47 protein-coding genes and 1 tRNA gene (2 of these 48 running past the window's edge) are annotated in these 56993 nt (G+C 73.6%); 23 read left to right on the top strand and 25 right to left on the bottom strand.

Annotated features, from left to right (window positions below; genetic code table 11):
- From iolD to NMK44_RS10110, 4 genes are all read left to right on the top strand, one after another.
- Window positions 1–1560: the 3' portion of a 3D-(3,5/4)-trihydroxycyclohexane-1,2-dione acylhydrolase (decyclizing) gene (gene iolD / locus NMK44_RS10125; RefSeq protein ID WP_254740597.1), read on the top strand. It extends 327 nt beyond the left edge of the window; the window shows 1560 of its 1887 coding nt (coding positions 328–1887); the start codon falls outside the window, past its left edge; its stop codon occupies window positions 1558–1560.
- A 26-nt stretch (window positions 1561–1586) separates the two neighbouring features.
- Window positions 1587–3080, top strand: coding sequence for a CoA-acylating methylmalonate-semialdehyde dehydrogenase (locus NMK44_RS10120; RefSeq protein WP_254740595.1), 1494 nt, complete (start codon window positions 1587–1589; stop codon window positions 3078–3080).
- Window positions 3081–3259: 179 nt separating this feature from the next.
- Window positions 3260–3715, top strand: coding sequence for a hypothetical protein (locus NMK44_RS10115; protein WP_254740593.1), 456 nt, complete (start codon window positions 3260–3262; stop codon window positions 3713–3715).
- A gap of 59 nt (window positions 3716–3774) precedes the next feature.
- Window positions 3775–5856 (top strand): FUSC family protein, encoded by a 2082-nt coding sequence (locus tag NMK44_RS10110; RefSeq protein ID WP_254740591.1) that lies wholly within the window; start codon window positions 3775–3777, stop codon window positions 5854–5856.
- Here the strand turns inward: NMK44_RS10110 and NMK44_RS10105 are convergent.
- Window positions 5853–6461 (bottom strand): TetR/AcrR family transcriptional regulator, encoded by a 609-nt coding sequence (locus NMK44_RS10105; protein ID WP_254740589.1) that lies wholly within the window; start codon window positions 6459–6461, stop codon window positions 5853–5855. The genes NMK44_RS10110 and NMK44_RS10105 overlap by 4 nt on opposite strands.
- A gap of 100 nt (window positions 6462–6561) precedes the next feature.
- Between NMK44_RS10105 and NMK44_RS10100 the strand changes: the two genes are divergently transcribed.
- Both NMK44_RS10100 and NMK44_RS10095 read left to right on the top strand, forming a co-directional pair.
- The gene (locus NMK44_RS10100; protein WP_254740587.1) at window positions 6562–7065 is read left to right on the top strand and encodes a PH domain-containing protein; all 504 of its coding nucleotides are present in this window, start codon (window positions 6562–6564) and stop codon (window positions 7063–7065) included.
- Window positions 7062–8648 carry a PH domain-containing protein gene (locus NMK44_RS10095; RefSeq protein WP_254740585.1) on the top strand — a complete coding sequence of 529 codons (1587 nt, stop codon included), beginning with the start codon at window positions 7062–7064 and terminating at the stop codon, window positions 8646–8648. The genes NMK44_RS10100 and NMK44_RS10095 overlap by 4 nt, the downstream gene beginning before the upstream one ends.
- Here NMK44_RS10095 and NMK44_RS10090 read toward each other — a convergent pair.
- Genes NMK44_RS10090 through NMK44_RS10080 form a run of 3 tightly spaced genes read right to left on the bottom strand, consistent with a single transcriptional unit; the run spans window position 8623 to window position 12084 of the window.
- Window positions 8623–9378: a succinate dehydrogenase/fumarate reductase iron-sulfur subunit gene (locus tag NMK44_RS10090; RefSeq protein ID WP_254740583.1), complete on the bottom strand. Its 756-nt coding sequence runs from the start codon at window positions 9376–9378 to the stop codon at window positions 8623–8625. The two genes, NMK44_RS10095 and NMK44_RS10090, sit on opposite strands and share 26 nt — an antisense overlap.
- On the bottom strand, window positions 9375–11330 hold the full coding sequence (locus NMK44_RS10085; protein WP_254740581.1) for a fumarate reductase/succinate dehydrogenase flavoprotein subunit: 1956 nt from the start codon (window positions 11328–11330) through the stop codon (window positions 9375–9377). Before NMK44_RS10085 ends, NMK44_RS10090 begins: the two co-directional genes overlap by 4 nt.
- A 1-nt stretch (window position 11331) precedes the next feature.
- Window positions 11332–12084 (bottom strand): succinate dehydrogenase, encoded by a 753-nt coding sequence (locus tag NMK44_RS10080; protein WP_254740579.1) that lies wholly within the window; start codon window positions 12082–12084, stop codon window positions 11332–11334.
- Between the two features lie 83 nt (window positions 12085–12167).
- Between NMK44_RS10080 and NMK44_RS10075 the strand changes: the two genes are divergently transcribed.
- Window positions 12168–13127 (top strand): LysR family transcriptional regulator, encoded by a 960-nt coding sequence (locus NMK44_RS10075; protein WP_254740577.1) that lies wholly within the window; start codon window positions 12168–12170, stop codon window positions 13125–13127.
- Window positions 13128–13428: 301 nt separating this feature from the next.
- On the opposite strand, the gene crcB (NMK44_RS10070) is transcribed toward NMK44_RS10075, so the two are convergent.
- The 6 genes from crcB (NMK44_RS10070) to NMK44_RS10045 all read right to left on the bottom strand — a co-directional run bounded on the left by crcB (NMK44_RS10070) (window position 13429) and on the right by NMK44_RS10045 (window position 15485).
- Window positions 13429–13803: a fluoride efflux transporter CrcB gene (gene crcB / locus NMK44_RS10070; RefSeq protein ID WP_254740575.1), complete on the bottom strand. Its 375-nt coding sequence runs from the start codon at window positions 13801–13803 to the stop codon at window positions 13429–13431.
- Window positions 13800–14117 carry a DUF190 domain-containing protein gene (locus tag NMK44_RS10065; protein ID WP_254740855.1) on the bottom strand — a complete coding sequence of 106 codons (318 nt, stop codon included), beginning with the start codon at window positions 14115–14117 and terminating at the stop codon, window positions 13800–13802. The genes crcB (NMK44_RS10070) and NMK44_RS10065 overlap by 4 nt, the downstream gene beginning before the upstream one ends.
- 68 nt (window positions 14118–14185) lie before the next feature.
- Entirely contained in the window at window positions 14186–14686 is a 501-nt protein-coding gene (gene crcB / locus NMK44_RS10060) for a fluoride efflux transporter CrcB (RefSeq protein WP_254740573.1), read from the bottom strand.
- 77 nt (window positions 14687–14763) lie between these two features.
- The gene (locus tag NMK44_RS10055) at window positions 14764–14934 is read right to left on the bottom strand and encodes a hypothetical protein (RefSeq protein WP_254740571.1); all 171 of its coding nucleotides are present in this window, start codon (window positions 14932–14934) and stop codon (window positions 14764–14766) included.
- Between the two features lie 42 nt (window positions 14935–14976).
- Entirely contained in the window at window positions 14977–15216 is a 240-nt protein-coding gene (locus tag NMK44_RS10050; protein ID WP_254740569.1) for a polyprenyl synthetase family protein, read from the bottom strand.
- Window positions 15217–15221: 5 nt separating this feature from the next.
- Window positions 15222–15485 carry a polyprenyl synthetase family protein gene (locus NMK44_RS10045; protein WP_254740567.1) on the bottom strand — a complete coding sequence of 88 codons (264 nt, stop codon included), beginning with the start codon at window positions 15483–15485 and terminating at the stop codon, window positions 15222–15224.
- A gap of 281 nt (window positions 15486–15766) precedes the next feature.
- Between NMK44_RS10045 and NMK44_RS10040 the strand changes: the two genes are divergently transcribed.
- Window positions 15767–17767, top strand: coding sequence for an ABC1 kinase family protein (locus NMK44_RS10040; RefSeq protein WP_254740565.1), 2001 nt, complete (start codon window positions 15767–15769; stop codon window positions 17765–17767).
- A gap of 145 nt (window positions 17768–17912) precedes the next feature.
- Entirely contained in the window at window positions 17913–18902 is a 990-nt protein-coding gene (locus tag NMK44_RS10035) for a zinc-binding alcohol dehydrogenase family protein (RefSeq protein WP_254740854.1), read from the top strand.
- A gap of 531 nt (window positions 18903–19433) precedes the next feature.
- On the opposite strand, the gene NMK44_RS10030 is transcribed toward NMK44_RS10035, so the two are convergent.
- A tRNA-Arg gene (locus NMK44_RS10030) sits at window positions 19434–19509 on the bottom strand.
- 382 nt (window positions 19510–19891) lie between these two features.
- Between NMK44_RS10030 and NMK44_RS10025 the strand changes: the two genes are divergently transcribed.
- From NMK44_RS10025 to NMK44_RS09995, 7 genes are all read left to right on the top strand, one after another.
- The gene (locus NMK44_RS10025) at window positions 19892–21502 is read left to right on the top strand and encodes a dynamin family protein (protein ID WP_254740852.1); all 1611 of its coding nucleotides are present in this window, start codon (window positions 19892–19894) and stop codon (window positions 21500–21502) included.
- A gap of 6 nt (window positions 21503–21508) precedes the next feature.
- Entirely contained in the window at window positions 21509–23590 is a 2082-nt protein-coding gene (locus NMK44_RS10020; RefSeq protein ID WP_254740563.1) for a YfjP family GTPase, read from the top strand.
- 164 nt (window positions 23591–23754) lie between these two features.
- Window positions 23755–24219 (top strand): single-stranded DNA-binding protein, encoded by a 465-nt coding sequence (locus NMK44_RS10015; RefSeq protein ID WP_254740561.1) that lies wholly within the window; start codon window positions 23755–23757, stop codon window positions 24217–24219.
- A 209-nt stretch (window positions 24220–24428) separates the two neighbouring features.
- Window positions 24429–25805, top strand: a complete 1377-nt coding sequence (locus NMK44_RS10010; RefSeq protein WP_254740559.1) for a Cys-Gln thioester bond-forming surface protein — start codon at window positions 24429–24431, stop codon at window positions 25803–25805.
- Window positions 25806–26073: 268 nt separating this feature from the next.
- Window positions 26074–27738, top strand: coding sequence for an energy-dependent translational throttle protein EttA (gene ettA / locus NMK44_RS10005; RefSeq protein WP_254740557.1), 1665 nt, complete (start codon window positions 26074–26076; stop codon window positions 27736–27738).
- Window positions 27739–27743: 5 nt separating this feature from the next.
- Complete coding sequence (locus NMK44_RS10000; RefSeq protein ID WP_254740555.1) at window positions 27744–28199, top strand: acyl-CoA thioesterase; 456 nt, start codon at window positions 27744–27746, stop codon at window positions 28197–28199.
- Window positions 28196–28975, top strand: coding sequence for a DUF8185 domain-containing protein (locus NMK44_RS09995; RefSeq protein WP_254740553.1), 780 nt, complete (start codon window positions 28196–28198; stop codon window positions 28973–28975). The genes NMK44_RS10000 and NMK44_RS09995 overlap by 4 nt, the downstream gene beginning before the upstream one ends.
- A 68-nt stretch (window positions 28976–29043) precedes the next feature.
- Here NMK44_RS09995 and NMK44_RS09990 read toward each other — a convergent pair whose 3' ends face one another.
- Entirely contained in the window at window positions 29044–29448 is a 405-nt protein-coding gene (locus NMK44_RS09990; protein WP_254740551.1) for a globin, read from the bottom strand.
- Window positions 29449–29528: 80 nt separating this feature from the next.
- Here NMK44_RS09990 and NMK44_RS09985 point away from each other — a divergent pair, with 80 nt between their 5' ends.
- Window positions 29529–30584 (top strand): methyltransferase domain-containing protein, encoded by a 1056-nt coding sequence (locus tag NMK44_RS09985; protein ID WP_254740549.1) that lies wholly within the window; start codon window positions 29529–29531, stop codon window positions 30582–30584.
- Window positions 30585–30654: 70 nt separating this feature from the next.
- Here NMK44_RS09985 and NMK44_RS09980 read toward each other — a convergent pair whose 3' ends face one another.
- From NMK44_RS09980 to NMK44_RS09930, 11 genes are all read right to left on the bottom strand, one after another.
- A complete protein-coding gene (locus NMK44_RS09980; protein ID WP_254740547.1) occupies window positions 30655–32010 on the bottom strand; it encodes an FHA domain-containing protein in 1356 nt (451 codons plus the stop codon).
- A gap of 62 nt (window positions 32011–32072) precedes the next feature.
- Window positions 32073–33431, bottom strand: a complete 1359-nt coding sequence (locus tag NMK44_RS09975) for a vWA domain-containing protein (protein WP_254740545.1) — start codon at window positions 33429–33431, stop codon at window positions 32073–32075.
- Between the two features lie 247 nt (window positions 33432–33678).
- Window positions 33679–34911 (bottom strand): PP2C family protein-serine/threonine phosphatase, encoded by a 1233-nt coding sequence (locus NMK44_RS09970; protein WP_254740543.1) that lies wholly within the window; start codon window positions 34909–34911, stop codon window positions 33679–33681.
- A 3-nt stretch (window positions 34912–34914) separates the two neighbouring features.
- A complete protein-coding gene (locus NMK44_RS09965) occupies window positions 34915–37443 on the bottom strand; it encodes a serine/threonine-protein kinase (protein ID WP_254740541.1) in 2529 nt (842 codons plus the stop codon).
- Window positions 37436–38767, bottom strand: a complete 1332-nt coding sequence (locus NMK44_RS09960) for a coiled-coil domain-containing protein (RefSeq protein ID WP_254740539.1) — start codon at window positions 38765–38767, stop codon at window positions 37436–37438. Before NMK44_RS09960 ends, NMK44_RS09965 begins: the two co-directional genes overlap by 8 nt.
- A 90-nt stretch (window positions 38768–38857) precedes the next feature.
- Window positions 38858–39898, bottom strand: a complete 1041-nt coding sequence (locus NMK44_RS09955) for a glutamate ABC transporter substrate-binding protein (RefSeq protein WP_254740537.1) — start codon at window positions 39896–39898, stop codon at window positions 38858–38860.
- A complete protein-coding gene (locus NMK44_RS09950; protein WP_254740535.1) occupies window positions 39895–41271 on the bottom strand; it encodes a GlnX family signal transduction membrane protein in 1377 nt (458 codons plus the stop codon). The genes NMK44_RS09955 and NMK44_RS09950 overlap by 4 nt, the downstream gene beginning before the upstream one ends.
- A gap of 230 nt (window positions 41272–41501) precedes the next feature.
- Window positions 41502–42524, bottom strand: a complete 1023-nt coding sequence (locus NMK44_RS09945) for an N-acetylglucosamine kinase (RefSeq protein WP_254740533.1) — start codon at window positions 42522–42524, stop codon at window positions 41502–41504.
- Window positions 42515–43777, bottom strand: a complete 1263-nt coding sequence (locus tag NMK44_RS09940; RefSeq protein WP_302887997.1) for a 6-phospho-beta-glucosidase — start codon at window positions 43775–43777, stop codon at window positions 42515–42517. Before NMK44_RS09940 ends, NMK44_RS09945 begins: the two co-directional genes overlap by 10 nt.
- A gap of 76 nt (window positions 43778–43853) precedes the next feature.
- Complete coding sequence (locus tag NMK44_RS09935) at window positions 43854–45074, bottom strand: ROK family transcriptional regulator (RefSeq protein ID WP_254740530.1); 1221 nt, start codon at window positions 45072–45074, stop codon at window positions 43854–43856.
- Between the two features lie 205 nt (window positions 45075–45279).
- Entirely contained in the window at window positions 45280–46362 is a 1083-nt protein-coding gene (locus NMK44_RS09930; protein WP_254740528.1) for a mechanosensitive ion channel family protein, read from the bottom strand.
- Between the two features lie 395 nt (window positions 46363–46757).
- Between NMK44_RS09930 and NMK44_RS09925 the strand changes: the two genes are divergently transcribed.
- Window positions 46758–47294: an HNH endonuclease gene (locus NMK44_RS09925; RefSeq protein WP_254740526.1), complete on the top strand. Its 537-nt coding sequence runs from the start codon at window positions 46758–46760 to the stop codon at window positions 47292–47294.
- Between the two features lie 75 nt (window positions 47295–47369).
- Here NMK44_RS09925 and NMK44_RS09920 read toward each other — a convergent pair whose 3' ends face one another.
- Window positions 47370–50366 carry a glycoside hydrolase family 84 protein gene (locus tag NMK44_RS09920; RefSeq protein ID WP_254740848.1) on the bottom strand — a complete coding sequence of 999 codons (2997 nt, stop codon included), beginning with the start codon at window positions 50364–50366 and terminating at the stop codon, window positions 47370–47372.
- A gap of 431 nt (window positions 50367–50797) precedes the next feature.
- Between NMK44_RS09920 and NMK44_RS09915 the strand changes: the two genes are divergently transcribed.
- The 5 genes from NMK44_RS09915 to NMK44_RS09895 all read left to right on the top strand — a co-directional run bounded on the left by NMK44_RS09915 (window position 50798) and on the right by NMK44_RS09895 (window position 56817).
- Window positions 50798–51088, top strand: a complete 291-nt coding sequence (locus tag NMK44_RS09915) for a hypothetical protein (RefSeq protein WP_254740524.1) — start codon at window positions 50798–50800, stop codon at window positions 51086–51088.
- Window positions 51088–53262, top strand: coding sequence for a 4-alpha-glucanotransferase (gene malQ / locus NMK44_RS09910; RefSeq protein ID WP_254740522.1), 2175 nt, complete (start codon window positions 51088–51090; stop codon window positions 53260–53262). The genes NMK44_RS09915 and malQ overlap by 1 nt, the downstream gene beginning before the upstream one ends.
- A complete protein-coding gene (locus NMK44_RS09905) occupies window positions 53259–53504 on the top strand; it encodes a hypothetical protein (protein ID WP_254740520.1) in 246 nt (81 codons plus the stop codon). The genes malQ and NMK44_RS09905 overlap by 4 nt, the downstream gene beginning before the upstream one ends.
- A 271-nt stretch (window positions 53505–53775) precedes the next feature.
- Window positions 53776–54750 (top strand): acyl-ACP desaturase, encoded by a 975-nt coding sequence (locus tag NMK44_RS09900; RefSeq protein WP_254740518.1) that lies wholly within the window; start codon window positions 53776–53778, stop codon window positions 54748–54750.
- 21 nt (window positions 54751–54771) lie between these two features.
- The gene (locus tag NMK44_RS09895; protein WP_254740515.1) at window positions 54772–56817 is read left to right on the top strand and encodes a tetratricopeptide repeat protein; all 2046 of its coding nucleotides are present in this window, start codon (window positions 54772–54774) and stop codon (window positions 56815–56817) included.
- Between the two features lie 87 nt (window positions 56818–56904).
- On the opposite strand, the gene pepN is transcribed toward NMK44_RS09895, so the two are convergent.
- Window positions 56905–56993, bottom strand: the 3' portion of a protein-coding gene (pepN, locus tag NMK44_RS09890) for an aminopeptidase N (protein ID WP_254740513.1). The gene runs 2482 nt beyond the window's last position; the window shows 89 of its 2571 coding nt (coding positions 2483–2571); the start codon falls outside the window, past its right edge; its stop codon occupies window positions 56905–56907.

Genomic DNA, 56993 nt, shown 5'->3' with positions numbered 1-56993 from the left:
ACCGTCAACCGGCTGCCGGTGCTGCTGCTGCCCGGTGACATCTTCGCCACCCGCCCCGCGGACCCGGTGCTCCAGCAGCTCGAAGTCCCCTCCGCGGGCGATGTGTCGGTCAACGACTGTCTGCGCCCGGTCTCCCGCTACTTCGACCGGGTGATGCGCCCCGAGGCGCTGATCCCGGCCGCGCTGGCCGCCATGCGGGTGCTCACCGACCCGGCCGAGACCGGCGCCGTCACCCTGGCCCTGCCGCAGGACGTCCAGGCCGAAGCCTTCGACTGGCCCGAGGAGTTCTTCGCCGACCGGGTCTGGCAGGTACGCCGCCCGGCCGCCGACCCGACCGAACTCGCCGTCGCCGCCCAGGCGATCCGCTCCGCCCGCAGGCCGCTGATCATCGCGGGCGGCGGGGTCCACCACAGCGAGGCCGAGGACGCGCTGCGTGCCCTGGCCGACGCCACCGGCATCCCGGTCGCCTCCACCCAGGCGGGCAAGGGCTCGCTGCGCCATGACCACCCGGCCGACATCGGCGGCATCGGGCACACCGGCACCGCCGTCGCGGACGATCTGGCCCGCGACGCCGACCTGGTCATCGGCGTCGGCACCCGGTACAGCGACTTCACCACCGCCTCCGCGACCCTCTTCGCCGACCCCGGGGTCCGCTTCGTCAACCTCAACATCACGCCCTTCGACGCCCACAAGCTGTCCGCCACCACCCTGGTGGCGGACGCCCGCGCCGGTCTGGAGGCGCTCGTCCGCGAGCTGTCCGGCCACCGGGTCGACGAGACGTACGAGGCCGGATACCGCGTCGGCAAGGCCGCCTGGGAGCGCCGGGTGGACGCCGCGTTCGCCGCCGACGACGAGACCGCGCGGCCCTCGCAGAGCCAGGTGCTGGGCGCGCTGGACGCGGTCGTCGGCGACGAGGACGTGGTGGTCAACGCGGCCGGATCGCTCCCCGGCGACCTCCACAAACTGTGGCGCGCCCGCTCGCCGCGCCAGTACCACCTGGAGTACGGCTACTCCTGCATGGGCTATGAGATCCCCGGGGCCATCGGGGTGCGGCTGGCCGCCCCGGACCGCCCGGTGTGGGCGCTGGTGGGCGACGGGACGTACCTGATGATGCCGACCGAGATCGTCACCGCCGTCCAGGAGGGCATCAACATCAACGTCGTGCTGCTCCAGAACCACGGCTACGCCTCCATCGGCGCCCTCTCGGAGGGCATCGGCGCCGAGCGGTTCGGCACCGCCTACCGCTTCCGGGCGGCCGACGGCAGCTACACCGGCGATCCGCTGCCGGTGGACCTGGCCGCCAACGCCGCCTCGCTCGGTATGGACGTGCTGCGCGCCGGGAGCGTGCGGGAGCTGCGGGAGGCGCTGGCCGCGGCCCGCGCCTCGGACCGTCCCACATGTGTCTATGTGGAGACCGAAACAGCCGACACAGTGTCCGGCCCGCCGGGGGCCCAGGCGTGGTGGGATGTGCCCGTCGCCGAGACCGCGACCCGCCCGGCCGCCGTGAAGGCCCGTGAGGACTACGACCGGCAGGCCGCCGCCCGCCGCCGCCACCTCTGACGTTTTTCGACAGAAAGGCCCACCCCATGAAGACCGTCAACCACTGGATCGGCGGCAAGGCCGTCGAGGGCGCGACCGGTCGCTTCGGTCCGGTCTACAACCCCGCCACCGGCGCCCAGGACACCCAGGTCGCCCTGGCCTCCGTGGACGAGGTCGACGCGGCGGTAGCCACCGCCAAGGACGCGTTCCGCTCCTGGGGCACCACCTCCCTGGCCAAGCGCACCGCGATCCTGTTCAAGCTCCGTGAGCTGGTCGTCGCCCACCGGGACGAGCTGGCCGAGCTGATCACCGCGCAGCACGGCAAGGTGCACTCCGACGCGCTGGGCGAGGTGGCCCGCGGTCTGGAGATCGTCGAGCTGGCCTGTTCGATCGCCGAGAAGCTCAAGGGCGAGCTGTCCACCCAGGTCTCCTCCGGGGTCGACGTCTCCTCGATCCGCCAGCCGCTCGGTGTGGTGGCGGGCATCACCCCGTTCAACTTCCCGGCCATGGTGCCGATGTGGATGTTCCCGGTGGCCATCGCCTGCGGTAACACCTTCGTCCTCAAGCCCAGTGAGAAGGACCCCTCGGCCGCCCTCCGGCTGGCCGAGCTGGCCGCCGAGGCCGGGCTGCCGGACGGGGTGCTCAACGTCGTCCACGGTGACAAGGTGGCCGTGGACCGGCTGCTGGAGCACCCGGACGTCGCCGCGGTCAGCTTCGTGGGCTCCACCCCGATCGCCCAGTACATCCAGTCCAAGGCCGTCGAGCACGGCAAGCGGGTCCAGGCGCTCGGCGGCGCCAAGAACCACATGCTGGTGCTGCCCGACGCCGACCTGGACTTCGCCGCGGACAACGCCATCAACGCCGCCTACGGCTCGGCCGGTGAGCGCTGCATGGCGGTCTCGGTGGTCGTGGCGGTCGGGGACACCGGCGACGAGCTGGTGAAGAAGATCGCCGACCGCGCCGCCAAGCTCCGGATCGGCCCCGGCAACGACCCGGCCTCGGAGATGGGCCCGCTCATCACCAAGGAGCACCGCGACAAGGTCGCCTCCTATGTGCGCGGGGCCGCGGCCCAGGGCGCCGAGGTGGTCGTGGACGGCACGGGCTACACGGTCGATGGCCATGAGGACGGCTTCTTCATCGGTGTCTCGCTGCTGGACAAGGTGCCCACCACCGCCGACGCCTACCGTGACGAGATCTTCGGCCCGGTGCTGTGCGTGGTCCGCGCCGAGACCTACGACGAGGCCATCGAGCTGATCAACAGCTCCCGGTGGGGCAACGGCACCGCGATCTTCACCCGGGACGGCGGCGCCGCCCGCCGCTTCCAGCTCGAGGTGGAGGCGGGCATGGTCGGCGTCAATGTGCCGATCCCGGTCCCGGTGGGCTACCACTCCTTCGGCGGCTGGAAGGACTCGCTCTTCGGCGACCACCACATCTACGGCAACGACGGGGTGCACTTCTACACCCGCGGCAAGGTCGTCACCACCCGCTGGCCCGACCCCAGCGACGGCGGGATCAACCTGGGCTTCCCCAGCAACCACTGAGCGCGTCCCGCGTCCAGGACGTACCCCCCGCCAGGCCCCCGGCCGGCGGGGGGTACGCCGTTTCACCGGCAGCCTCCGGACAGGGGGCCGAACGGCGCACAACCATCCGGTGGGTTGGCGGGTCTTCTTGAGTGTTCGCCCGAATAATGGGTGCAACGACCTGCTCAGGGGGATTCCGTATGCTTCGTCTGTTCCGTTCCACGGCGGTGACCGCAGGCTGCACGGCCGCGCTCGGTCTCGGACTCGCGCTCGCCGCGAGCGCCCCGGTCTCCGCGCACACACCCCGGACCGACCCCGACCGCCGTTACACCGCTGAGGAGATCCACCACTTCCTGGAGGGCTTCTACGGCAACCACGGCCCGCGCCCCTGGGAGCGGAAGCACCTGGTCGCGGACCAGCTCAAGGAGAAGGCCGACCAGAACCCGGGCTTCGACGTCCTGCTGTGCGCGCAGAACACCCCGAAGCGGATCGATGTCGGCGAGGTGACCACGGCGCAGTCCGCGCGGGTCGGCTGGGCCACCGTCACCACCCACTGGCGGGGCGGCCCGAAGGCGTCCTTCACCGCCTATGTGGACCTCGACGGCAGCCGTCCGATGAAGCTGCTCGACGTGGACTGCGGTACGTCCCGGGGCTGACCGCGCACTCGCGCGCCCACGGCTTCGGTTCCGCGGGACCGGGGCCGTAGGCTCACCGTATGACCTGGTCGCGCGCGCTCAAGGAGACCGCGCGGGACGGGCTGTCCATCGAACGCACCCGGCTGGAGCCGCTGGTCGCGCTGCGCGGGGCGTGCGGGGTGGCGATCGTCGTCGGGCTGACCCTGTGGCTGGGGTCGCCCACGCTCGCGGTCTCCTCCGCCTTCGGCGCGTTCTCCGCCGGGCTGGCCACCTTCCAGCGAAGCTGGCGGCCGCGTCCCGCGCTGGCGCTGGCCGCCGCGGCCGGTCTCGCGGTCAGCACCTTCCTGGGCTATCTGGCCGCCGCCCACACCGCCACCTTCGTCGTCATGCTCGCCGTCTGGACGCTGCTGACGGGGATGGCGTGGGCGGTCGGCCCGGTCTCCGGGCTGGTCGCCACCCAGATGGTCGCCGTGATGCTGGTGACCGTCACCCTCCCCACCTCCCTGCTGGGCGCCGTGGAGCACGCCGCGCTGATCGGTCTGGGCGGGGTCGTCCAGGCCGCGCTGATCGTGCTGTTCCCGGTGCGGCCGTGGGGCGTCCAGCGGGACGCGCTGGCCGATGCGCTCGCCGCCGTTGCCGACTACGCCCGGCGGCTGCGCCAGGACCCGGTGGCGCCGTTCGACCCCACCCCGCTGATGGACGCGCGCAGCGCCGCCGCCCTGACGCCCCGCCAGGCCCGGCGGCGCCCGCGCCAGCTCCGCGGCTACCGGCTGCTGGCCGAACGGATCCGGCCGGTGCTGGCCTCGCTCGCCGACCCGGTGGTCGGCGCCGCGGCCAAGGGTCCCGAACGCGACCGGGCGCGCGAACTGCTGGGCGCCACCGCCACCGTGCTGGACGCCGTGGCCCATGCCATCCGCCGGGGCGTGACCGTGCGGCTGCCCCCGGAGGCGATGGCGGTCCTGGAGGTGCCGCCGACCGGCCCCAAACTGGACGGCGCCGCCCGCCGGGCCGCGCTGCGGCTGATGGCGCTGGTGAACGACGTGGTGGAGTCGTCGGACGAACCGGTGGAGACGGTGACCGCCGAGGGCGGCCGGGACCGCCGCTATCTGCCGTCCCCCACCCCCGCCGGGCGGGTGCGGGTGGTCTGGCGCGCGCTGCGCCGGGAGTCCCGCTGGTCCTCACCCGTCTTCCGGCACGCGGTACGGGTCTCGGTGGTCGCCTCGGGCGGCTATCTGCTGGGCAGCGCACTGCCCTGGGGCCACGGCTACTGGGCGCCGCTGACCTCGGTGATGGTGCTGCGCCCCGACTTCGGCCAGACCTTCTCGCGCGGGGTGGCCCGGTTCACCGGCACGCTGGCGGGGGTGCTGGTCGCCGGAGTGGTGGTGGCGCTCGCCGACCCCGCCCCCTGGGTGAGCGCGCTGCTGGCGGTGGCGTGTGTGGGCTCGCTGTACCTGCTGATGCGCACCGGCTTCATCGTGGCCTCCGCGTGCATCGGCGCCTATGTGGTCTTCCTGCTCGGCATCGCGGGCGCGGCCCCGGGGGAGACGGTGCAGGCGCGGGTGGCGCTGACCCTGCTGGGCGGGGTGCTGGCGATGGCCGCGTACGTGGTCTTCCCGGCCTGGGAGACACCGCTGCTGCGGGACCGGCTGGCGGACTGGCTGGCCGCCAACGGCCATTACGCCACCGCCGTGTTCGACGCCCACGCCCGCCCTGCCGACCGCCGCCCCCGCCAGGTGCGCGAGGCGCTGCTGGACGCGCGGGCGGCACGGGCTGCCTGGGAGCAGCTGGAGGCGCGGGCCCAGCGGGAGCCGGTGCGCCACCGCGGGCTGTCCCGGCGCGCGGCGCGGGAGGCGCAGACGGCGCTGTCCACCACGGGCCGGGTCACCATGCTGCTGGAGGCACACCTTCCGGACCATGCCGCGCCCCCGTCCGCCGAGGCCGGGGAGTTCGCCGCGGCGCTGCGCACGGCGCTGCCGGAGGCCGCCGCCGCGGTCCGGGAGCGGCGTCCGCTGGACTGGGAGCCGCTGGGTGAGGTGCTGGAGCGCTGGCAGCGGCGGGCCGGGGACCGGCCCGGGGTGGCGGTGCGCGGTGCGGAACTGCTGCTGGAGGCGCTGGAGGATCTGGCGAATGCGCTCAAGGTGGCCCAGCGGGGCCGTCGTTAGGCGGCTGCCCCGCCGAACAGCCGCTCCAGATGCAGGTCGATCAGCGCCATGGCTTCCTCGGGGGTGTGCAGCTCCATCAGGGTGTGTCCGCTGACGCCTTCGACCAGGGCCATCAGCAGGGACGCCTCGCAGCCGGGGTCCCGGTCGGCGGGCACCTCGCCGCGTTCGACGCCGCGTGCCACCTGTCCGGCGAGGAAGTCGCGCAGGGCGCGGGAGCCCTCCCTGGCGTGGGTGCGCGGCCGTTCGTCGTAGAGCGCCCGGACGAAGTAGGCGATCTGCACCCGTTGGCCGATCCGGCTGTTCTCGTCCAGCGGCAGCATCTCGGCGAGTGTCTCGCGCAGGACGGTGCGCGGGGTCGGTTCACCCGGCAGGGCCTCGATCCGGGCGCGGATGCGTCCCTCGGCGAGCTGTCCGATGTGCTCGAGCGCGAACCCCAGCATCTCGTCCTTGCTGGTGAAGTAGTGCTGCAACTGACCGAGCGAGATGCCCGCCTCGGCCGCCACATCGCGCAGGCTCGCGCCCTCCAGGCCGCGTTCGGCCGCAAGCCGCCACAGCGCCCCGGCGATCAGCCTGCGCCGCTCTTCATGATCCACCCGCTTGGGCACCCCGTGGTCCTTCCCGTGTGAACCCTTTTTGCAAGTCACTTGTATTGCTACAGTGGTCCCGTTCAATACAGCTGACTTGGAAAGTTTACGGGGGACTCCGATGCCCGAACTCAGGCCGCCGCGCCACCGGGTCGATCCACGGGCCCGCCGCTGGTGGACCGTGCAGGCCCTGCTCGTCCTCAGCGGTCCTGCCCTGCTCACCGCCCTGGCCCTGGCCGTCTGCTCACTGCTGTTCTTCCCCGGTGCGCTGCCCTGGCTCGGCCCGCTGCTGCTGGTCGTCCTGGTGCTGCCCGCGCTCGGCTATCTGTGGTTCATGCCCCGGTGGCGGTACGCGGTGCACGCCTGGGAGCTGGGGGAGCGCGCGGTCTACGCGGCGAGCGGCTGGTTCTGGCGCACCCGCCGGATCGCCCCGCTCTCCCGGGTGCAGACCGTGGACACCGTACGCGGCCCGGTCCAGCGGGCGTTCGGACTGGCCACCGTCACCGTCACCACCGCCTCCACCGCGGGCGACATCCGGATCGCGGGACTGTCCGACGCCGACGCCGAGGAGCTCTCCCGCCGGATCGGCGAGGCCGCCCAGCTCGTGGCCGGTGATGCCGCATGACCGCCGCACCGCCGGACACCGCCCAGGCCACCGCCCCGGCCACCGAGTGGCGCTCCCTCGATCCGCGCACCGTCGCCGTCCACCTGAGCTGGCTGGCCGCCCCGCTCGGTTCCCTCGGACTCACCGCCCTGGCGACCCACGGACGGCTGGACACCCGCGCCTGGATCACCCTCGGCTGTATCGCCGCGGGCTTCGCCGTCATCACCACCGGTGGACTGCTGCGCTGGTGGCGCACCCGCTACCGGATCACCGCCGACGCCTTCGAACTGCGCACCGGACTGTTCACCCGGCGGCTGCGCGCCATCCCGCTGCACCGCGTCCGCAACGTCGATCTGACCGCCCACCCCGTCCAGCGGCTCCTCGGCCTCACCGTGCTGCGCGCCGGTACCACGGCCGACGGTGCCACCGGCGGCAGCGCCCTGACCCTGGAGGCGCTCACCCGCCCGGACGCCGAGCGGCTGCGCGCCGAACTGCTGGCCCGCGCCGGGAGCGCGGACACCACCGGGGAGCCGGTGCTCTCCACCGTCGACCGGCGCTGGCTGCGCTACGCCCCGCTCACCTTCTGGATCTTCGGCGGGGTCTTCGCCGTCCTCGGCACCGTCTGGCGGGTGCTCGGCGACATCGGCGTCGAACCCTGGCGGATCGGGGTGGTCCGCGACGCCTTCCGGGAGTTCGGCCACAGCGCGCTGTGGCTCACCGTGCCGCTCGCCCTCCTCGGCATCGCCGCCGTCGGCAGCCTCGGCGCGGTCGTGCTCTACGCCGAGAACTGGTGGAAGTACCGTCTGGAGCGGACGGACGCCGACACCCTCCGGGTCCGCCGCGGACTGCTCACCACCCGCTCGGTCTCCTTCGAACGCTCCCGGCTGCGCGGTGCGGTGCTCCGCGAACCCCTGCTGCTGCGCCTGGGCGGCGGCGCCACCGTACGGGCCGTCGCGGGCGGTCTCGGCAGCCGCGAGGAGAACTGCAAACGCAGCCAGGTGCTGCCGCCCGCACCCCGCGCCGAAGCGCTGCGGGTGGCCGCCGCGGTGGCCACCCCCGGCCCCGGCGACGGTGCCCCGGCGCTCTTCGACCGTCCGGCGCTGCGCCCCCACCCGCCCGCCGCCCGCCGCCGCCGGACCGTGCGGGGGATGGTCTGGGCCGTGCTGCCCGGCACCGCGGCCCTCACCGTGCTCGGGGCGCTGCTCACCCCGGTGCTGCTGTACTGCGCGCTCGGCTACGCCCTGCTGGCCGTGCCCCTGGTGCTGGTGCTGGCCCGCGATGCCCACCGCTCCCTCGGCCACGGGGTGACCGGCCGTCATCTGCTGATCCGCTCGGGCACCTTCAGCCGGGACACCGTCGCCCTGGCCCGCGAGGCCGTGCTCGCCTGGAGCTTCACCGACAGCCCGCTGACCCGGCGGGCCGGACTCACCACCGTGACGGCGGCCGTCGCGGCGGGCCAGGACGGCTACCGCGCCCCGGACATGGCCGCCGGGGACGCCGTCCCCTTCGCGGCCGCGGCCGCCCCGGGGATCCTCGACGAGTTCCTGGCGGGGGACCCGGACGGGGCGGCGGACCCGCTCAGTCCGCCCGGCCGCCGCCCTTGAGGCCCGCCCGCAGGAACTCCCGGTTCATCCGCGAGATCGACTGCAGCGGTATCCCCTTGGGACAGGCCACGGCGCACTCCCCGGTGTTGGTGCACCCGCCGAACCCCTCGTCGTCCATCGTCCCCACCATGTCCAGCACCCGGGACTCCCGCTCCGGCGCGCCCTGCGGCAGGGAATTGAGATGGACCACCTTCGCCGAGGTGAAGAGCATCGCCGAACCGTTGGGGCAGGCCGCCACACAGGCGCCGCACCCGATGCACTCGGCGTGCTCGAAGGCGAGGTCCGCCACCGGTTTGGGCACCGGGGTGGCGTGGGCGTCGGGGGCGCTGCCGGTCGGCACGGAGACGAACCCGCCCGAGCCGATGATCCGGTCGAACGCCGACCGGTCCACCACCAGGTCCTTCACCACGGGGAACGCGGCGGCGCGCCAGGGCTCGACGTCGATGGTGTCGCCGTCCGCGAAGTGCCGCATATGGAGCTGACAGGTAGTGGTGCGCTCGGGGCCGTGCGCCTGGCCGTTGATCACCATCCCGCAGGCACCGCAGATGCCCTCGCGGCAGTCGTGGTCGAAGGCGATCGGCTCGTCGCCGGCGAGGATCAGCTCCTCGTTGAGGGTGTCGAGCATCTCCAGGAAGGACATCTCCGGTGAGATGCCGTTGACCTCGTAGGTGGTCAGGGCGCCCGGCTCTTCGGGGCCGCGCTGGCGCCAGATCCGCAGGGTGAGCCTCATGCGTAGCTCCGTTGGGTGGGGTGGACGTAAGCGAAGACCAGCTCTTCGCGGTGGAGTACGGGGGCGCCGCCGGTCGCGGTGAACTCCCAGGCCGCCGCGTAGGAGAAGGTCTCGTCGCGCCGTGCGGCCTCGCCGTCGGCCGTCTGGCTCTCCTCCCGGAAATGGCCGCCGCAGGACTCCTCGCGGTGCAGCGCGTCCAGGCACATCAGCTCGGCGAGCTCCAGGTAGTCGACGACGCGGTTGGCCTTCTCCAGCGACTGGTTCAGCTCCGCACCGCTGCCCGGCACCTTGATCCGTCGCCAGAACTCCTCGCGCAGCGCGGGGATGCGCTCCAGCGCCTTGCGCAGTCCGCTCCCGGTGCGGGCCATCCCGCATTCGTCCCAGAGCAGTTCGCCCAGCTCCCGGTGGAAGGAGTCGGGGGTGCGGTCGCCGTCGTTCGCCAGCAGCCGCCGCAGCCGGTCGGACACCTCGGCCACCGCCGCGGTCACCGCCGGATGGGCCGGATCGACCTCGGCGCCCCCGCCGTGGGGACGGCGGGCCAGATAGTCGTTGATGGTGGCGGGGAGGACGAAGTAGCCGTCCGCCAGGCCCTGCATCAGGGCCGAGGCGCCGAGCCGGTTGGCGCCGTGGTCGGAGAAGTTGGCCTCGCCGATCGCGAACAGCCCCGGCACGGTGGTCTGGAGGTCGTAGTCGACCCACAGTCCGCCCATCGTGTAATGGATCGCGGGGTAGATCCGCATCGGCACCCGGTACGGATCCTCCGCGGTGATCCGTTCGTACATCTCGAAGAGGTTGCCGTACCTCTCCTCCACCGCCGCACGCCCCATCCGCGCGATGGCGTCGGCGAAGTCCAGATAGACGCCCTGACCGCCCGGGCCGACCCCGCGGCCCTCGTCGCATACGTTCTTCGCGGCGCGGGAGGCGATGTCACGCGGCACCAGATTGCCGAACGCCGGGTAGATCCGCTCCAGGTAGTAGTCGCGCTCATGCTCCGGGATCTGTGCCGGCGGCCGGGTGTCGCCCTTCGCCTTCGGCACCCAGATCCGGCCGTCGTTGCGCAGCGACTCGCTCATCAGCGTCAGCTTGGACTGGTGGTCGCCGGAGCGCGGGATGCAGGTGGGGTGGATCTGGGTGAAGCAGGGGTTGGCGAAGTACGCGCCGCGCCGGTGCGCCCGCCAGATCGCGGTGGCGTTGGAGTTCTTGGCGTTCGTCGACAGATGGAAGACATTGCCGTAGCCGCCGGAGGCGAGCACCACCGCGTCCGCGAGATGGGTGGAGATCCGCCCGGTGATCAGGTCCCGGGCCACGATGCCGCGCGCCCGCCCGTCGACCACGATCAGGTCCAGCATCTCGGTGCGCGCGTGCATCTCCACCCGGCCCGCGGCGATCTGCCGGGAGAGCGCCTGGTACGCGCCCAGCAGCAGTTGCTGTCCGGTCTGGCCGCGGGCGTAGAAGGTACGGGAGACCTGCACCCCGCCGAACGAGCGGGTGTCCAGCAGCCCGCCGTACTCCCGCGCGAACGGCACGCCCTGTGCCACGCACTGGTCGATGATCTCCACCGACACCTCGGCCAGCCGGTGCACATTGGACTCACGGGCGCGGAAGTCACCGCCCTTGACGGTGTCGTAGAACAGCCGCCGGACCGAGTCGCCGTCGTTGCGGTAGTTCTTGGCGGCGTTGATCCCGCCCTGCGCGGCGATGGAATGCGCCCTGCGCGGGGAGTCCTGGTAGCAGAACTGGACCACCTGGTAGCCCTGTTCGGCCAGGGTCGCCCCGGCCGCGCCGCCCGCGAGCCCGGTGCCGACGACGATCACCCGGTAGCCGCGCCGGTTGGCCGGGTTGACCAGCTTCGCCTCGAAGCGGCGGCGGTTCCAGCGCTCCTCGATCGGACCGTCCGGCGCCGTGGTGTCGGCGACCGGCTCACCGGTCCGGTAGTCGGTGTACGCACTCATCTCAGCTCACCACTCCACTCATCACGCCCACCGGAACGGCGATGAAGCCGCAGGTCAACACGGCGGCCAGCACGTTCGCCGCCGTCTTCAGGGCCTTGTCGCGGCGGGGACGCCCGGCGCCGAGGGTCTGTGCGGCGCTCCAGAAGCCGTGCCGGATGTGCAGCCCCAGGGCGAGCATCGCCGTGATGTAGACGGCGTTGCCGTACCAGGTGGAGAAGGTCGCGACGACGTTCTCGTAGGGATGGCCGGGCTCGGCGCGCTCGTTCACGGTGAGCGTGGTCAGGTCCAGTACATGCCAGACGATGAACAGCCCGAGGATCACCCCGCCCCAGCGCATGGTGCGGGTGGCGTAGCTCGCGCGCCGCCGCTGGTGGGCGTAGCCGCGCGGCCGGGCCGCCAGGTCCCGTCGGCTGAGCTGCGCGGCGGCCACTCCGTGCAGCACCACGGTGGTCAGCAGCGCGAGCCGGGCCAGCCACAGGAAGCCCTCATGGGGGAGGAACGGTTCGCCGAGGGTGCGCAGCCAGTGGGCGTAGCCGTTGAGGTCGTCCGGACCGAGGAACACCTTCAGGTTGGCGAGCATATGGGCCACCAGATAGGCCAGCATGATCAGCCCGGTGACGGCCATCACCGCCTTCTTGCCGACGGTCGAGCGCCAGACGGAGCCGATGAAGGACGGCTTCCGTGCGGGCTTCCGCGACGGTTTCCCGGGCGGTTTCCGGGTGGGGTCCGCGTCCGTGCGTATCGCCACTGCCATGCCGTCGACGCTAGGCAGCGGGTGTGTGATTCGTCCAAGACATGATCCGGCTGGTTTCCATAGGGCTGGGCTATCATGGCTGGGTGCAACTCCAGCAGCTGCGCTATTTCGCCACCGTCGCGGACACCCGCCACTTCACCCGCGCCGCCGAGCTCCTCCATGTCGCCCAGCCCTCGCTGTCCCAGCAGATCAGAACGCTGGAACGGGAGCTGGGGGCCGAGCTCTTCCACCGCGCCCGGGGCAATATCGCGCTCACCGACGCGGGGGAGGCGCTGCTTCCGCTGGCCCGCCAGATCCTCGCCGACACCGAGACCGCGCACCGCGAGGTCCAGGAGGTCGCGCAGCTCCGGCGCGGCCGGGTACGGCTCGGCGCCCCGCCCAGCCTGTGCGCCAGCCTCGTCCCCGATGTGCTGCGCCGCTTCCACGACGCGTTCCCGGGGATCGAGCTGTTCGTGCACGAGGGCGGCTCCCAGGACCTGGTCCGCAGTCTGGCCGCCGGTGAACTGGACCTCGCCCTGATCATCACCCCGCTGGCGGGCCAGGCCCCCGCGCTGGCCGCCACGGAGCTGCTGCGCGAGGAGCTGGTGGTGGCCTCCTCACCCGCCTCCCCGCCGCCGACCCGGCGCCGCCGGATCCGGGTGGAGGACCTCCGGGACCAGCCCCTGGTGATGTTCCGGCGCGGCTACGACCTGCGGGAGTTCACCACGTCGGCGTGCCGGGCGGCGGGGTTCGAGCCGGCCTTCTCCGTCGAGGGCGGCGAGATGGACGCGGTGCTCGGCTTCGTCCGCGCCGGACTCGGCATCGCGGTGCTGCCGGGGATGGTGGCCGAGCGGTCCGGACTGCGGATCACCCCGTTCGCGGGGCACCGGATGCGGCGGACGATCGCGGTGGCCCACCGCAAGGACGTCGCCCCGCCCCGCGCGGCCCGCGAACTCCGCCGCGTCCTGCTGGAACACCTCCGCACGGCGAAGGACCGCCCGGACGACGGCCTGCCCCCCAGCACGACCCTCCTGACCCCGGACCCCCCGGGAAGCCCGGACTAGCGGCCGGGGCGGCCGGTTGCCGCGGATGCGCCGGGGGCTCCTGGGAGCCCCGCAGCGGGGGCGCCCGGTACGCCGCGACCGGCAGGGTTCCGGGGGAGCTCGCGGCGGTGGCGCCCACCACCCGCCGCCGTCTGCCCGGCGGGCAGGGGCAGCCCGAAGCGGGGCGGCACTCACCGCCGGGGCGTCGGGGGCGGTGGTGGGCTGTGACCGCAGGCCGCCCCGGGGCGAGGCGCGGCAACCCGGGCGCCGGGGCGGCGGGTAGGTCCGGGCGACCGGGCGTGGTGGGCCGGGTGTGGCGGCGTCAGCCCCAGATCGCTTCGGCCAGTGCGCCGCCCGCGAACGCCGCGCCCACTCCCGTCACCACACTGCCCACCGCGTTGGCCGCGGCGAAGAGCCACGCGCCCTCCTCGGCCAGCCGCAGCGTCTCGTAGGAGAAGGTCGAGTACGTCGTCAGCGCCCCGCACAGCCCGGTGCCCAGCAGCAGTTGGAGCTGGGAGGACACCGCACCGGCCGTGGCCGCGCCGGTCAACAGGCCCAGTACCGCGCACCCCACGACGTTCACCGTGAACGTGCCCCACGGGAACATCGCGTCATGCCGGGACTGCACCGCGCGGTCGGTCAGATAGCGCAGGGGGGCACCGGCCATGCCCCCGGCCACCACCAGCAGCCAGTTCATCCGGTGCGCCCCGCGCGGCCGACGATCTCGACCGGGTCCACGACCATCAGGGCGTCGCCCACGATCTCCTCCAAGCCGGGCAGGAAGGACCGCACCCGTTCCTCCGTATCGATGATCACCACGGCCATGGGGAGATCGTCGCCGAGCGACAGCAGCCGTGAGGTGTGCACCATCGACGAGGAGCCGTAGCCCTCCACCCCGCGGAACACACTCGCGCCCGCGAGCCCCGCCCGGTGGGCGCGGTGCACGATCTCGGCGAACAGCGGCCGGTGGTGCCAGGTGTCGCGTTCGCCGACGAAGACGGTCAGCCGCAGTCCGCCGGTCCCATGCGCGGCACCGGTCCCGCGCTCGGCGCCCTCCTCCGGCGGCCCGGACGGCGCGCTCACCGCGCGCTCCGTCCGCGGCCGCCCAAGGCCAGGGCCCGCCGGGTCGCCACGACCCCGGCCCAGACGGCGGCCATCGCGGCCAGCAGCGTTCCGGTCAGATAGAGCAGCCCGGCCGTGGCGCGGCCCTCGTCGAGCAGGCGCTTGAAGTCCACGGCGTACGTCGAGAAGGTGGTGAACCCGCCGAGGACCCCGGTGCCGAAGAACGGCCGGACCAGCCGGTGGGCGCCCCATAGCTGGTCCACCAGCACCAGCAGGACACCGATGAGGGCGCATCCCACCACGTTCACCAACAGGGTCGTCCAGGGGAACGCCGCCCCCGGGGAAGGCCACAGCAGCGACGCGCCGTAGCGCGCGCTCGCGCCGATGCCGCCGCCGACCGCCACCGCGGCGACGACCGGGCCCTGACCGCGCCACACACCGTGCCCGGCGGGCGTCGTCGGCGCGGTGTCGGGGTCGATGGGCTCGTCCGCCACCCCCTGAGACCATGAGCTGCCCATGAGGCTCAGCGTACGTGCTCGGGCACCCCGCGGCCGGAAGGGATCCGCCGGTCCGGTCCGCGGCACCGGCCCGGATCTCAGTGGTCCCGGTCCGCCACCACGTCGCACAGCGCGTACAGCACCCGGGTCGCGGGACCCTCCTGCAGTCCGCCCAGCGCTCCCCGCGCCCGCGCCAGCCGCCCCCGCATCATGGCCCCGGCCTCCGCCGGCGCACCCCCGCCGCGCAGCAGCGCCACGGCCCTGGGCACCGCCGCGGCGCCCGCCCGTCCCTGCCCCGCGGCCGTGAGCAGCTACCGCAACTCGTCCGCCGCAGGCCCTTCGTCGGCCAGGGCGAGCAGCACCGGGAGGCCGGCCACACCGACGGCCAGGTCCTTGCCCTGCTCCTTGCCCAAGACCTCGGAGACGGCGGCGACATCGAGGATGTCGTCGGCGATCTGGAACGCGGTGCCGAGGTGTTCGCCGTACTCCGCGAGCGCCTCCGCGGTGTCCGCGGGCGTACCCGTCCGGATCGCGCCGCTCTGGAGCGCCATCGCGATCAGGGAGGCGGACCCGGACCGGGCTCCGCCGCGAGCCGCGCGGCCTTCGCCACCAGCCAGTTGCCCGCCGGTACGGCGACCGAGTCGCCCCACAGCGCGTTGACGCTGGGCGCCCCGCGCCGGGTGCGGGTCTGGTCCATGACGTCGTCGTGGTGGAGCGAGGCCACGTGCACCAGCTCCGCGAGCGCGGCCGCGTCCACGGCGGCGGCCAGCTCCCCGGCCAGGGAGCCACCGCGCACGGTGTGGGCGAACGACGCGACCATGCCGCGGACGCCAGGCCCTGTCCTGGGCGAGGAACGCCCCCGCATCCCGGGGTGCGTCAGGAAGGTGCCACCGGGCCCGGCGTCGCGGACCGCGGGGGCCGTGGCGGCCGGGCGGGCCCGCCGCCGCCCCGTGAGCCCGCTGGCACCTTCCTGGCAGGTTCCCCCCGCCCGGCGCGGCCCGCGGCGGCCCGGTGCCGAAGATGGGACGGAAGCGGGGAACGGGACGACGACGCGGAACGGCCGGAGACGGGGTACGGACACATGGGGGCTGCGACGGCGTCATGTCGTCACCGCGCCGCGGGACCGCGGTGAAGGCGGCCCAGTTCGCCCTCGTCGTCCTCGTCATGAGCGGCTTCATGACGGTCTTCGTGGTGAGCGCGCGCCGGATGCTCGGGCTCCACATCGGTGTCATCCGCGCGCTGTCCGGCGGGCTGGTGAGCCTGGCCGGGCTCGGGGTGTTCAACCTGGTGATGCAGCGCCCGGAGCAGCAGGGCATCCTCACCGGCGTCCAGTTCGGCTCCACCCTGCTGCTGACCATGGGCTTCCTGGCCGCGTGGGAGGTGGTGCTGCCGAGCGGCTCCATCGGCTCCCCGGCCGGCTGGCCGAGGGCGCTGAAGTCCCGTGTCGCGCGCGGCCGCCGCTACTCGCACATCGTCTCCATCGCGGTGCGCCACGGGCTGCGGCCGTATCTGCGCGGACGCTCCGGCGAGGGGGCGGCGGGCGGCGCCGCGCGGCTGGCCCGCCCGCTGCGGCTGGCCCTGGAGGAGGGCGGCCCCACCTTCGTCAAACTCGGCCAGATGCTCTCCACCCGGCACGACATGCTGCCGCGCGAGTTCGTCAGGGAGTTGAGCCGGCTCCAGTACCAGGTGTCCGCGGCGCCCTGGCCCGCCGTCGAGGAGGCCCTCGTCGCGGCCTACGGCGTGCCCCTGGAGACGCACTTCAAGGAGTTCGAGCCGACCCCGCTGGCCGCCGCCTCCATCGCCCAGGTGCACGCGGTGTGGCTGCACGACGGCGGCAAGGCGGTCGTCAAGGTGCTGCGCCCCGGCGTGCGTCCGGTGGTCGAACGCGACCTGGACATCATCCGCCGCCTGGCGGCCATGCTGGAGCGCCGCACCCGCTGGGCCCGTGCCATCGGTCTGGTGGAGCTGGCCGAGGGGTTCGCCGCCTCCGTCCACGAGGAGCTGGACTTCCGGGTGGAGGCCGCCAACATCGCCACCGTGCGCGCCGCGCGGGCGCGGCGCCGCCAGGACGACGCCGTCCGGCTGCCCACCGTCCACGCATCACTGTCCGGTGAATCCGTCCTGGTCCTGGACTGGCTGGTGGGGGAGCCCATCGGGGCGGCCACCCGGCTGGCCGCCGCGGACGAGGACGACCGCGCCCGCTGGGCGCACACCCTGCTGTCCACCCTGCTCGACCAGGTCCTGGTCGACGGCGTCTTCCACGCCGATCCGCATCCGGGCAACATCCTGCTGCTGGACGACGGCCGGGTGGCGCTGATCGACTTCGGCTCGGTGGGCCGGGTGGACGCCCAGCTACGGGCCGGGCTGAAACTGTTCCTGCTGGCCGTCAACAGCGGTGACCCGGCCGCCCTGTGCGATGCGCTGCTCCAGATCGTCGAACGCCCCGACGAGATCGACGAACGCGCCCTGGAACGGGCCCTGGGCCGCTTCCTGGCCCGACACTTCATCCCCGGCAGCACACCCCAGGTGCACGTGTTCACCGATCTGTTCCGGCTGGTCGCCGGGTACGGGCTGGCCGTGCCGCCGGAGGCCGCGGCCGTCTTCCGGGCGCTGGCCACGCTGGAGGGCACGCTCACCACGGTCTGCCCCGGCTTCAACATGGTCGACGAGGCGCGCCAGGTCACCGGTGGTCGGCGCGGCGGCCCGGCCGCCGGGAAGTCCACCGGTCCGTCCTCGTCGGTCCCGTCGCCGGAACCGGCCGTACCGGCCGAGCTGCTGGCCGCGTGGGAGCTGCTGCGCCGGCTGCCGCGCCGGCTGGACCGGGTGACCAGCGCGCTGGAGCAGGGACGGCTGGGGGTGGGGGTCCGGCTGTTCGCCGACGCCCGCGACCGCAAGTATGTGCGTTCCCTGGTCCACGAGGTGCTGCTCACCTTCATCGCGGCCACCAGCGGGGTGATGTCCGCGATCCTGCTGAGCATCGAGCGCGGACCGGAGGTGATCCCCGGCACCGGTCTCTTCCAGCTCTTCGGCTATCACCTGCTGGTGATCACGGCGGTGCTGGTGCTGCGGGTGCTCTTCATCATCTCCCGCGAGGACCGGTGACGACCGGTCAGGGCCGCTGCGGACCGGGTCCCGCCGGAGGGTGAGCGCATGGCGGGGCCACGGGCGCGCCACGGCGGCCGGGCCCCTGACCCGGCTTACGTTGTGACGCGTGACGGCCGCCGCGAACGCTGACATCCCCCCGACCATGCGCGCCTGGGTGGTCCGCACCCCCGGCCGTCTCGACCGGGCCGATCTGCCGGTGCCCCGGCCCGCCGATGACGAACTGCTCGTCCGGGTGCGGGCGTGCGGGGTGTGCCGTACCGATCTGCACGTACGGGACGGCGATCTGCCGCCGCACCGCAGCCCCGTCGTCCCCGGCCACGAGGTGGTCGGCGAGGTGGTCGCGGCGGGGCCGCGGGCGGAGGGAGAACGGCTCGGCACCCTGGTGGGCGTCCCCTGGCTGCGCCGCACCTGCGGCCGCTGCGCGTACTGCCGTCGCGGCCGGGAGAACCTGTGCCCCTCGTCCGAGTACACCGGCTGGGACGCGGACGGCGGTTACGCCGAGTACGTCACCGTCCCGGCCGCGTACGCCTATGACCTGCCCGCCGGATACGCCGACGAGGAACTGGCCCCGCTGCTGTGCGCCGGGATCATCGGCTACCGGGCGCTGCGCCGCGCCGAACTGCCGCCCGGCGGCCGCCTCGGCATCTACGGCTTCGGCGGCTCCGCGCACCTCACCGCCCAGGTGGCGCTCGCCCGGGGCGCCGTGGTCCATGTGCTCACCCGCTCGGCCGCGGCCCGCGCCCTCGCGCTCGAACTCGGCGCCGCCTCCGCGGGCGCCGCCGCCGACCGGCCCCCCGAGCCGCTGGACGCGGCCGTCCTCTTCGCGCCGGTGGGCGATCTGGTGCCGGTGGCCCTGGAGGCGCTGGACAGCGGCGGCACCCTCAGCGTCGCCGGGATCCACCTCTCCGACATTCCGCCGCTGGACTACCAGCGCCATCTGTTCCGCGAGCGCACCCTGCGCAGCGTCACCGCCAACACCCGGGAGGACGGGCGGGAGTTCCTGGCCGCGGCCGCCGCCCACCGGGTCCGGGCCACCATCACCCCGTACCCCTTCGACCGCGCGGACGAGGCCCTGGACGACCTCGCGGCGGACCGTGTCAACGGCGTCGCGGTGCTGACCATGCCCCGCTGAACCGCGCGGCGCGGACCGTCGCGATCCCGCCCCGGTGTTCGACTAGCAATTTTCACCGGTGTGACCACGCGGAATCTCTGGAAACATCTGCCCCGGGCCCGCCGTTGGTGTCATCCGGCACCGGCCATGACGAGGTCCCGCCCCGCGCCGTGATACCGGCGCCACCCCCGAGAACAGCCTCCTGGTGGCCTCGCCTCGCCCCCGTATCGGGGCCATCAGGAGGCCCTTTTGCCGTGCCCCGCCCCGGGCGCGCGGACCGGGTGTGGGGGGGGGGGGGGGGGGGCCCGCGCCCGCCCCCCCCCCCCCCCCCCCCCCCCCCCCCCCCCCACCCGCGGACCCGCCGGTCTCACGGTCGGTGTGGATCTCCTCTGAGGGGGCGTGGATCTCCCCTGCGGGACGGACGCGCCGCGCTTACGTTGCCGCTACAAGGGGGGCGCTAGAGTCCCGCGGAAGCGGAGTGCGCGCCCCCTCAGATGTGCACACCTCTGCGGTGTACAGGCCTCCTCCGCGGACATGCGGGGAGGAGGCGGGTGGCGCCCCCGGCAGGACTCGAACCTGCGGCCAAGCGCTTAGAAGGCGCCTGCTCTATCCACTGAGCTACGGGGGCCGGTGGTGGTCATGGAACATGAGCCCCCGGGTGCCCGCGATACCGCCGGTGCGGCCGTGGTGCGGGTGGCCGGGCTCGGCGGACCGTGACCTCGCCGGGGACAAGGATAGGGCTCCTTGCGCCTCGCCCCGGTTGCTTCACCTCCGTGGCACGTTGTGGAGGTTCGGTGAAGCGGTCTGATAATCGCAGGCAGGTCCGGAACTCGCATCGTTTTTCACGCCTCAGCGGGCGGGTGTTGTCTACTCGTTATGCCTGGGCCCCCGTCGTCCCTTACGTCCCGTGCCCCTTCTGGGGTGATCCGGGCGGGTCTCTTTGACGCGCACGTGTGGGCATACGCTTCAAAAAGCCACCAAAAACGGGCATTCTTCACCACGTGGCGATCTTGGACGTACGGCCCCGGCTGCTCGACGCGTTGACCGCACTGCGTGATCGCGTCGACGCCGCCCGGTTTCCGCTCCCCCTTCCCGGTGCCGACCGCGCGCGCCGAAGCCGCGCCGAGCTGCTCGCCCAGCTGGACGACTATCTCGTGCCCCGGCTGCGGGCCCCCGAAGCGCCCCTGCTGGCGGTGATCGGAGGATCCACCGGGGCGGGCAAGTCCACGCTCGTCAACTCCCTGGTGGGCCGACGGGTCACCGAGGCCGGGGTGCTGCGGCCCACCACCCGTACCCCGGTGCTGGTGTGCCACCCCGATGACCGCCCCTGGTTCGCCGGGCAGCGGGTGCTGCCGCAGCTCACCCGGGTGTGGGTGCCGACCCAGGGCGAACGGCCGGAGACGGCGTACGACGACGAGGACCGGGGGCAGGAGGGGGCCCGGGCGCTGCGGATCGAGACGGATCCGGAGCTGGCGCGCGGGCTCGCCCTGCTCGACGCGCCCGACATCGACTCCCTCGTCGCCCGGAACCGCGATCTGGCCGCCGAGCTGATCTGCGCCGCCGACGTCTGGGTGCTGGTCACCACCGCCACCCGCTACGCCGACGCCGTCCCCTGGCATCTGCTGCGCACCGCCAAGGAGTACGACGTCACCCTGGTGACCGTGCTCGACCGGGTGCCCCATCAGCTCGCGGCCGAGGTGTCACGGCAGTACACGGCCCTCCTCACCGCGGCCGGGCTCGGCGACGTACCGCGCTTCACCATCCCCGAACTGCCCGAGTCCGCGGGCGGGGGCAGCGGGCTGCTGCCCGCCACCGCCGTCGCCGCGCTGCGGGCCTGGCTCACCCAGCACGCCCAGGACCCCCATGCACGCGGTGTGGCGGCCGCCCGGACGGCCGCCGGGGTGCTCGCCTCGCTGCGTTCCCGGATGCCCGCCCTGGCCGGTGCGGCCGCCGCCCAGCACGCGGCGGCGGTACGGCTGGTGCAGCGGGTCGAGGGGGCGTACGGGGAGGAACTGGAGCGGGTGCGGCGGGAGATCGCCGGTGGCGCGGCGCTCGCGGGCGGCGCGCTCACCCACTGGTACGGGCTGCCCCGTGACAGCACCCCCGAGGAGCTGCTCCGCGCCCTCGTCGACTCCCTGGCGACCCTGCTGCGCAGCGCGGTGGCCGCCGCCGACGAGCGGGTTGCGGAGACCGGGAAGCGGGATCCGGTGGCGCGGGCCGGGCTCGCGCCGAGCGATGCGCCCGGCGCGGGGGAGCGGATCGGCGTGGCTGTCCGCCACTGGCGGCGGTGCGTCGAGGAGCTGGCCGAGGAGGAGGTGCGGACGCGGGTCGCCGAGGGCGGCGGCAGTTGCGCCCCCGACGAGGTCACCGCCCTGCTGACGGCGTCCCTGCTGGGCGGCCGTCGTGCCCGTACGGCGGGTGAGCGGCTGGCCGAGTCCCTGGGCGCGCACGGTGCGCTGAACCTGGGCGACCGCGGCGGTCAGCTCCTCGACGGCTGTGTCACCCGCGCCCTGGAGGCGGAGCGGGACCGGCGGCTGGCGCCCCTGGACACCTTGGACGTGACGCCGGACCACCAGGTCCAGCTGATCGCCGCGCTGTCCGTACTACAGAAGGAGAGGTGACCGAAGGTGACCGCCACTGAGGGCCAGGGAACGGACCACCCCGCGGCTGACCGGCCTCGCCAGACCTGGGACGACGGCCTCATCGCCCGGCGCGCCCAGCGGCGGGCCGAGGGGCGCGCGGTGCGCGGCGGCGCGGACGCCGAGGTGGCGGACCTGATGGACACGGAGGACGCCGCCACGGCCCCCGAGGGCCGGTGGGGGGACGACGGCCGCGCGGAGGACGGCGGATGCGCCGGGGATGGCGCTACGGACCGGCCGGCGGCGGTCGGCGCCCCGGCAGTGATGGGCTCCATGGGCTCCATGCGGGCGATGGGCTCCATGGGCGGCATGGGGCCGGGGAACCAGGCCAGCCCGGGATCCGCGGGTGAGCCGCGGATGGCGGGCGGGGCGTACGGGAGCCCCTCGTACCGCCCGTACGGTCCCGGCGCGCGCGGGTTCGTCACGGGAGCCCTGCGGCCGCGTCTGGACGCGCTGCGGCAGCTGGTCGGGCTGTCCCGCACCCGGCTGGACGGACGCACGCTGGCCGGGGCCGGGCGGGTGCTCGACGAGGCCGACGCGCGGGGGCGGCATCCGCTCGGCCACACCGTCGTGGCGCTTGCGGGAGCCACCGGAAGCGGTAAGTCCACCCTGTTCAACGCACTGGCGGGAACGCAGCTCTCGGAAGCGGGGATCCGGCGTCCCACCACCGCCGCACCGCTGGCCTGCGCCTGGACCGATCACGCGGACGGCCTGCTGGACCGGCTCGGCATCCCGATGGCCGACCGGCGCCGCCCCGCCTATCCGTACGATCCCGCCCTGCGCGGGCTCGTCCTGCTCGATCTGCCCGATCACGACTCGGCCGCCACAGGACACCGGGAGCGGGTGGACCGGCTGCTCGGGCTGGTCGACGCGGTGGTGTGGGTGGTGGATCCGGAGAAGTACGCGGACGCGGTGCTCCATGAGCGCTATCTGCGGCCGCTGGCCGGATACGCCGAGGTGACCTTCGTGGTGCTCAACCAGGTGGACCGGCTCCCCGGCGAGGCCGCCGACCAGGTGCTGGACGATCTGCGGCGGCTGCTGGACGAGGACGGACTGGCGCTCGGTGAGCACGGGGAGCCGGGGGCCGCGGTCCTGGCGCTGTCGGCGCTGACGGGGGAGGGCGTCGGCGAGCTGAGGGACATGCTGGGGCACCTGGCGGCCGAGTGCGGCGCGGCGGAACGGCGGCTGGCGGCCGATGTGGACGGCGCGACCGCGCGGCTGCGCCCGCAGTACGTGGCGGACGGGGGCTCGGTCGGGTTCGGCGAACGGACGCGGGTGGAGTTCGAGGCCCGGCTCGCCGAGGCGGCGGGCGCCGCGGCGGCCGGACAGGCGGCCGAGCGCGCGTGGCTGCGGGACGCGGAGTGGGCCTGCGGCACACCGTGGGGGCGGGTCGCCCGGCGCGGGCCGGGGGGCGTCCGGGGCGCCCATGGCTCCCTGGCGTGGTCCTCGGGGACGAACGGCGGCGGGCGGCCGGCGGGACGGCGGGTGGAGGACGCCCGCGAGATCCCGGGGGCGCGGGCGAAGGCGGCGGCGGTGGAGGCGGTCACGGCCCGGCCCGCGGTGGAGGAGGCGGTGCGCACCCTGGCGGACGAGGCGACGGCGGGACTGCCCGGACCCTGGGCCCAGGCGGTGCGGGAGGCGGCGGGATGGGGCGGCCGGGGGCTGCCGGACGCGATCGACGAGGCGGTGGCGGCCGCGACGGCGGGGCGCCGCCCGGCCCGGCCGGGGTGGTGGTCGATGGTGGCCTCGGCACAGGTGGCGCTGTTGCTGGTGCAAGTGGTGGCGCTGGTGTGGCTGGTGGGGGTCGTGGCGGGACTGTTCGGCGGGCCGCTGTGGTGGCCGCCCGCGATGCTGCTGTCGGGAGCCGTCACGGTCAGCGCGGGGCTGGCGTGGGGCTGCGGGCTGGTCGCCCGCGGGCCGGCCCGGCGGTACGGGCAACTGGCGGAGGCGCAGCGGCGCCAGGCGGCGGTGGCGTGCGGCCGGACGCGCGTGCTGGAGCCGGTGGGAGCGGAGCTGGCGCGCTACCGCGAGGTGCGGGCGCAGTACGTCATCGCGGCGGGCGGAAGCTGACGGGAGCCGTTCCGCCAGGGGCGGCGGGTTCACCCGGCCGGGGCGCCGAGTTGTCCACAGCCTGGGGGCGGTGCACAGGGCCCGGCGGGATCCCGCGGACCCGTGCAGCATGAGAACCGAGCGGCACGGGGAGGGCGCATGAGGGGTGACGGGAGGCATGGCCGGTGAACGAGAGCTGGGTGACCGTGGTGGGCAACGCCGCGACACGGCCGGATTTCCGCGAGACGGCGACCGGGGTCGCGATGGCCCGCTTCCGGCTGGCGGTGACGGTGCGCCGCTGGGACCGGAGGCGGGAGCTCTGGGCGGACGCGCATACGAGCTTCTATACGGTCTGGACGTGGCGGTCGCTCGCGGCGAACGTGGCGGGTTCGGTGTCGCTGGGTGAACCGCTCCTCGTCCACGGCACATTGCGGCTGAGAGAGAGGGAGCGGGAGAGGGAGCGGGCAGGAGAACCGGGGAGGGAACCGGAGCGGACGGGGGATCAACCGGGCGGTGGGGACCGGTGGATCACCGCCGAGATCGACGCCGTCGCCGTGGGCCACGACCTTTCACGAGGTACGTCCGCCTTTCGCCGGATCTCACAGGCGAAACCTCTGCTAAACGTACCGACCAGGGCAACTTCCCCCTGAATCTCGATGATTTGTCGATAATCCCAGGTCATACCGGGTCTCAGGCGGAGATAACAATTCCGATTCGGATTGGGCCGTGCGAGGTACACGCGGGGGCCGAGGGGCGTCATTACTCCCTAGGATCCCTGAGTGCCCAACGGGGGTTTCTGAGTTTTGAGTTCGCTGGCGAGGCGCACCTACGGACTGGCGCTCGCCCGGAGGGAAAACGCATGATTGCTGTAAAGAGGCGGGTTTCGGCTCGCCTGGGCGCCGCCGTACTGGCGTCCGGCCTGGTCGCGGCGGGTGTGCTCGCTACCGCAGGTACCGCCGCCGCGGATCCGGCCCCGAGCCGGGGTGGCGCCACCGCCACGCTGAGCGGTCTCAAGACCTTTGGCAAGGCCGTCATTCACGAGAACGGCAAGAACCAGCGCGTCGGTGCCGGTCTCTTCGAGATGGCGGTCGACAACGGCGGCACCATCCAGACGTACTGCATTGACGTGCACAACCCGACGCAGGACAAGGCGAAGTACGAGGAGAAGCCCTGGAGCGCCACTTCACTGGCGAGCAACCCCGACGCCGGTAAGATCAACTGGATTCTGCAGAACTCCTATCCGCAGGTGAACGACCTCTCGGCGCTGGCGAGCAAGGCGAAGTCCGGTCCGCTCACCGAGAAGACGGCCGCCGCGGGTACGCAGGTCGCCATCTGGCGCTTCTCCGACAAGGCGGATGTCGAGGCGGTCGACCCCGCGGCCGAGAAGCTGGCCGACTACCTCCAGAAGAACGCCCGGACGGTCCAGGAGCCCAAGGCGTCGCTGACGCTGGACCCGCCCGCGGTGTCCGGCAAGGCCGGTGACCGGCTCGGTCCGGTCAAGGTCCGCACCAACGCGGACAGCGTCACCCTCACCCCGGGCACCGGGGCCGCGGCCTCCGGTGTGAAGCTCGTGGACAAGAACGGCAAGACGCTCACCAGCGCCGCCAACAACGGCGAGGTGTACTTCGACGTGCCGAAGGGCGCCGCCGACGGCACCGCCACGGTGACCGCCCAGGCCGCCACCAAGGTCCCGGTCGGCCGTGCGTTCGCCAGCGCCAGCAAGAGCCAGACGCAGATCCTGGCGGGCTCCAGCGAGAGCACCGTCACCGCCACGGCCACCGCGAACTGGGCCAAGGAGGGTGCGATCCCGGCGGTCTCCGCCGAGAAGAACTGCTCCAAGGGCGGCGTGGACATCACCGCCACCAACAAGGGTGACGAGGCGTTCACCTTCCAGCTCCTCGGCGAGAAGTACACGATCGAGGCGGGTCAGTCGAAGACCGTGACCGCCCCGGTGAAGGAGGACCAGCGCTACTCCATCACCATCAAGGGTCCGAACGGCTTCACCAAGACCTTCTCGGGCGTCCTGGACTGCCGGACCTCCAGCAGCGGTGGCAGCGAGACCCCCTCGCAGCCGAGCCCGGCCTCGGCCGGTGGCTCCAGCACCGGCAGCACCGGCGGTGACGACCTCGCCGAGACCGGAAGCAGCAGCAACACCCCGATGATCGCGGGTATGGCCGTGGCGTTCGTGGCACTCGGCGGCGGCGCGATCTTCCTGGTCCGCAAGAAGAGGGTGTGACCCCCGCGTCACCCTCGGTCGGCGGCACACCGCGCCCCACAGGTGTGAGCACCGGCGACTGACAGTGATGACACGGCGAAGGGCCGGAGTCCCACCGGGACTCCGGCCCTTCGTACGCGCCCCGACGGGGCGCGGCGGACAACCCGTTTTCGCCTCGGGCTTGGCGTACGGCAAGATGGGGTGTATCTGCCCTCACGCGGTGGGAGCCGCCCAGGACCACGCGGCGGGGCCGCACCTCGATACCTACCAGATTGCCGGACGGTTTCTCTTGGCTGAGTACATCTACACCATGCGCAAGACGCGCAAGGCGCACGGTGACAAGGTGATCCTCGATGACGTCACGCTGAGCTTTCTGCCCGGCGCGAAGATCGGTGTCGTGGGCCCCAACGGCGCCGGTAAGTCGACGGTGCTGAAGATCATGGCGGGTCTTGAGCAGCCGTCCAACGGTGACGCCTTCATCTCTCCCGGTTACAGCGTCGGCATCCTGCTCCAGGAGCCCCCGCTGGACGAGTCCAAGACCGTGCTGGAGAACGTCCAGGACGGTGTCGCGGACACCAAGCGCAAGCTCGACCGCTTCAACGAGATCGCCGAGCAGATGGCGACCGACTACAGCGACGAGCTGCTGGCGGAGATGGGCAAGCTCCAGGAGGACCTGGACCACTCGAACGCCTGGGACCTGGACGCCCAGCTCGAGCAGGCCATGGACGCCCTCGGCTGCCCGGCCGGGGACTGGCCGGTCACCAACCTCTCCGGTGGTGAGAAGCGCCGCGTCGCGCTCTGCAAGCTGCTGCTGGAGGCCCCCGACCTGCTGCTGCTCGACGAGCCCACCAACCACCTGGACGCCGAGTCCGTCCAGTGGCTGGAGCAGCACCTCGCCAAGTACGCGGGCACCGTCGTGGCCATCACCCACGACCGGTACTTCCTTGACAACGTGGCCGAGTGGATCCTTGAGCTCGACCGTGGCCGCGCCATCGGCTACCAGGGCAACTACTCCACCTACCTGGAGACCAAGCAGACCCGTCTGAAGGTCGAGGGGCAGAAGGACGCCAAGCGCGCCAAGCGGCTCAAGGAAGAGCTGGAGTGGGTCCGCTCCAACGCCAAGGGCCGTCAGGCCAAGTCCAAGTCCCGGCTGGCCCGTTACGAGGAGATGGCCGCCGAGGCGGAGAAGACCCGGAAGCTGGACTTCGAGGAGATCCAGATCCCGCCGGGCCCCCGCCTGGGCAACGTGGTCGTCGAGGTGGAGAACCTCTCCAAGGCGTTCGGCGAGAAGGTCCTGATCGACGACCTCTCCTTCACCCTTCCCCGTAACGGCATCGTCGGTGTCATCGGCCCCAACGGCGCCGGCAAGACGACCCTGTTCAAGATGCTCCAGGGCCTCGAGACCCCGGACGCGGGCAACATCAAGGTCGGCGAGACGGTCAAGATCTCCTACGTCGACCAGTCGCGCGCCAACATCGACCCCAAGAAGACGCTGTGGGCCGTCGTCTCCGACGAGCTGGACTACATCAACGTCGGCCAGGTCGAAATGCCCTCCCGCGCCTATGTCTCGGCCTTCGGCTTCAAGGGCCCGGACCAGCAGAAGCCCGCCGGGGTGCTCTCCGGCGGTGAGCGCAACCGGCTCAACCTCGCGCTCACCCTCAAGCAGGGCGGCAACCTGCTGCTCCTCGACGAGCCGACCAACGACCTCGACGTGGAGACCCTGTCCTCGCTGGAGAACGCGCTGCTGGAGTTCCCCGGCTGCGCCGTGGTCGTCTCCCACGACCGCTGGTTCCTCGACCGCGTCGCGACGCACATCCTGGCGTACGAGGGCGAGTCCAAGTGGTTCTGGTTCGAGGGCAACTACGAGTCCTACGAGAAGAACAAGGTCGAGCGGCTCGGCCCGGACGCGGCCCGTCCGCACCGTGCCACCTACAAGAAGCTGACCCGGGGCTGAGCGGGATGGCCCGGCACATCTACTCCTGCCCCCTGCGCTGGTCCGACATGGACGCGTTCGGCCACGTCAACAATGTGGTCTACCTCCGCTATCTGGAGGAGGCGCGCGTCGACTTCATGTGGCGGCTGGCGCCGGGGGACGGGAGCACGGCGTTCACCGGCGGTGTGGTGGTCTCCCGCCATGAGATCGACTATCTGAAGCCCCTCGTCCACCGGCACGCCCCGGTGACCATCGAGACCTGGGTGACGGAGGTCCGTGCCGCGTATCTGACCCTGTGCTACGAGGTCAAGGACGAGGACACGGTGTACGCACGGGCCGCCACCCGTCTCGTCCCCTTCGATCTCGAACGGGGACGCCCGCGCCGGGTGAGCCGTGAGGAGGAGCAGTTCCTTGCGGAGTACCTGGAGCCCGCCGAGGGTGCCGGGCGGAACGGGCGGCCGGAAGGGGCTCTCACGGTATGACGGCTGCCCGCCACGAGCTCCACTTCGCCGACGCCGGGGAGGCGGCCGATCTGGCCGCCTTCCTGGTCCGGCTGATCCACTACGACCGTGCCGCGGCGGTGCGGCTCCAGGCGGGCGCGGGTGTGCTCGCCGTCTTCGGCCGTCCGCCGTCCTTCGAGGTGCTCGCGATCCGTACGGCGCGGGTGGCGGCCATGGCCACCACCGGTGGTGCCGCGGGGTCCCTGGACACCACGGTCTCGGCCGGTGAGTTCGCCGAGGCGCTGGACACGGCGCTCACGGCGCGGACCGCCGCCGCGGCGGGCCCGCTGGTGGTCCCCGTGCCCGGCGCGGTCACCGGTCCGCCGTGGGCCGGGGTGCTGCCGCCGCGCGGCGGCTGGCGCCGGGTCGAGGGACTGCCGGGCGCGGATGAGGTGCGGGCGGCGGTCTCCGCCGCGGTCGCCGAGTTCCGGGCGCGTGACGAGGCCCTTCCCGAGGAGCGCCGGACCCGCGCCGAGCGCGACCGCATCGGCCATGAGATCTGGTCCCGCACGCTGGGCGCCACCGGGCTGCCGCTGCGCGCGGTGCACGCGGCCCAGTCGCTGGGCTTCCTCCGCCCGGCCCGGGCGGCGGCCGGCGTCGGCGCGGGTGTCCCCGCCGGGGCCGCGACCGCGTTCGCACCGGTGGCCGAGCCGCTGGCCCTGCTGTCCGCGGGCGGCTGGCTGCGGCTGCGCACCCCCTACGGTTCGGTGGCGGTCCGCACCTCCGGCCTGTCCGGTCTGACCGTCACCCCGGCCTGACCGCTCGCTCCGTCCACGGCTCGTTCCGTCCGCCGCCGGGCCACCGCCCGGCGGCGCGGTACGGCCGCTCAGCCCTCGGTGTTGACCATGGACGCGGCGGCGTAGGTGAGGTAGTTCCAGAGCTGGCGCTCCAGGTCCGGAGCGAGTTCCAGCTCGTCCACGGCGTCGCGCATATGACGCAGCCAGGCGTCATGGGCGGCGCGGTTCACCGTGAACGGGGCGTGACGCATCCGCAGCCGCGGGTGGCCGCGGTTGTCGCTGTAGGTGCGGGGACCGCCCCAGTACTGCATGAGGAAGAGCACCAGCCGCTCCTCCGCCGGTCCCAGGTCCTCCTCGGGGTACATCGGCCGGAGCAGCGGGTCCTCCGCGACCCCCTGGTAGAAGCGGTGCACCAGCCGGCGGAAGGTCGGCTCGCCGCCGACCTGCTCGTAGAAGGTCTGCTCCTGAAGTGTGCCGCGCGGAATGTCTTTCACGTCTCCATGCTCTCAGACCACCCGGCCGGCGGAAGGGGGCGTGGGTCGCGGCCCGGAGGCGGGCGCAGGACAGTGGAGTCATGGCCAGTACGGGCGGCCGTACCCGCGGCGCGCCGGACACCGGCCCCCGCGCGGCGGTGGCCGACCCCCATGCCGCGGCGGCCGCGGAGGCGCGGACGGGACTGGTGCGGCGGCTCACCGAGGGCGGCGCGCTCACCGACCCCCGCTGGCGGGCGGCGTTCGAGGCGGTGCCCCGCCATCTGTTCGTGCCCTGCTACTACGAGGCGGGCGAGGAGCGGGGCGGGGAGTGCGGGGCATCCGGGGGCGCCGTCTACACCCGGCTGTGGCGCGATGACCCGGATCCGTCGCGCCGGGCGCGCTGGCTGGCCGGGGCGTACGCCGACGCGCCCCTGGCCACATGGGTGCGCGGGGGCGAGCTGATCTCCTCCAGCAGCCAGCCGTCGCTGATGGCGCGGATGCTGGAAGCCCTCGAGGTGGCGGACGGCAACGGAGTGCTGGAGATCGGCACCGGCACCGGGTACAACGCCGCACTGCTCGCCCACCGGCTCGGCGACGACCGGGTCACCACCCTCGATCTCGAACCGGAGCTCACGGAGACCGCGCGCGGCCATCTGGCCGCGGCCGGATTCCGTCCGGCGGTCGTCACCGGTGACGGGGCGCGCGGCTGGCCCGACCGCGCCCCCTACGACCGGATCATCGCCACCTGCGCGGTGCCGTCCGTTCCCGCGGTGTGGCTCACCCAGTGCCGGCCGGGCGCCCTCGTCCTGATGCCGCTCGCCACCGGGCTGGTCACACTGCGGGTCGCCGACACCGGACATGGCGAGGGGCGATTCCTGGCCACTCCCGCCTATTTCGTACCGCTGCGCGGCAGTGCCCCGCCGCCCTCGGTCTCCACTCACGGCGTGCCGCCGCGGCCGCTGATGGACGACTCCTTCCGCTTCCTGCTGAACCTGGTCGCGGGGCGGATGGAGCCGGTCGAGGCCCTGGCGCTCTGGGAGCACGAGGACCGGCCGGGGCGCGAGCGCTACGGCGTGACGGTGCGGGGTGACCGCCAATGGGCCTGGCTGGACGACCCGGAGGGCCCCTACGGCTGGCCGCTGGGCCCGCCCGTCTGAGCGGGTCCGGGGCCCGGGGCGGCGGCCCGGCCCGATCCGGGCGGACCGCCACCCGCACGACAGGGAGCGCTCAGCCGCGGCGGACCGTGATCGTCGTCCAGGCGCCCACATGGACGCGGTCGCCGTCCTGGAGGGGAACCGGGACATACGGCTGGATCGGGTCCTCACCGCCGTTGATCGTGGTGCCGTTCGTCGAGTCCTGGTCGACCACCGACCAGGTGCCGTCGGGCTGCTGGACGAGCACCGCGTGCTGGTGCGAGACACCCGGGTCCTCGGGCGGGCGCCCGAGGTCGATGTCGGGGGACTCGCCGGTGCTGTGGCGGCGGCGGCCGATGGTGATCTGCTGGCCGTTGAGCGGCAGCTGCTGCTCGGGGGAGTACGCCGGGAGGTTCAGCCCGGCGGCCTCCGGACCGCTGCGGTGCATCATCGCCATGAAGTACTCGCGGTCCGGCGCGACGACCGCGACCCACCCGGCGGGCGACGGCGGCGGACCGCCGTGCTCGAACGGCGAGGGCGGCGTGGCCTGCTGCGGCGGGGGCGGTGCCGCGTGCCCCTGCTGGACCTGCTGCACCGGCGGAGGAGGGGGCATGGCGCCCGGGAACTCCTCGTTGCCGTACGGCGGCGCGGGCGGCGCGGGCTGTGCCGCGCCCTGCGGCGGCTGCGGAAAGCCGTACCCGTACTGCGGCTGGGGCTGCGGTGCCTGCGGGGGCGCGTGCGCGGCCCCCGGAGCGGTGGCGCCGGTGGGCGGCGGCAGGGTCCAGTCGTCGTCCTGGCCGAACGCCGGACCGGGCGGCGGGCCCGGCTCCGCGGTGGGCAGCGGCTCCGCCGGGCGGTTGATCTGCGACGGGCGCGACGCCTGGTAGTCACCGCCGTGCGGGGGCTGCTGGCCCTGCGGCGGGAACGGCTGCGGCGGCCCCGGCGGCGGCGCGAATCCGCCGGACGAGGGCGGTGAGTACGGAGTGGGCGCCCCCGTGAGGAAGTTGAAGCGGCACTCCTCGCAGAACGGCGCCTGTGCCTCGCGCGGGGTGCGGCACTGGGGGCACAGCTCGGCCTGGAAGGCCGGGTCCGGCTGCGGGGGCGTGGGCGCGCCGGGGTAGCCGTAGCCACCGCCCGTCCCGCCGTGCGGGGGCAACGGCGCACCGGGGCCAGCGGGGCCACCGGGCGGCGGCGGTCCGCCGGGTCCGCCGTAAGGCGGCGGGGGCGCACCGGGACCGCCGGGCGGAGGAGGCGCGCCGGGGCCGGGCGGGGGCGGGCCCGCGGGGCCCGGGAAGCCGTAACCGCCGGGGGCACCCGGGGCGCCGGGCATCGGGGGTGGCGGAGGCGGGGGCACGGCGCCGGTGGGCATGGGCGTCCCCGACATTCGGTGACCACATACCTCGCACCAGTCGTCGGCTGCCGATGAGTGGCCGTTGGGGCAGGTCGGCATGTCGGTGATCCCCCTCTTGTGCCGTTCTTGGCGTTTCCTGCGTGGGTGTACTGCTTCGTCTGCTACTTCTTGACGCGAACCGTCTTGGTGGAACGCGTCTCGAGGGTCATCTCGTCCGCTTCCGCGACCTTCGCTTTCAGTCGCACAGTACCCGTCGCCGCGTCGACGACATCCACCACCTTCGCGAGCAGCTTCGCGGTGTCCTCGTTGCCGGACGCACCGGCGAGCTGGACGGCCCGCCCCAGCTTGGCGGTGGCCCCTTCGATATCGCCCGACTTGCGGGCATCCATTCCCTGTTGGATGACCTGGGCCAGTTCGGCCTGACCCGTGTAGTGCGCGACCTGGCGGTTCATCGCGGTGGAGGCGACCACGTCATCGGTCCACACGGCCCGTACCAGCCCTTGTGCCAGCGGGGCCGCGGGCCCGCCGTCCTGCTGCGGCAGCACCAGGGAGGCCCGCGCCGCGAGCATCTCCCGGCCGACCTCGGCCGCGGGCACCCGGACGCAGACGTGGTAGTCGCGGGACTCGTCCCCCCAGGAGCCCGTGGGATAGTCACCCGCGCGCGCACCGGCCTCGACGCGCCGGGCGGTCAGATCCTCGACCGTCGGTGCGACCTGTTTCACAAACGCCACCTCGGCGCCCATCGGGGTCCACAGCCGCAGGGAGACATCGGCGACCTCCTTGCCCATCGCCGTTTCCATCATCCGTGTGAAGTCACCGGACAGCTCGGCGGGATCGGCGACGATATCGGCCGTGCCGAGCAGCGCGGAGGCGATCCCGGTGACCTCCTTGACCTCCCAGTCCGTGCCCACCCCGCGGGCGTCGCAGGTGAAGCGGCCCGCGCAGGCGTCCAGCGCCGCCCGCAGGTCCTCCGGCTCCTCGTGCTCATTGCGCCCGTCGGTGAGCACGATGCCGTGCCGGATGGCGACGTCGGCGGAGGCGAGCAGCCGGTCGGCCAGCATCAGCCAGGTGCCGATCGCGGTGCCGCCGCCCGCGCTCAGGGTGCGCAGCGCGTCCTTGGCCAGCGCACGCGTCTCCGGATCGGCGGTGGCGAGCTGCCCGTCGCCCGGGAAGACCTCCACCGCCTTGTGGGTGCCCGCGACCACGGCGAAGGCGACACCGTCGCGCACCGTGTCGATCGCGGCCGCCGTCGCGTCCCGGGCGTTGCGCATCTTCGTCGGCGGGTAGTCCATCGAACCGGAACAGTCGACCATGATCACCACGGCCGCGTCGGGGGAGCTCCCTCTGCTGTCCCGTACGCCCGTCAGCCGGCTGGGGATGGGCATCCCCCCGGTGGTCCCGCCGCCGGTCGAGGTGACCGTGACGATCGCGTTCACCTCGCGGCCGCCCTCGGGGAGGTAGGGGTTCTGATAGACCTCCACCGAGAAACGCGGCGCTTGGGACTTGGAGAAAGTGGCCATCTGGTCCGCTCCTTGGCGCTCCGTGGCGATCTGCCCCATAGCGATCTATGGACACATCGTCCTCTCGACAAAAGGGCTGAGCGGAGCGGCGAGCACACAGCAGCCCCCGCCGGAGGAGACCACCGCGGCGCCATGCGCTCCCCGCGCGACCGCGACGCCCCACGGGACCCCCGCGCGCGCCGACGTGCGCCGTCGCGCCGCGGAGGTCCGTCTCAACCGGCGGGGACCCGCAACCCCCCTCGAGCCGTCAGGCGGATCCTGCCCTCCCCTGCGGAGCGGGGAACGGCACCACCGCCACTGTTACGTTGTCGTGGCCCCCGCCGTCGAGGGCGTGACCCACCAGCACCTGGGCGCTGTGCAGCGGACGGGACCGCGCGTCCGGCGGTACGGCCAGGGCCATCTCCTCCGCCGACTCGGCGTAGTTCCACAGTCCGTCGGTGCACACCACGACCACACCCGGACGGTCCGGTTTGAACGACGCGGTGTGCGGATCCAGTTCATAGGCGTCCGCGCCGAGCCAGCCGGTGATGGCATGGGCCCGCTCGTCCGCGTACGCCTCGGCCTCCGACATCAGCCCGGCGGCCACCATCTGCGCCGCCCAGGAGTCGTCCTCGGTCAGCCGGGCGGCCGGGGTCGTACGGTCGTCCGGCACCCAGTAGGCGCGGCTGTCGCCGATCCAGCCCACCGTGAGGATCCCGGGGGTGACCACCGCGCTGACGATGGTGCACGCCGGAGCGTTCTGATGGCGCTGCAACTGCTCCTCGTGCGCGGCGGACCCGGGCTCCAGGGCCAGGGAGTTGACCGCCTCGGCGGCGGCCACGATCGCCTCGTTCATGGCCTGCTGCGGGTGGGCGCCGCGCGGCAGGGAGGCATGCAGCGACACCTCCGCGGCGTGCGCCGCGGCGGCCGAGGCGTCATCGGGGCGGGTGGCCGAGGAGACGCCGTCGCAGACGACCGCGACCACGGCAGGGGAGCCGTCGGGGAGTGCGGCGGCCGACACCGAGAACGCGTCCTCGTTGCGGTGGTGGCGCAAGCCCCGGTCGCTGGCCGCGGCCACTCCCTCCAGCTCGCGCTCCATGTGGTCGCGCTCACGAGCCTGGGCATGGCCGCAGTGCTCGCAGTAACCGTCCTGGTCGATGGTGCCCTCCTGACACGCCACACACCGGGGGCGGCCCGCGCCGCCGTTCAGCCGGGGATCCGCTCCGCCGCTCGGTCCCTCCGCCGCTCCGGGCGTACCCGGGGCCCCGGACGCCGCCCCGCCGGGCGGACCGGCCGCCGGGGCCGGGGCGGCCAGCGGATAGTCCTCCGGTTCCGGGGTCGCGGAACCGGCCGGGGGAGACCCGGCGGGCGCCGTACCCGGCGGCGGGGCCGCCGCCGTCAGATCGGCGCCGCAGCTATCGCAGTAGCGGTCCCCCGACTGCGGCGGCTCTTCACAGGTCGGGCAGGCTGACAGCTGGGGAAGCTGTGGCATCTGCGACATCGATCACACCCACGTCCTGGGGCGGAGACGGTTGGCCCGTTCCACCAGTTCGATCCTTTCCTCGCCCCGCTGCGCGAGCCTGGCGAGTACCCGGTACGAGCGTTCCAATCCGAAGCGCAGCCCGCGCTCGTCCAGGCTGCTCCCGAGCAGAGGCGGCCCGGTCCGGCCCGGGGTCGCTCCGCTGCTGCCGGACAGTACCCAATCCAGCGCGCCACCGAGGACTTCCGTCCGCAGCCGCTCGCGCCGCACCGCGTCCAGTCCGAACTCGCCCAGCCGCTCGACCTGGAGGGCCGCGGCCGTCAGATCGGCCAGCAGGGCGTCCCGCGGCGGGCGCTGGCGCAGCCGTGCCCGTACCGCGGCGACCCGCGCCGCCGTGTAGTGGATCGACGACTCCGGCACCGACTCCAGGGCGTGCACGGCCCCGGCCCGGTCCCCCGAGCACAGCCGCACCCGGGCCAGCCCGAAGGCGGCGCTCACGAAGCTGGGGTCGGTCGTCCACACCAGCCGGTAGTACTCGGCGGCGTTGTCCAGCTGGCCGAGCACCTCGGCGCAGACCGCGAGCGCCAGCTTGGGCGCGGGCTCCCCCGGGAACGCGTCGTAGACGGCGTCGAAGGAGAGCGCGGCCGTCTCGTGGTCGCCGGTGGCCAGCGCGTGCAGCCCCCGGTACCAGACGATCCGCCAGTCGTCGCTGTACCCGGCCTCCAGGCCGGACAGCGCGGTGCCCGCCTCCTGCGCCTGGCCCAGCTCAAGCTGGGCGCGCACCCGGCGCAGCCGCAGCTCCAGCGAGTCGGCCGGGGCGTTCTGGAGGGCGGCGCTCAGCTCCGCGGGGGCGGCGCTGAGCAGCCCGGCCAGGAAGCCCGCGTTGGCGTCGGCCTGGTCCACCACCGGCACCGGCAGCGCCAGCGCGGTGGCCCGGGTGTCCAGCGGGGCCACCGCGGGCAGCGGCAGGGGCGGCGGCCCCGGCGGCTGGAGGGCCGCCCCGCCCGCGGCGCCCTGGCCGTGGGCCCCCGGGCTCCCCGAGGGCCCGGCATCCGCGGCCCGGCGCCCGGTGTCCCGGGCGCCCAGCACGGACGGCTCCTGGCCCTCCTCGGCGAACAGCGCGGTGTCCACCACCCGTGGTTCGGGGCCGAAGAGCGTGGACAGCGCGGGCCGGGGGCGGCCGGTCTGGAGCGCCACGACCTCCCGCAGCACCCCGGTGAGCTGGTCGGCCATCTCCTGCGCGGAGGCGAACCGGCGGCCCGGATCCGGGTCGGTGGCCCGCACCAGCAGCCGGTAGAACGACTCGTAGCGCCGGAAGACCTCGATGTTCTCGGGGTCGGGCAGGCTGTCCGCGTAGACGTTGGTGTAGCCCTGGAAGTCGAAGGTGAGCACCGCGAGGGTGCGCGCCACCGTGTACAGGTCGGAGGAGACGGACGGACCGGCGTCCGAGATCTCGGGCGCCTGGTAGCCGACGGTGCCGTAGATCGCGCTGTCGTCGTCGTCCATCCGCCGGACCGCGCCCATGTCGATCAGTTTCAACTGGTCCTGCTGCTGTATCGCGTTGTCGACCTTGAAGTCGCAGTAGAGCAGATTGCGGCTGTGCAGATGGCCCAGCGCCTCCAGCGCCTCGATGCCGTACGCGCACGCCTGCTCCACCGGCAGCGGATCCCGGCGGCCGTCCGGGGACCGCCGGTCGTTGGCGATGTCCTTCAGCGACTTGCCGCCCACGTACTCCATGACGATGTAGCCGTCGAGGCTGCCGGTGCGCTGGTCGAGGTGTTCGACGAAGTTGTAGATGCGGACGATGTTCGAGTGCTCGATCTCGGCGAGGAAGCGGCGCTCGGAGACGGCGACCGCGAGCGCGTCCTCATCGCCGGTGTCCAGCAGGCCCTTGAGCACCACCCAGCGGTCGGAGACGGCGCGGTCTATGGCCAGGTAGATCCAGCCCAGACCGCCGTGCGCCAGACAGCCCGCCACCTCGTACTGCCCGTGGACCACATCGCCGGGGCGCAGCTTCGGGACGAACGAGTACGGATGGCCGCACTTGGTGCAGAACCCCTCGGTGCGGCCGGAACGGTCGCCACGGGACCGGCCCACCGGCGCCCCGCAGTCCCCGCGGCTGCAGAACCGCTTGCGCTCCGGCACCTCTGGGTCGGCCAGCACCGCCGTCCGCGGATCGGGGCGCGGCACCTCCGGAACGCTGACCAGGCCCGCGCCCAGGGCGTTCCGCCCGGAGGCGGAGGAGGTGGAACGGGAGCTGCGCACCGAGACCGAACGCCCCGAGGACCCGCCCGACAGCGAGGAACGCAGCCGCCCGGAGACCGAGCGCCGGGACGAGGAGGAGCGCGCCGACCGTGAGGGGCGCGAGGACCTGGTCGAGGGCGCGGAGCCGCCGCGGCCCCCGGCCGCCACCCCGGTGGGCGGTGAACTCACCAGGCCGTCCCGGGAGACGACCGGAGCCATCCCGCAGGTGTCGCAGTACAGCTCGCCGCCGCCCACGTCCTCGTACGCACCGCCACATTCGCGCCGCTGGCAGCTGACCGCCTCACTCATGCCGTGCCCCCTGGGTGCCGTGATCGGTGGGACCCGCCTGACGGGGTACGAGGGCGTCGGCCGCGGCCCGCTGATAGCGCAGCACCGCCTGCTCGGCCACCCGCAGATCGCAGGGAGCGCTCCACAGCATCCGGCGCGCCGCGTCGTACCGCTCGATCAGCAGCGGGTCCTCCGCCATACCGTGCCGGGCGACCTTCGCCTTGTACGCGTCGAGCCGGCCGCGCAGCTCGGCGCGGACCGCGAGCGGCGCGGTCACCGCCGTCAGGGACTCCCGGGCCCGCAGCAGCTCGTCATCGGCCCGCTGCTCCAGGCTCTCCAGCAGCGGCGAGAGCCGGTGCCACTGGGCGCGCCTGCGGTAGTCGGCCGCGGCAACGAGCTGTTCGTGCAGCGCGGTGGGCGGGCCGCTGACCGCGGGTACCTCGGATGCCGCGATCTTCGCCAGCACCTCACCGCGCGCCTGCCGGGCCTCGGCCAGGGTGCGGTCGGCGCGGGAGAGCACATCGCGCAGCCGCATCAGCCGCCGCTCGGCGTCCTGCCGCACATCCAGCACCGCTTCGATCTCGCGCCGTACGTCCTCCAGGGCGCGGGCCGCCCGGTCGTAGCGCTCGGTGTCCGGGGACCCGCCCCCCGGCGCGGAACTGCCGCTCTTGCGCGGCTTCCAGAACGCCAGCGGATCGGAGACCACTTCGGCGCGGAGCGCGGTCAGCTCGGTGGTGATCCGCTCCAGATCGTCGCCCGACGGGTGCTCCCCGGGGCGCACCCCCACCGAATGCGCCAGGGAGCGGGTGCGGTGCAGTTCGGCGGCGAGCATGTCGATCCGGGCGGGCAGCGCGGACCAGACGGCGTCCGCGGTGACGATGACGTCCAGCGCCTCCGCGTACCAGCGGTTCATCCGGTCCACCAGCCGGTCCAGGCTCAACTGCTCGCTCAGCAGCGGTGAACCGGTGAGGGTGGCGCTGCTGGGCAGGGTGATCCCCGCACCGCGCAGCAGCTCGGTGAGGTCGGTCAACTCGCCCGGGGTGGGCCAGCGGTGGCGGGCCCGCAGCTCCCGCGCGTGCCGGAGGGTGTCGGTGTACGCGTCGAAATAGCTCCACAGCAGGGAGACGGCCTGTTCGGTGGTGCCCCACCGCTCCTTGGTGACGCCGGTCAGCTCGGCGCCCTCCAGGAGTCTTCTGCCCGCGTGGTCCTGGAGGGCGAGCAGCGAGGACTCGATCGCCTCGTGTTCGGCGGTGAGCTTCGCCAGCGCGCGGTCCACCTCCTCGCGGCCCATGGCCGGCCCGTCGGGTGTCCCCGCTGCGCCGGGGAAGGGTCCCGGGACCCCCATCGATCACCTCTCCATGTCCGTATCCGCCGTGTGATCCGTTACTGCGTCATCCCTACGCGTGCGAGCCGGGCGCTAATCCTTACCGGTCCGTCAGTCCTTGTAGACGGGATCCGGCGGGGCCGGTTTCTCCTGCGCCCCGCCGAAGTCCTCCGCGAGCCACTTGCGGTACGCGCGCATCCAGGGGCTGTCGTCACCGCCCTTGCGGTAGTCCGCCAGCACCTTGTTGACCCGGCGTACCAGGTCCTCGTCGTCCTTGTTCATCGCCACGCCGTACAGCTCGTCGGTGAATCGGGAACCGACCAGCTTGACGGAGGGGTCCTGGGCGGCCTGGCCGGCCGCCAGCGCATTGTCCGTGATCACCGCGTCCACCTGGCCCAGTTGCAGCCTGACCAGGCAATCGAGCTGATTGGGAACGGGTTTGACCTTGATCGCGCCCAGCTTCTCGGCACCGGACCCCGGTCTGTCCAGCTCGGCCTCGGCGGTGGAGCCCTGGGCCGTGCACACCTTCTTGCCGCGCAGGGTGCGGTTGTAGCCGGTGATGGACGAGCCCTCGCCGACCAGCACCTGCTGACCGGCCTGGAAGTAGGCGGTGGAGAACGCCACGTCCTTGATCCGGTCGCAGTTGACGGTCATGGTGCGGACCACCACGTCCACCTTGCCCTGCTGGAGGGCCTTGATGCGCTGACTGGTGGGGATGGTGCGGTAGATGACCGCGTCGGGATCGCCGAAGATGTCCTCGGCGATGGCGCGCACGATGTCGATGTCGAATCCGGTGAGGTCGCCGGTGGCCGGATCGCGGTAGCCCCAGCGATAGCTGTTCTGGTCGACGCCCGCGATCAGCTTGCCGACCTTGTGGCCGTTGATCTCACGGTTCTTGATCCGCTTGATGGCCGGACCGCTCGCGCCGGACGGCCGCAGACTCGCTTCCGGCTTCTTGCAACTGTCCGCCGCGGCCTCGTGCCCGGCGCGCAGCGCCTGCGCACGCCGGTCCGCGGCCCCGCTCCGGCCGCCGTCTCCCTTCCCGTCCACCAGGGCGGGCCCGACGATCGCCGTGGCCACCCCCAGAACGCACACCGCCACCGCGGCGGCCGATCGCACCGAGCGCATGCTGATGCCCCCCATCGCCCTCATCGGTACTCCGACAGTCTGCGGCCGATGCCCAGCACCGCGCCCACGGCTCCCAGCACCGCCAGCGCCGCGGCCCCGGCGGTCAGCGCGGTGAACGCGCCCCGCCCGTCGTCGGCCGCCCGCTGGAACTCGCGCTGTTCGTGGTCGACGGCCTCGGCCAGCAGAGTGTCCACGGTGTCGAAGGACCGGCCGGTGCTGTCGTCGCCGCCGATGACCTGCTTCAGCGCCTCGCCGTAGTCCCCCGCGTCATCGGCGCTGCGGGCGGACCGGTGCCGCTGCTGCCACTCCCGGACCGCCGAGGCGGCGCTGTCCACCGGATCGCGCCCCGCGCTGTCGTCCGCGGCCTCCCGCGCGCCGCGCAGATGCCCGGCCAGACTCGTCATCCGGGAGCCGTAGCTGACCTCGTAGGCGTCCTTGCCCTTGTCGGGACCTTCCTTGTCGATGACGACCGCGCCCCGCGCGACCAGCGTCAGATTCTCGTCGGCACGGGCCCGGAGGGCGTCGATCCGCGCCGCGTTGAGCACCTGGAGGGACCTCGCCCCGTGCTCATGGGAGTCGTTCAGCTCGGCGCGGGCGATCGCGTGCCCGGCCACCGTCCACAGCAGCACCACCGTGGTGGCCGCGGTGGCGGCCAGCAGACCGTGGTTGAACACCCGGTTGGTCCGGCGGTAGTTACGGCGCTGGGCCCAGCCCAGGGCGCCCAGCGCGACCACCCCGGCGCCCAGTGCCGCCCAGGGCCACGCCTTGGCGTCCGCGTAGTCCTCCCCGAGGCGGGCCGTCTCCGCCTCGTAGAGCCGGCTCGCCGCGGGGAGCAGCCCGCCGCGCATGGTGTCGTTGGCGTAGCGCAGATACGCGCCGCCCAGAGGCAGCCCCTGGCGGTTGTTGGCGCGCGCGGACTCCACCAGGCCCGTGTAGACCGGCAGCAGCCGGTTGATGGTGCGTATCTCCTCCCGGGCGGAGGCCGCGCCGTCGGTGGTGGCCGCGGCCCGCACCAACAGCCGGGAGGCGGTGTCGATGTCCTTCTCGTACCGCTCACGGACCCCGGCGGGCTCCTCCTTGCCCGCCAGGAAGCCGCTGGCCGCCGTGGTGTCGGCATCGGCCAGCGAGCGGTAGATCCGGGCGGCGTCCGCGCTCAGCGGCTGGCTGCGGCCGGCCACCGCGTCCGCCGCCGACTGGCGGTCCGCCACCTGCCAGGCCGTCACCGCCCCGAACGCCACCACCAGCACGGCCAGCACCGCCCCGATGATGCGCAGCCGCCCCGGCTCGGTCGTGGCCGCCGCCCGCGCCCGGTCGACGCCCTCGCGCCACGCGGTGCGCGGCGGAGCCGCGGGCGCGGGCGGCGGTACGGCTCTGCCGGTGGTCGGCGGGTGTGACACAAGACCTCCCCCTCGGTCCGGATCCCCTCGGTCGCTCTCGCAGGACGTCCCCCGCGGCATGGCAAGGGACGGCTACCCCGGCAGCAGTATGACCGCGGGTCGTGACCGGGTCACCGGTCTTGCCTGGATCTTGCTCGGATCGGGATCTTCCCGGTGCGATCGCTCATTCCCCCCTCTCTCTTTCTTACGTCCGGAACGGCCACGCGGTTCCACTCTTCCCGGCCGAACCGTCAGCCACGGGCGTATTGCGTCCGCAACCGGGCGTACGCCCCCGCGGGCGCCCCCATACGGTCCAGACCGAGCAGCGCGGCGCCCAGCACCGGCGGCGCGGTGATGACGCGCGGTTCGGCCTCGGGGGCGCGTTCGGCGAGGAGTTCGCGGATCCGGCCGTCCAGCAGCGGATGGCGGGCGGCCAGCACCCCGCCGCCCAGGATCAACGGGGTCGGCTCGGCCAGCAGATCGAGCCGGGTCAGCACGACCGTGGCCAGGGTGACCACCTCCTCGGCCTGCCGGACCACGATCGCGCGCGCCACCGGATCGCCGGACGCGGCCACCGCGAACAGCACCGGCGTCAACTCCAGCCGCCGGGCTGCCGGGATCGTGCCCAGATGCAGTGCCTCGATCAGCTCGTACATCGTGGTCAGCCCGAAGTGCGCGGGCAGGGCGCGGGCCAGTGCGGTCCCCTCGCCCCGGCCGTCCTCCGCCCGCGCCGCCCACCACAGGGCCTCCTCGGCCAGGAACCCCCCACCGCCCCAGTCACCGGAGATCCGGCCGACGGCCGGGAAACGGGCGGTCCGGCCGCCGTGGCCGAGCCCCGCGCCGTTGATGCCCGCACCGCACACCACGGCCACCCCGGCCGGCTCACCGGCGTCCGCCACCCCTGCCCGCAGCAGCGCGAAGGTGTCGTTGGCCACGGTGACCCCGGCGGCCCAGCGGCGGGCGGTCAGCGCGTCGGTCAACTCCTCCTCCTCGGCGGGCAGATCCGCGTTGGCCAGACAGGCCGAGACATGGCCGATCCGCGCCGGGCCCGGGCCGCCCACCGCCAGACACGCCCGCTCCACCAGCGGCGTCAGCGCGTCCACCGCACGCCAAGCGCCCACCACCGGTGGCCGGAACCCGCCGCCGCGGGCCGTCCCCAGAACCGAACCGTCCAGGGCCACCAGCGCGACATCGGTCTTGCTGTTGCCCGCGTCGACCGCCAGCACCGCCCGGCCCGCCGCGACCGGAGGGGGTACGGACCGGGTCAGATCCACGCCAGGTGCTCCCGGTTGTGCGCGATCAGGTCGTCGGTCAGCTTCTCGGCGTACTCGAGCTGGCCGATGAGCGGATGGGCGAGCAGCGCCCGGAAGATCCGCTCCCGTCCGCCCTTCAGCGCCGCCTCCAGCGCCAGGTCCTCGTACGCCGTCACCTGGGCCACCAGCCCGGCGAACAGCGGCTCCAAGGGGCGCAACGGCAGTGGTCGCGCGCCCCGCGCGTCCACCGTGGCCGGGACCTCGATCACCGCGTCATCGGGGAGGAAGGGCAGGGTGCCGCCGTTGAACGTATTGACGATCCGCACCTCACCGGTGTCCCGCAGCAGTGCGGAGGTCAGCTCGACCGCCGCCTCCGAATAGAAGGCCCCGCCGCGTCTGCCGAGCAGTTCGGGTTTGTGGTCCAGCGCCGGATCGCCGTACATCGCCAGCAGTTCCCGCTCGATCGCCGCGACCTCCGCCGCCCGGGACGGCCGGGTCCGCTGCTCCCGCACCACCGCGTCGTGCTGGTAGAAGTAGCGCAGGTAGTAGGAGGGGACGACACCGAGCCGGTCCAGCAGCGCACGTGGCATCCGCAGGTCCGCGGCCACCGCGTCACCGTGCCCGGCGAGCAGTTGAGGCAGTACGTCCTCGCCGTCCGGACCGCCGATCCGCACCGCGCGCTCCCAGGTGAGGTGGTTGAGCCCCACGTGCTCCAGCCACACCTCGCCGGGCGCCACGCCCAGCAGCGCGGCGAACTTCCGCTGGAAGCCGATGGCCACATTGCACAGCCCGACCGTCCGGTGCCCGGCCGACAGCAAGGCCCGGGTGACGATCCCCACCGGATTGGTGAAGTCCACCAGCCAGGCGCGGGGGTTGCGGGCGCGCACCCGCTCGGCGATGTCCAGCACCACCGGGACCGTGCGCAGCGCCTTGGCCAGCCCGCCCGCCCCGGTGGTCTCCTGGCCGACACAGCCGCACTCCAGGGGCCAGGTCTCGTCCTGGTCGCGCGTGGCCTGTCCGCCGACCCGCAGTTGCAGCAGCACCGCGTCCGCCCCGTCCACGCCCGCGTCCAGATCGGCGGTCCAGGAGATCCGGCCGGGGTGGCCCTGGCGGGCGAAGATCCGGCGGGACACCCCGCCGACCAGCTCCAGCCGGTCCGCGGCCGGATCGATCAGGACCAGTTCCGCCAGCGGGAGCAGCTCCCGCAACCGGGCGAAGCCGTCCACGAGTTCGGGGGTGTAGGTGGATCCGCCACCCACCACTGCGAGCTTCAACCCTTGACTCCTGTCCGTGTGGCGCCTTCGGCGAAGGCTTTCCGGGCGACGAAGAAGATGACGGGGACGGGGAGGTTCAGACGTCGAAGCGGGCGGTGTCGAACACCGTGCGGCGGGCGTCGGTCAGGGCCTGGCGCAGGGCGCCGAGGAGGATCGGATCGCCGTCGAGCGCGCTGATCCGTATCTCCGGCCGGGGCAGCGCCAGTCCGGTCAGCGCGGCCTCCACCAGCTCCCGCAGGCGCTCCCCTCCGGCCTGCGCGATCCCGCCGGACAGGACGACCAGTTCGGGGTCGACCACCGCGATGACGGAGGCGAGCCCGGTGGCCAGCCGGCCCGCCAGTTCGGTGAGGACCGCGTCGCCCGCGCCGGGTGTGTGTGCCACCGCGGCCAGCGCCTTCGCCGCGGTGGGCGCCTCGATGCCGTGCTCCTGTGCCAGCCGCAGCACGGCGGGTGAGCCGACGAGCTGCTGGAACCCCCCGCCCGCGTCCGGCCGGGCGGCGTCGTCCTGGCCGCCGCGGGCGAGCGGCGCCCCCGGCAGCGGCATATAGCCGATCTCCCCGGCCCCGCCGGTGGCCCCGCGCAGCGGGGTGCCGCCGAGCACGATGGCCGCGCCGACCCCCTCGTCGGCCCAGACCAGCACGAAGTCGTCGAAGTCCTGGGCGGTGCCGTGGTGTTGTTCGGCGACGGCCGCGAGATTGACGTCGTTCTCGATGACGACCGGGGAGCCCAGGGCCCCGGCCAGGTCCTCCCGCAGGGTGCGGGACTGCCAGCCGGGCAGATGGGGTGCGTAGCGCAGGGTGCCGGTGCGCGGGTCGAGGGCGCCGGGGGTGCCGATCACGGTGGAGCACACCGCACCGGGCGCCAGCCCGGCGGCGGCCAGCGCCCCGTGCACGGCCTCGGTCACCAGCCCGGCGGTACGGGTACGGAGCGCCGGGTCCCCCGCGGGGGCGGCCACCCGGTGCTCGCCGACGGTCCGGCCGGTGATGTCGGCGACGGCGGCGGTGATGCCCGTCCGGTCCACGGCGACCGCGGCGACATGGGCGGCGGCCGGATCGATCTCGTACAGCCGGGCGCTGGGGCCCGGCCGTCCGGTCACATTGCCGGTCGTCCGGACCAGACCGGCGGACTCCAGCCGGGCGAGCAGCTGGGAGGCGGTGGGCTTGGACAGCCCGGTCAGCTCCCCGAGCCGGGTGCGGGTGAGCGGTCCGTGCGCGGCCAGCAGCTCCAGCGCGGCCCGGTCGTTCATGGCGCGCAGCACGCGCGGGGTACCGGGTGTGCTGCCGGGCGGTGCGGCCATGGCGGTGTGCCCCAGTTCCGCGCGGCGCGGAGGGTCGCGTCGCTCTGTTAGGAAACTTTCCTATCGATGAACGTAGGCGCCGCACCCCGTGGCGTCAACGGGGGCGGCGGGCCGGGGCCGCCGTGTCCCGGAAACGAGAGACGCCCCCGTCCCCTTCAGCGGGGGCGGGAGCGTCGTCGTACCGGGCGGGCACAGGCCCGCCGCGTCACTTCTGAACGGGCGGCGGGACGGCCGCCGGGGCGGGCGGCGGAATCGCGCTGGCCGCCTGGGACTGCGGGGAGTCGGGGTTGCCCAGGACCGAGGGTGCGTTCACACCCGCCGAGGTGTCGGCGGACGCCGCGTCCAGCGCGGCCTCCGGGGGGCGGCCCACCAGCGGGATCCCCGCCTCCTCCAGCGCCTTCTTGATCCGCCAGCGCAGTTCGCGCTCGACGCCCAGCGACTTGCCCGGCATGGTGCGCGCCGAGACCCGCACCACCATGGAGTCCAGATAGACCGCGTCCAGACCCAGCACCTCGACCGGCTCCCAGAGCCGCTCGTTCCAGGGCTCCTCCTTGGCCATGTCCACGCCGACCTGGGTGATCACCTCGCGGACCCGGTCCAGGTTCTCGTCGGCCCGCACCTGGACGTCGACGTTCGCGGTCGCCCAGCCCTGGCTGAGGTTGCCGATCCGCTTCACCTCGCCGTTGCGCACGTACCAGATCTCGCCGTTGTCACCGCGCAGCTTGGTGACGCGCAGCCCGACCTCGATCACCTCACCGGAGGCGACCCCGGCGTCGATGGAGTCGCCCACGCCGTACTGGTCCTCCAGGATCATGAAGACCCCGGAGAGAAAGTCGGTGACCAGGTTGCGGGCGCCGAAACCGATCGCCACACCGGCCACACCGGCGCTGGCGAGCAGCGGTGCGAGATTGATCTTCAAGGCGGAGAGGATCATCAGCCCGGCGGAGCCCATGATCATGAACGAGGCGACCGAGCGCAGCACCGAGCCGATCGCCGCGGACCGCTGCCGCCGCCGCTCCACATTGACCAGCAGTCCGCCGAGTGCGGTGCCGTCGACCGCCTGGACGGTGCGGTTCATCCGGTCTATCAGCTTGGTGATGGCACGCCGGACGAGGGAGCGGGCCACGAACGCGATCACCAGGATCAGGGCGATGCGCAGTCCGACGCTGAGCCAGGTGGACCAGTTCTCCTCGACCCACCCCGCGGCGTTGGTGGCGCTCTCCTGTGCGTCGTCGATGGTCGTCGGACGAGGCGTCGAGTCAGCGGCCAGAGCAGCGGACCAGAACACAGCAGAAACCCTTCGTGTGCGACATGCCCGCACGATTCACCCGCGCGCGCAACCCCTCACACAGTAGCCGGGCGCAGGAAGGTGCCGTTCCTCTGTTCGAGAGCGCGCGAGCGCGTCCAGGGGGCGCTCATGAGCGGACGGAACCGGCCTCAGCTCCCCGTTTCCCCCGGATTCCGCCACCCGGCGGGGACGGCCGCGGCACGGTCCCCGGAACCCGTGATTCTTGCCACTCCCGCCCGATGGCGGCGCAGTGTGCGAACGGTGTGCGGTGCGGACGCGGAAATGCCTCTCAACCGTTAACCCGGTGATAGTGGCGTTCCGGCCAGGGTTCAGGGGAAACTGGGGGAGATCGTCCCGGCGCGAGCCACGCGCCGCCGGCGTACAAGGAGGCATCCGTGCCGCATGTCCTGGTCCTCAACGCGTCGTACGAGCCGCTCGGCGTCGTACCGCTCCGCCGCGCGCTCATTCTCGTCCTCAACGACAAGGCCGTCAGCCTCGAGGACTCAGGCGCCCTGATGCACAGCGCGACCCGGGTCATACCCGCTCCCAGCGTCGTCCGGCTGAAGCGCTTTGTGAGGGTGCCCTTTCGCGGCCCCGTCCCGCTCACCCGCCGTGCCCTGTTCGCCCGTGACGGCGGCAGGTGCGCCTACTGCGGTGGTATCGCCACCAGCGTCGATCACGTCATTCCGCGCAGCCGGGGCGGCCAGCACACCTGGGAGAACGTGGTCGCCGCCTGCCGCCGCTGCAATCACGTCAAGGCCGACCGCCATGTCGCCGAGATCGGCTGGCGGCTGCGCCATCAGCCCGCGCCACCGTCCGGGCTGGCCTGGCGCATCATCGGCACCGGGCATAGGGACCCGCGCTGGCTGCCATACCTGCAGGCATACGGCGCGGAAGACGCCATGGCCCGGATCGACGGCAAATCAGCCTGAGACCGGGCCATCGTCATGTCTGCCCGCCGCGGGCTCCGCGGCGGGCAGCCGGCCGTCCGCGAGTCTCTTCGCGGGTCACCGCTCCCGGCGGTCGTGCACGGCGTAGGCCGACACCGACCAGAGCGAGTAGCCGAAGCGGGTCGCCCGCTCCACGCCCTGGATCCGGATGAACCGGGTGTCCGGGGCGTCCATCCGGACCGCCTCCCGTCCCCCCTTGCCGTGATCCACCGCGGCCGCCGTACGCCAGGTGCGCCCGTCCTTGGAGACCTGGATCCGGTAGCGCGCGGCGTAGGCGTCCTGCCAGCGCAGTTCGAGCCGCCCCAGCCGGGTCGGACGGGCCAGCTCCAGCTGGAGCCAGGCGCCGTCCTCCGCCGGGGAGGACCAGCGGGTGTCCGCCTTGCCGTCCACGGCGGCGGAGGCCGGGAAGTCAGGGGTCTCATCGGCCGAGGAGGACGCCTTGGTGCCGTCCGCACGGGCCAGGTCCGGGCCGCCGGTGCGCGGGAAGGCTCGTACGGTCAGCGTCCGCTGCTGCGAGCCGAACCGGACCGGCACGGTGTAGCTGCCCGCCTTGGTGCCCTTGGCGACGGATATCTCCAGCCGGGCCGTGGCCGTACCGCCGCGCTGTGCCGTCACCCCCTCGGGCGCCCGGACGGTGATCCCGCGTGGGGGCCGGAGGGTGAGATCACCGCTGACGTCACCGGGGCGCTGCGAGGTGAGCTCGGCGTGGACCACCGTGGACCGGCCGCCGATCTCCGCGTCCGCCACCGTGTGGGACAGCCCCAGCTTCACCGCCGGGGTGTCGGCGAACCAGGGGGTGAGCTCGTGGACGTCCGGGGCGGTGGTGCCCTCCGCCCAGGTCAGCCGGAGCGCGTCCGCCCGGACGCCTTTGCCCGCGACCTGGGTGGCGCCGCCGCGGGACAGCGCGCCCAGCTTCCGCCAGCCCTCGCCCGGGACATGGGCCTCGACCGTGCCCGGTGAGCGGCCCGTCACCGGGGTGGTGAGCGCGGAGACGGAGGCCAGGGGGCGGGTGCGGTCGAAGCGCACGGTCACCGGACGGCCCGGGGCCCGCACCGCGGTGGTCACCTTGCCGTCGGCCGCCGCGCGGTCGCCACCGGAGGCGCGCAGCCCCCGCGCACCGGCCCGGTCCAGGCCCAGCCAGGCGTCCGCGCGGGTGACGGCCTTGGTCAGGAAGGGGTCCAGAACGCCCTTGCCCACCGTCACCCGGCTGTCCGCGATCTTCTCGCGCAGCCCGTCCAGCGCCCGCCGGTCCTGCCAGGCCGCCCCGCCGTCGCCGCGTGCCTGGGCGGTGAGCATGTCCACGGCGCGCACCCCGGCGTCGCCGTACCGCCCGAGCTGGTCCAGCCAGGGGCGGACGTCCTCGCCCAGCTTTCCCGCCAGCCGCTCGGGGGCGTCGCGCATGGTGCGGAAGGCGTCGCGCAGCCGGTCCGAGGCCCGCTCCAGCCGTGCCGCGTCGGTGTCGCCGAGCGCCGACCAGAACGCCGAGATCAACGGGCGCAGATAGGCCGACTCCTGGCCGCCGAGCACCGAGGAGGCGTCGTTCCCGGCGAAGGCGCGCAGTGCGGCGCGGCTCTTCGCGTCCGGTCCGGCCAGATCGTCGATGGCCGCGCCCCAGGACTCCGCGGGGCGGTAGCCGCGCGGGTTCCAGGCGAAGTCCGCCGCGGTGAACAGCGGGATCCGGGAGGCGGTCGGCTGCTCCATGGCGTTGGCCAGCAGCCCCGCGGACCGGGCGGCCACCGCCGGGTCCCGGCCGGTGTACGGACCGAGGAAGACGCGGTCCTGCGCGTAGTCGTTGACCGGGTAGTTGTCCATGGTCATCAGCCGGTGGCCGAACGCCGACCGGGCCCCGGCCAGTTGACCGCCGGTGATGGTCTCCGGCACCACCCCGACCCCGGTCCAGGCCACCTCGACGCGCTCGTCGAGACCGGAGGCCAGCGCCCGCCGGAACGCGGTGTCGCCGTCCTGGTAGTACTCGGTGGGCATCAGCGAGAGCGGCACGGAACCCGGGTGGCGCGAGGCCAGGTGCCGGGCGACCGCGTTGGCCACCGTGGCCTGTGCCTCCGCGGCCGCCCGCGGGCCCGAGCCGAAGGTGTCGGAGTCCTTGCCGCAGTGCCATTCGCTGTAGCTGACGTCCTGGAACTGGAGCTGGAAGGCGCGCACCCCCAGCGCCCACATCGCGTCGACCTTGCGCAGCAGCGCCTTGACGTCGTCGGGGGAGGCGAAGCACATCTGCTGGCCGGGGGAGACCGCCCAGCCCAGGGTGACGTGGTTGGCGCGGGCCCGGGTGGCCAGCTCGCGGAACTCCTCGCGCTGGGCGGCCGGATAGGGGTCGCGCCAGCGGGACTGCCGGTAGGGGTCGTCGCCGGGTGCGTAGAGAAAGCGGTTCTGCTTGGTACGGCCCATGAAGTCGAGCTGGGCCAGCCGGTCGGCCCGGGACCAGGGGGAGCCGAAGAAGCCCTCGGTGGTGCCGCGTACGGCCGTGCCCGGCCAGTCGCGGACGGTCACCCCGGCGAACGCCTTCCCGTCCTTCCCGTCCTTGCCGCGGCGCTCGGTGAGGAGCTGGCGCAGGGTCTGCACGGCGTGGAAGAGCCCGTCCGGGCCGACGCCGGACAGCGCGGCGGTGGGCCGTCCGTCCACCGCACCGGTGGCCAGCAGATAGCCGCCGGAGGGGAGGTCGCCGCGCTCGGGCGCGCGCAGGGCCCGCAGCGCGGACCGCGCGCCCCGGCCGTCGGCGTGCACCACCAGACCGCGCCCGGGGGCGTGGCCGCCCGGTGTGACCTCGTAGACCGTCCGCACCCCGGCGTCGTGGAGCAGGGCGCGCAGCGCGTCCAGTGCGTAGGGGTCGGCGTCGCCGTCGGCTATGAGGGTGGCCTCGTCCCCCACCGGGACCGCCTCGCCCTGGGCGTGCAGCGACTGGGGGCGCGGCCAGACCGGGGGCACCCCGCCGTCGCTGTCGCGGTCCGGGGTGGAGGTCGCCGGTTCGCCGTGGTCCACGGGGGCCGCGCCCGCGGCCGGTGCGCCGCCGAGGAGACCGCCGATGACCGCGGCCGCCATGGCCGTCGCCCCGGCCGCCCTCGGAACCCTGGGCCGCTTCCCCCCGAACTGCACCGGCTTCTCCCTGATCCGATAGACGGCCTTCGCCGAACGTCGCGCATGCCGCCAGTGAGCGATGAGCCCACCACCGCGCCGGTGAGGGTGTCAACGCGGGCGACCGAACTGTCGCCAATGCCGTGTCCGGTACGGGACGCCCCCTCCGGGCGCGCCGCCGCACCGCCCGCGACACACCGTGGGGCACGCCCCCGCAAGTCTGACGGACGAGGGGCGGTCCTGTTCGTAAACTCTGTGTCCCCGATCCCCTGTCGCCGACAAATCGCCGCTCGGACGGGATGTGAGCTACGGCACGTCGGGGGGTTGTTTACGTCTGTACCGGTCCCGAGTGGGTAAGCGCGACGTTGACCCACTGCCGACACCCCACGGAGGTCCGTGTGGCCGCGTCAGCTCAGCTTCTGCTCACCGCCCTGTCCAAACCCGTGCCCGAGGCGTCCCGTGACACGGATCCCTTCGACGGAGTCTCCGACCCCGACTGCGGACTGTGCGGACTGGACGGCTTCGGGACCGGAGGCGCCACCGAAGCGCCCCTGACCAGCGAACCCCCGCTCGCCGACAATGTGCCCCTGACCAGCGAGCCGCCGCTCGCCGCCGAACTTCCCCTGACCAGCGAGCCGACCGCCGCCGCCATCGGCGCGGGAGCGGGCTTGGAGCCGATGGAGTTCTGATGGGCAGAGCGCGGCTCGCCGAGCTGCACGGTGTCGCCACCTCCTACGAGCCCGCCCCGGGCCGCACCGTCCAGGTGCCCGAGGACACTGTCGTCGCCGTACTCGCCGCGCTCGGCGTGGACGCCTCGACCCCCCGATCCGTCACCGAAGCGCTCGCCCGGCACACCAGCCGTGAGCGCGACCGGCTGCTGCCCCCCTGCGTGGTGGTGCGCCCCGGTGGCACACCCCGGCCGGACGTGCCCGAGGGCACCGAGCTGCGGGTGCGCACCGAGGACGGCGCACCGCACACGTGGGGGCCCGTGGACGGCCCGGCCGCCGAGCGGCTGCCCCCGCTGCCGCCCGGCGCCCACACCCTGACCGCGCGGGCGCCCGACGGCCGCCGGGCCCGCGCCACCCTGATCGTCGCCCCGGACCGGATGCCGGTCCCCGCGGCGCGCAGCCACGGCTTCCTCGTCCAGCTCTACTCGCTGCTGTCCGCCCGCTCCTGGGGCATGGGCGACCTCGGTGACCTCGCCGACCTCGCCGCCTGGTCCGGCCGGGCGCTCGGCACCGGCTTCGTCCAGCTCAACCCGTTGCACGCGGCGGTGCCCGGCACCCCCACCGACCCCTCGCCCTACCGCCCCTCCTCGCGCCGCTTCCCCGACCCGGTCCATCTGCGGGTCGAGGACGTCCCCGAGTACGCCCGGCTGCGCGGTGCCGCCCGGGAACGGGTCGACCGGCTGCTGGAGTCGGCCGCCGGTCTGCGCAGGGCCGTCTTATCCGAGGGCGCGCTGATCGACCGGGACGCGGTGTGGGCGCTCAAGCGCGAGGCCCTGGAGCTGGTACGGACCGTTCCGCTCGGCCCCGGCCGCCGCGCCGCCTACTGCGACTTCCTCGCCGAGCGCGGCCAGGCCCTGGAGGACCACGCCCTGTGGTGCGCGCTCGCCGAGACCCACGGCCCCGACTGGCGCGGCTGGCCCGGCGGACTGTCCGATCCGCGCTCCGCCGGCACCGCGCGCGCCCGCGGTGAGCACCTGGACCGCACCGACTTCCACTGCTGGCTCGCCTGGCTCACCGACGCCCAGCTCGCCACCGCCCAGCGCGCCGCCCGCGAGGCGGGTATGGGCATCGGCCTGGTGCACGACCTGGCCGTCGGCGTACATCCCTCCGGTGCCGACGCCTGGGCCCAGCAGGACGTCTTCGCCGCCGGGATGTCCATCGGGGCGCCGCCGGACGCGTTCAACTCCCGCGGCCAGGACTGGGGTCTGCCGCCCTGGCGCCCGGACGCCCTCGCCGCCACCGGCTACGCCCCCTACCGCGAGCTGCTGCGCGGACTGCTGCGGCACGCGGGCGCGCTGCGCATCGACCATGTGATGGGGCTGTTCCGGCTGTGGTGGGTCCCCGAGGGGCGGCAGCCGACCGAGGGCGCCTACGTCCGCTACGACGCCGAAGCCATGCTCGCGGTGCTCGCCCTGGAGGCGCACCGGGCGGACGCCGTCGTCATAGGGGAGGACCTGGGCACGGTCGAGCCCGGCGTCCGGGAGACCCTGGCGCGGCGCGGAGTGCTGGGCACCTCGGTGCTGTGGTTCGAGCGCGACTACGACGGATCCGGTACGGCCCGCCCGCTGGCCCCCGAGGAGTGGCGCGCCGACTGTCTGGCCACCGCCACCACTCACGATCTGCCGAGCACCGCCGCCCGGCTCACCGGCGACCACGTCGAGCTGCGCCACCGGCTGGGGCTGCTCGCCCGTCCGCTCGCCGAGGAGCGGGCCGCGGACGCGGTCGAGGTCGCCGAATGGCTGGCCCTGCTGGGGCGGCTGGGGCTGCTGCCCGAGGGGCCGGGTGACGAGGAGGCCGCGATCCGGGCCGTCCACCGCTTCCTGCTGCGCACCCCGGCCCGGATGGTGGGGGTGTGGCTGCCGGACGCGGTGGGGGACCGCCGCCCGCAGAACCTGCCGGGCACCTGGGACCAGTACCCCAATTGGCGGCTGCCGATCGCCGACGCCCGGGGGCGGCCGGTGTCGCTGGAGGAGCTGGTGGCCTCGCCCCGGCTGCACGCCCTGATGGCGGAGCTGGCCCGCGCCGTACGGGAGGAACCCGCGGCGGCGGGGGCGCGGAGCACCGCGGACGTCAGCGCGCGCACGGCCACCCCGCGCACGACCGGCGCGCGGGCGTCGGATAAGTTGAGTCCGTGAGCAACAAGGTCAAAAAGAACGCCGTGCGCGCCGGGGCCGTGGTCGCCGCGACGACGGCGATGGTGCTGATGTCGTCCCCCGCGTTCGGGCTCACCCCCGACGACGGAGACGACCCGGGTCCGGGCCTGAGCGTCGGTGCGACGCTGGGCCTCTACGTCGTCACTCCGATTGTGCTCTTCCTGGTGATCGCCGGTCTGGTGATGGTCGGAGACAAGAAGTCCGGCAAGAAGCAGACCGACTGACACCGGGCGATCGACGAAAGCGCTCAAAACGGCGCTGCGAAGGCGCCCCCGGCCATCCGGCCGGGGGCGCCTTCGTCGTATCCGGTGTCGGGGCCGCTGTCGGCTCCGCCACAGCGCACGGGCTTGCGCATACCGACTCCTCCCGTGACACGGCCAGTTCACCCCGGGTCGCGCCCGTGTCCCCGGCCATTTATTTTCGCTTTAACCTACGGTGTCGTAACCTACGGGGCCGTAGGTGATGACCGCCGTACCCGTCCCTTGGAGCCCCGCTGTGACTCTCGCCCCTTCCCGCCGACACGGTCAGACCGTGTGGAGCGACAGCCGGCTGCTCTTCGCCCTCGAGGAAGTTGTCGAGGTCGAGCTCAACCGGCATCTGAAGGTCGCCAAGGAATGGATGCCGCACGAGTACGTGCCCTGGAGCGACGGCCGCAACTTCGACGGGGTGTTCGGCGGTGAGGCGTGGGCGCCCGAGCAGTCCAAGGTCAGCGATGTCGGCCGGACCGCGCTGGTGGTCAACCTCCTCACCGAGGACAACCTCCCCAGCTACCACCACGAAATAGCGACACTGTTCGGCCGGGAGGGCGCCTGGGGCACCTGGGTGCACCGCTGGACGGCCGAGGAGGGCCGCCACGGCATCGTCATGCGCGACTACCTGCTCACCAGCCGCGCCGTGGACCCGGTGGAGCTGGAGCGCTTCCGGATGCAGCACATGACGGAGGGGTTCGAGTCCGACAACGCGCACAGCATGCTGCACTCGATCGCGTACGTCGCCTTCCAGGAGCTCGCGACCCGCATCTCGCACCGCAACACCGGCCACCACTCCGGTGACCCGGTCTGCGACCGGATGCTGGCCCGCATCGCCACCGACGAGAACCTGCACATGGTCTTCTACCGCAACCTGCTGTCGAAGGCGTTCGAGCTGGCGCCCGACCAGACCATGTCCGCCGTCCGTGATGTGGTGGTCAACTTCCGCATGCCGGGCCACGGCATCCCCGGGTTCGAGCGCGCCGCCGCCAAGATGGCCATCGGCGGCATCTACAACCTGCGCATCCACCACGACGATGTGCTCCAGCCGGTGCTGCGCTTCCTGAAGGTCCTGGAGATCGGCGGACTCGGCCCGGACGGGCTGAAGGCGCAGGAGGAACTGGGCCTGTACATGGGCGGTCTGGACGACCAGGCCACCAAGTTCGACGAGAAGCGCGAGGCGCTGCTGGCCCGGCGCAGGGCCCGTGCCGAACGCGTTTGATCACTCTGGCACCATCGGACGATGGTCGAACAGTCATCGCACGGAACACCGGACGGACCGTCCGGCTCCGGCACCACCGGGGAGACGGCCGGGGCCGACGCCCTGCGGACCGCGGCGGCTGCCGGAGAACCCGGCGCCTACCGGGCGTACGCCGAACACCTGACCGGGCAGGGCCTGATGGACGAGGCCCTGCCCTGGTGGGCCCGCGCCGCCGACGCGGGGGACGCGCACGCCTCGCGCACCCTCGCCATCTGCCACAAGGATCGTGGCGACTTCACGGAGGCCGAGCGGTGGTACCGCACCGCGGCCGAACGCGACGGCGGCTGTGCCTTCGGACTCGCCCGGCTGCTCGACGAGTCGGGTGACAGCGCGGGAGCCGAGGAGTGGTACGGCCGCGGAGCCGCCCTCGGCAGCGTGGAGTGCACGACCAACGGCGCGGTGATGCTGGCGGCCCGGGGCGAGTGGGACACCGCCCTGGAGCGGCTGGCCGAGGCGTCCGACGCGGGCGACCACGTGGCCACCCGCACCCGGGAGGTCATCCGCGAGCTCCTCGCAGAGCTCGACGGCTGGCGGGAGGACCTGGCCGACGCCGAGGCCGAGGGCGACCCCGAGGCCGCCTACGACGCGCTGCGCGAACTCCTCGACCCCGACCGGAAGGGGATGTTCGACACCTACCCCCGGATGGTCACCGAGGCCGAGGAACTGTTCGCCCGGGCCGCCGCGGTCGGCAGCGCCAAGGCGCGGGTGGACCAGGCGATCTTCATAGCCCGTGACCCCGACCGCTTCGACGAGGCCCGCGCCCTGGTGGAACGCGCCCACCAGGAGGGCTATGACGGTGCCGCCTACGTCCTCGGCGTCTGGTTCGAGGAGCGCGGCGATCTGACCGCCGCCGAACGGTGGTACCGCACCGCCCACGAGGCGGACGGCGGCCACGGATGGGCCTGCTTCAACCTCGGCATGCTGTGCAAACGCCAGCGGCGGCTGGACGAGGCCGAGCGGTGGTTCCGCGCCACCGGCATCGACGAGGAGAGCTGGGACCCGTTCGACGAGGGCGAGGAGCGGATCGTCCGCGCGCTGGAGGATGTCGCCGCCATCCGCGCCGATCCCGAGCGCCGGCCGTCCGCCGTGTGGCAGGAGCGGCTCCCCGGACTGCGCGCCCGCGCCGAAGCCGAAGAGGCCGGTCCGGACGACTGGTTCGACTACGCGGACGCCCTCGACCGGCTGTACCGCTTCCCCGAGGCCGCCGAGTGGTACCGCAGGGCGGGCACCCCGCGGGCCCTCCTCGACCTCGGCCGGATGCTCCACGAGGCGGGCGGCGCCAAGGGCACGCTGATGGTGCCGTACTACGAGCCCGCCGCCGCCGAGGGCGACGCCGGGGCCGCGTACGAGATCGCCCGCATCCACGACGAGGACGGTGACCGGCGCGCCGCCGAGATCTGGTTCCACCGCGCGGCGGGCCTGGGCCACGGTCGCGCCGCCTGGCAGATCGGCTGGACCTCGCAGGAGCGCGGCGGCGATCCGCAGAACGCCGAGCGCTGGTTCGTCCGTGCCGCCCGCACCGGACTGGTCCCGCCCGCCTTCCTGGCCGGGCGCAGCATGGTCCGCCGGGGCGCCCCCGCGGAGGCCGAACCGCTGCTGCGCACCGCCTGCGACGGCGACCACGCCGAGGCCCCGTACTGGCTCGGCAAGGCGCTGCGCGCGCTGGACCGCGCCGAGGAGGCCGAGCCGTGGCTGCGGCGCGCGGTGGAGAACCATCCGCGGGTGCTGCGCCAGTACGGCGGCCTGGAGCGGCTGGGGGTGCCCGATCCGCGGCTGGACCTGGCCGAGCTGCTGATCGGCCTGGGCCGGGACGAGGACGCCGGGGAGGCGCTGGACGGGGTCTTCGCGGACGCCCCCGGGCACCGTACGGCCCACCGGCTGGCCGGGGGTATCGCCCGGCGCCGGGGTGATCTCGAAGGGGCCGAGGAGCACTTCGAGGAGGCCGTCGGACATGACCCGGACGGCAGCGCCCGGCTGAGCCTGGGCGAGGTCCGCGACCTGCTGAAACGGGTCACCCACCAGCACTGACATCGGTGGCGCGGCGCGGTGACTGCCGTGGCCGGGCGGACGCGCGGGCGGGGGCCTCAGAGCCCCGGCCCGCGCGCCGTCACCGGGTCAGCCCGCCGCCGCGTCCGCGGCCCGGGCCTTCAGGGCGCGCTCCACGCCCGCGCGGGACTCGGTGACCATACGGCGCAGGGCCGGGG

The organism is Streptomyces cucumeris, assembly GCF_024295805.1.
In the GTDB taxonomy this organism is placed as follows: Bacteria; Actinomycetota; Actinomycetes; order Streptomycetales; family Streptomycetaceae; genus Streptomyces; species Streptomyces cucumeris.
This window is presented reverse-complemented; position numbering and strand designations above follow the sequence as displayed.

What these genes read in the sequence shown, in the direction of transcription:
- NMK44_RS10120 (WP_254740595.1), top strand. Translation starts at nt 1,587, where the DNA reads ATGAAGACCGTCAACCACTGGATCGGCGGCAAGGCCGTCGAGGGCGCG.
- NMK44_RS10115 (WP_254740593.1), top strand. Translation starts at nt 3,260, where the DNA reads ATGCTTCGTCTGTTCCGTTCCACGGCGGTGACCGCAGGCTGCACGGCC.
- NMK44_RS10110 (WP_254740591.1), top strand. Translation starts at nt 3,775, where the DNA reads ATGACCTGGTCGCGCGCGCTCAAGGAGACCGCGCGGGACGGGCTGTCC.
- NMK44_RS10100 (WP_254740587.1), top strand. Translation starts at nt 6,562, where the DNA reads ATGCCCGAACTCAGGCCGCCGCGCCACCGGGTCGATCCACGGGCCCGC.
- NMK44_RS10095 (WP_254740585.1), top strand. Translation starts at nt 7,062, where the DNA reads ATGACCGCCGCACCGCCGGACACCGCCCAGGCCACCGCCCCGGCCACC.
- NMK44_RS10090 (WP_254740583.1), bottom strand. Translation starts at nt 9,378, where the DNA reads ATGAGGCTCACCCTGCGGATCTGGCGCCAGCGCGGCCCCGAAGAGCCG.
- NMK44_RS10085 (WP_254740581.1), bottom strand. Translation starts at nt 11,330, where the DNA reads ATGAGTGCGTACACCGACTACCGGACCGGTGAGCCGGTCGCCGACACC.
- NMK44_RS10080 (WP_254740579.1), bottom strand. Translation starts at nt 12,084, where the DNA reads ATGGCAGTGGCGATACGCACGGACGCGGACCCCACCCGGAAACCGCCC.
- crcB (WP_254740575.1), bottom strand. Translation starts at nt 13,803, where the DNA reads ATGAACTGGCTGCTGGTGGTGGCCGGGGGCATGGCCGGTGCCCCCCTG.
- crcB (WP_254740573.1), bottom strand. Translation starts at nt 14,686, where the DNA reads ATGGGCAGCTCATGGTCTCAGGGGGTGGCGGACGAGCCCATCGACCCC.
- NMK44_RS10050 (WP_254740569.1), bottom strand. Translation starts at nt 15,216, where the DNA reads ATGGCGCTCCAGAGCGGCGCGATCCGGACGGGTACGCCCGCGGACACC.
- NMK44_RS10045 (WP_254740567.1), bottom strand. Translation starts at nt 15,485, where the DNA reads ATGGTCGCGTCGTTCGCCCACACCGTGCGCGGTGGCTCCCTGGCCGGG.
- NMK44_RS10040 (WP_254740565.1), top strand. Translation starts at nt 15,767, where the DNA reads ATGTCGTCACCGCGCCGCGGGACCGCGGTGAAGGCGGCCCAGTTCGCC.
- NMK44_RS10035 (WP_254740854.1), top strand. Translation starts at nt 17,913, where the DNA reads ATGCGCGCCTGGGTGGTCCGCACCCCCGGCCGTCTCGACCGGGCCGAT.
- NMK44_RS10010 (WP_254740559.1), top strand. Translation starts at nt 24,429, where the DNA reads ATGATTGCTGTAAAGAGGCGGGTTTCGGCTCGCCTGGGCGCCGCCGTA.
- NMK44_RS10000 (WP_254740555.1), top strand. Translation starts at nt 27,744, where the DNA reads ATGGCCCGGCACATCTACTCCTGCCCCCTGCGCTGGTCCGACATGGAC.
- NMK44_RS09995 (WP_254740553.1), top strand. Translation starts at nt 28,196, where the DNA reads ATGACGGCTGCCCGCCACGAGCTCCACTTCGCCGACGCCGGGGAGGCG.
- NMK44_RS09985 (WP_254740549.1), top strand. Translation starts at nt 29,529, where the DNA reads ATGGCCAGTACGGGCGGCCGTACCCGCGGCGCGCCGGACACCGGCCCC.
- NMK44_RS09980 (WP_254740547.1), bottom strand. Translation starts at nt 32,010, where the DNA reads ATGCCGACCTGCCCCAACGGCCACTCATCGGCAGCCGACGACTGGTGC.
- NMK44_RS09975 (WP_254740545.1), bottom strand. Translation starts at nt 33,431, where the DNA reads ATGGCCACTTTCTCCAAGTCCCAAGCGCCGCGTTTCTCGGTGGAGGTC.
- NMK44_RS09970 (WP_254740543.1), bottom strand. Translation starts at nt 34,911, where the DNA reads ATGTCGCAGATGCCACAGCTTCCCCAGCTGTCAGCCTGCCCGACCTGT.
- NMK44_RS09965 (WP_254740541.1), bottom strand. Translation starts at nt 37,443, where the DNA reads ATGAGTGAGGCGGTCAGCTGCCAGCGGCGCGAATGTGGCGGTGCGTAC.
- NMK44_RS09960 (WP_254740539.1), bottom strand. Translation starts at nt 38,767, where the DNA reads ATGGGGGTCCCGGGACCCTTCCCCGGCGCAGCGGGGACACCCGACGGG.
- NMK44_RS09955 (WP_254740537.1), bottom strand. Translation starts at nt 39,898, where the DNA reads ATGAGGGCGATGGGGGGCATCAGCATGCGCTCGGTGCGATCGGCCGCC.
- NMK44_RS09935 (WP_254740530.1), bottom strand. Translation starts at nt 45,074, where the DNA reads ATGGCCGCACCGCCCGGCAGCACACCCGGTACCCCGCGCGTGCTGCGC.
- NMK44_RS09920 (WP_254740848.1), bottom strand. Translation starts at nt 50,366, where the DNA reads ATGGCGGCCGCGGTCATCGGCGGTCTCCTCGGCGGCGCACCGGCCGCG.
- malQ (WP_254740522.1), top strand. Translation starts at nt 51,088, where the DNA reads ATGGGCAGAGCGCGGCTCGCCGAGCTGCACGGTGTCGCCACCTCCTAC.
- NMK44_RS09895 (WP_254740515.1), top strand. Translation starts at nt 54,772, where the DNA reads ATGGTCGAACAGTCATCGCACGGAACACCGGACGGACCGTCCGGCTCC.